General features: G+C 38.2%; 49 protein-coding genes (2 of these 49 cut by a window edge). 10 read left to right on the plus strand and 39 right to left on the minus strand.

The window, feature by feature from the left end:
• A protein-coding gene (locus RM549_RS07110) for a class I SAM-dependent methyltransferase (RefSeq protein ID WP_311683192.1) crosses the window boundary here: on the plus strand, positions 1–552 show its 3' portion. It extends 357 nt beyond the left edge of the window; 552 of the gene's 909 nt are visible here — the last part of the coding sequence; its start codon lies off the left edge, out of view; the stop codon is at positions 550–552.
• A gap of 39 nt (positions 553–591) precedes the next feature.
• Here RM549_RS07110 and RM549_RS07115 read toward each other — a convergent pair whose 3' ends face one another.
• Complete coding sequence (locus RM549_RS07115; RefSeq protein WP_311683194.1) at positions 592–1,035, minus strand: Lrp/AsnC family transcriptional regulator; 444 nt, start codon at positions 1,033–1,035, stop codon at positions 592–594.
• 130 nt (positions 1,036–1,165) lie between these two features.
• Here RM549_RS07115 and RM549_RS07120 point away from each other — a divergent pair, with 130 nt between their 5' ends.
• Positions 1,166–1,561 carry a hypothetical protein gene (locus RM549_RS07120; RefSeq protein WP_311683197.1) on the plus strand — a complete coding sequence of 132 codons (396 nt, stop codon included), beginning with the start codon at positions 1,166–1,168 and terminating at the stop codon, positions 1,559–1,561.
• Positions 1,562–1,617: 56 nt separating this feature from the next.
• Here the strand turns inward: RM549_RS07120 and RM549_RS07125 are convergent, their stop codons facing one another.
• The gene (locus tag RM549_RS07125; protein WP_311683199.1) at positions 1,618–2,238 is read right to left on the minus strand and encodes a MarC family protein; all 621 of its coding nucleotides are present in this window, start codon (positions 2,236–2,238) and stop codon (positions 1,618–1,620) included.
• A gap of 193 nt (positions 2,239–2,431) precedes the next feature.
• Positions 2,432–5,863, minus strand: coding sequence for a methylmalonyl-CoA mutase family protein (locus RM549_RS07130; protein WP_311683201.1), 3,432 nt, complete (start codon positions 5,861–5,863; stop codon positions 2,432–2,434).
• Between the two features lie 142 nt (positions 5,864–6,005).
• On the opposite strand from RM549_RS07130, the gene purU reads away from it, so the two are divergent.
• From purU to RM549_RS07145, 3 genes are all read left to right on the plus strand, one after another.
• Positions 6,006–6,857 carry a formyltetrahydrofolate deformylase gene (gene purU / locus RM549_RS07135; protein WP_311683203.1) on the plus strand — a complete coding sequence of 284 codons (852 nt, stop codon included), beginning with the start codon at positions 6,006–6,008 and terminating at the stop codon, positions 6,855–6,857.
• A gap of 103 nt (positions 6,858–6,960) precedes the next feature.
• Positions 6,961–7,665, plus strand: a complete 705-nt coding sequence (locus tag RM549_RS07140) for a DUF4197 domain-containing protein (RefSeq protein WP_311683205.1) — start codon at positions 6,961–6,963, stop codon at positions 7,663–7,665.
• A gap of 136 nt (positions 7,666–7,801) precedes the next feature.
• Positions 7,802–7,990: a Lacal_2735 family protein gene (locus RM549_RS07145; protein WP_311683207.1), complete on the plus strand. Its 189-nt coding sequence runs from the start codon at positions 7,802–7,804 to the stop codon at positions 7,988–7,990.
• On the opposite strand, the gene RM549_RS07150 is transcribed toward RM549_RS07145, so the two are convergent.
• From RM549_RS07150 to RM549_RS07205, 12 genes are all read right to left on the minus strand, one after another.
• Positions 7,963–8,751, minus strand: coding sequence for an ABC transporter substrate-binding protein (locus RM549_RS07150; protein WP_311683208.1), 789 nt, complete (start codon positions 8,749–8,751; stop codon positions 7,963–7,965). The two genes, RM549_RS07145 and RM549_RS07150, sit on opposite strands and share 28 nt — an antisense overlap.
• A gap of 6 nt (positions 8,752–8,757) precedes the next feature.
• Entirely contained in the window at positions 8,758–9,576 is an 819-nt protein-coding gene (gene pyrF, locus RM549_RS07155) for an orotidine-5'-phosphate decarboxylase (protein WP_311683210.1), read from the minus strand.
• Between the two features lie 143 nt (positions 9,577–9,719).
• Complete coding sequence (prfA, locus tag RM549_RS07160; protein ID WP_311683213.1) at positions 9,720–10,796, minus strand: peptide chain release factor 1; 1,077 nt, start codon at positions 10,794–10,796, stop codon at positions 9,720–9,722.
• 176 nt (positions 10,797–10,972) lie between these two features.
• The gene (locus tag RM549_RS07165; RefSeq protein ID WP_311683215.1) at positions 10,973–12,151 is read right to left on the minus strand and encodes an AIR synthase related protein; all 1,179 of its coding nucleotides are present in this window, start codon (positions 12,149–12,151) and stop codon (positions 10,973–10,975) included.
• A gap of 124 nt (positions 12,152–12,275) precedes the next feature.
• A complete protein-coding gene (locus RM549_RS07170) occupies positions 12,276–13,772 on the minus strand; it encodes a carboxypeptidase regulatory-like domain-containing protein (RefSeq protein WP_311683217.1) in 1,497 nt (498 codons plus the stop codon).
• 10 nt (positions 13,773–13,782) lie between these two features.
• On the minus strand, positions 13,783–15,174 hold the full coding sequence (locus RM549_RS07175) for a CsgG/HfaB family protein (RefSeq protein ID WP_311683219.1): 1,392 nt from the start codon (positions 15,172–15,174) through the stop codon (positions 13,783–13,785).
• A gap of 14 nt (positions 15,175–15,188) precedes the next feature.
• On the minus strand, positions 15,189–15,596 hold the full coding sequence (locus RM549_RS07180) for a curli production assembly/transport component CsgF (RefSeq protein WP_311683221.1): 408 nt from the start codon (positions 15,594–15,596) through the stop codon (positions 15,189–15,191).
• A gap of 14 nt (positions 15,597–15,610) precedes the next feature.
• Positions 15,611–16,369: a curli-like amyloid fiber formation chaperone CsgH gene (gene csgH, locus RM549_RS07185; protein WP_311683223.1), complete on the minus strand. Its 759-nt coding sequence runs from the start codon at positions 16,367–16,369 to the stop codon at positions 15,611–15,613.
• A 5-nt stretch (positions 16,370–16,374) separates the two neighbouring features.
• On the minus strand, positions 16,375–16,851 hold the full coding sequence (locus RM549_RS07190) for a hypothetical protein (RefSeq protein WP_311683225.1): 477 nt from the start codon (positions 16,849–16,851) through the stop codon (positions 16,375–16,377).
• Positions 16,852–16,916: 65 nt separating this feature from the next.
• Positions 16,917–17,801 carry a hypothetical protein gene (locus RM549_RS07195; protein ID WP_311683227.1) on the minus strand — a complete coding sequence of 295 codons (885 nt, stop codon included), beginning with the start codon at positions 17,799–17,801 and terminating at the stop codon, positions 16,917–16,919.
• 569 nt (positions 17,802–18,370) lie between these two features.
• Positions 18,371–20,557 (minus strand): glutamine synthetase III family protein, encoded by a 2,187-nt coding sequence (locus RM549_RS07200; RefSeq protein WP_311683229.1) that lies wholly within the window; start codon positions 20,555–20,557, stop codon positions 18,371–18,373.
• A gap of 122 nt (positions 20,558–20,679) precedes the next feature.
• A complete protein-coding gene (locus tag RM549_RS07205) occupies positions 20,680–21,630 on the minus strand; it encodes a calcium/sodium antiporter (protein WP_311683231.1) in 951 nt (316 codons plus the stop codon).
• A 245-nt stretch (positions 21,631–21,875) separates the two neighbouring features.
• Between RM549_RS07205 and RM549_RS07210 the strand changes: the two genes are divergently transcribed.
• The 3 genes from RM549_RS07210 to RM549_RS07220 all read left to right on the plus strand — a co-directional run bounded on the left by RM549_RS07210 (position 21,876) and on the right by RM549_RS07220 (position 24,510).
• Complete coding sequence (locus RM549_RS07210) at positions 21,876–22,238, plus strand: BlaI/MecI/CopY family transcriptional regulator (protein ID WP_311683234.1); 363 nt, start codon at positions 21,876–21,878, stop codon at positions 22,236–22,238.
• Positions 22,238–24,190 carry a TonB-dependent receptor plug domain-containing protein gene (locus RM549_RS07215; RefSeq protein WP_311683238.1) on the plus strand — a complete coding sequence of 651 codons (1,953 nt, stop codon included), beginning with the start codon at positions 22,238–22,240 and terminating at the stop codon, positions 24,188–24,190. Before RM549_RS07210 ends, RM549_RS07215 begins: the two co-directional genes overlap by 1 nt.
• A gap of 167 nt (positions 24,191–24,357) precedes the next feature.
• Positions 24,358–24,510 carry an SsrA-binding protein gene (locus RM549_RS07220; protein WP_311683240.1) on the plus strand — a complete coding sequence of 51 codons (153 nt, stop codon included), beginning with the start codon at positions 24,358–24,360 and terminating at the stop codon, positions 24,508–24,510.
• Positions 24,511–24,677: 167 nt separating this feature from the next.
• Here RM549_RS07220 and RM549_RS07225 read toward each other — a convergent pair whose 3' ends face one another.
• The 4 genes from RM549_RS07225 to RM549_RS07240 form a co-directional block, all read right to left on the minus strand.
• On the minus strand, positions 24,678–25,193 hold the full coding sequence (locus RM549_RS07225; RefSeq protein WP_432264704.1) for an adenine phosphoribosyltransferase: 516 nt from the start codon (positions 25,191–25,193) through the stop codon (positions 24,678–24,680).
• A 37-nt stretch (positions 25,194–25,230) separates the two neighbouring features.
• Complete coding sequence (locus RM549_RS07230) at positions 25,231–25,881, minus strand: flavodoxin family protein (RefSeq protein ID WP_311683242.1); 651 nt, start codon at positions 25,879–25,881, stop codon at positions 25,231–25,233.
• A gap of 304 nt (positions 25,882–26,185) precedes the next feature.
• Entirely contained in the window at positions 26,186–26,347 is a 162-nt protein-coding gene (locus tag RM549_RS07235; protein ID WP_311683244.1) for a hypothetical protein, read from the minus strand.
• Positions 26,348–26,663: 316 nt separating this feature from the next.
• Positions 26,664–27,158, minus strand: a complete 495-nt coding sequence (locus tag RM549_RS07240) for a YqiA/YcfP family alpha/beta fold hydrolase (RefSeq protein ID WP_311683315.1) — start codon at positions 27,156–27,158, stop codon at positions 26,664–26,666.
• Between the two features lie 329 nt (positions 27,159–27,487).
• Between RM549_RS07240 and RM549_RS07245 the strand changes: the two genes are divergently transcribed.
• Both RM549_RS07245 and RM549_RS07250 read left to right on the plus strand, forming a co-directional pair.
• Entirely contained in the window at positions 27,488–28,831 is a 1,344-nt protein-coding gene (locus RM549_RS07245; protein ID WP_311683246.1) for a serine hydrolase domain-containing protein, read from the plus strand.
• 253 nt (positions 28,832–29,084) lie between these two features.
• Positions 29,085–29,678 (plus strand): HPP family protein, encoded by a 594-nt coding sequence (locus tag RM549_RS07250; protein WP_311683248.1) that lies wholly within the window; start codon positions 29,085–29,087, stop codon positions 29,676–29,678.
• 78 nt (positions 29,679–29,756) lie between these two features.
• On the opposite strand, the gene RM549_RS07255 is transcribed toward RM549_RS07250, so the two are convergent.
• From RM549_RS07255 to RM549_RS07350, 20 genes are all read right to left on the minus strand, one after another.
• The gene (locus RM549_RS07255; RefSeq protein ID WP_311683249.1) at positions 29,757–30,857 is read right to left on the minus strand and encodes an ion channel; all 1,101 of its coding nucleotides are present in this window, start codon (positions 30,855–30,857) and stop codon (positions 29,757–29,759) included.
• A 156-nt stretch (positions 30,858–31,013) separates the two neighbouring features.
• Positions 31,014–32,858 (minus strand): PLP-dependent aminotransferase family protein, encoded by a 1,845-nt coding sequence (locus RM549_RS07260; protein WP_311683251.1) that lies wholly within the window; start codon positions 32,856–32,858, stop codon positions 31,014–31,016.
• Positions 32,859–33,184: 326 nt separating this feature from the next.
• Positions 33,185–34,243, minus strand: a complete 1,059-nt coding sequence (locus tag RM549_RS07265) for a sugar phosphate isomerase/epimerase family protein (RefSeq protein WP_311683253.1) — start codon at positions 34,241–34,243, stop codon at positions 33,185–33,187.
• Positions 34,244–34,262: 19 nt separating this feature from the next.
• Positions 34,263–35,402 carry a Gfo/Idh/MocA family protein gene (locus tag RM549_RS07270; protein WP_311683255.1) on the minus strand — a complete coding sequence of 380 codons (1,140 nt, stop codon included), beginning with the start codon at positions 35,400–35,402 and terminating at the stop codon, positions 34,263–34,265.
• Between the two features lie 84 nt (positions 35,403–35,486).
• Positions 35,487–36,716 carry an MFS transporter gene (locus tag RM549_RS07275; RefSeq protein WP_311683257.1) on the minus strand — a complete coding sequence of 410 codons (1,230 nt, stop codon included), beginning with the start codon at positions 36,714–36,716 and terminating at the stop codon, positions 35,487–35,489.
• A 134-nt stretch (positions 36,717–36,850) separates the two neighbouring features.
• Complete coding sequence (locus RM549_RS07280) at positions 36,851–38,221, minus strand: alkaline phosphatase family protein (protein ID WP_311683259.1); 1,371 nt, start codon at positions 38,219–38,221, stop codon at positions 36,851–36,853.
• The gene (gene eboE / locus RM549_RS07285) at positions 38,218–39,426 is read right to left on the minus strand and encodes a metabolite traffic protein EboE (RefSeq protein ID WP_311683260.1); all 1,209 of its coding nucleotides are present in this window, start codon (positions 39,424–39,426) and stop codon (positions 38,218–38,220) included. Before eboE ends, RM549_RS07280 begins: the two co-directional genes overlap by 4 nt.
• Positions 39,427–39,503: 77 nt before the next feature.
• Positions 39,504–40,637, minus strand: coding sequence for a 3-dehydroquinate synthase (locus RM549_RS07290; RefSeq protein ID WP_311683262.1), 1,134 nt, complete (start codon positions 40,635–40,637; stop codon positions 39,504–39,506).
• A gap of 33 nt (positions 40,638–40,670) precedes the next feature.
• Positions 40,671–41,591 carry a UbiA-like protein EboC gene (eboC, locus tag RM549_RS07295; protein WP_311683264.1) on the minus strand — a complete coding sequence of 307 codons (921 nt, stop codon included), beginning with the start codon at positions 41,589–41,591 and terminating at the stop codon, positions 40,671–40,673.
• A gap of 9 nt (positions 41,592–41,600) precedes the next feature.
• A complete protein-coding gene (locus RM549_RS07300; RefSeq protein ID WP_311683266.1) occupies positions 41,601–42,512 on the minus strand; it encodes a TatD family hydrolase in 912 nt (303 codons plus the stop codon).
• A gap of 97 nt (positions 42,513–42,609) precedes the next feature.
• Entirely contained in the window at positions 42,610–43,512 is a 903-nt protein-coding gene (locus RM549_RS07305; RefSeq protein ID WP_311683268.1) for an EboA domain-containing protein, read from the minus strand.
• Between the two features lie 135 nt (positions 43,513–43,647).
• The gene (locus tag RM549_RS07310) at positions 43,648–44,016 is read right to left on the minus strand and encodes a transmembrane 220 family protein (protein WP_311683270.1); all 369 of its coding nucleotides are present in this window, start codon (positions 44,014–44,016) and stop codon (positions 43,648–43,650) included.
• Between the two features lie 73 nt (positions 44,017–44,089).
• Positions 44,090–47,557 (minus strand): HEAT repeat domain-containing protein, encoded by a 3,468-nt coding sequence (locus tag RM549_RS07315; protein ID WP_311683272.1) that lies wholly within the window; start codon positions 47,555–47,557, stop codon positions 44,090–44,092.
• A gap of 114 nt (positions 47,558–47,671) precedes the next feature.
• Positions 47,672–48,070, minus strand: a complete 399-nt coding sequence (locus tag RM549_RS07320; RefSeq protein WP_311683274.1) for a Dabb family protein — start codon at positions 48,068–48,070, stop codon at positions 47,672–47,674.
• A gap of 77 nt (positions 48,071–48,147) precedes the next feature.
• A complete protein-coding gene (locus tag RM549_RS07325; RefSeq protein WP_311683276.1) occupies positions 48,148–49,293 on the minus strand; it encodes a Gfo/Idh/MocA family oxidoreductase in 1,146 nt (381 codons plus the stop codon).
• A 66-nt stretch (positions 49,294–49,359) separates the two neighbouring features.
• Positions 49,360–50,226 carry a sugar phosphate isomerase/epimerase family protein gene (locus RM549_RS07330; RefSeq protein WP_311683278.1) on the minus strand — a complete coding sequence of 289 codons (867 nt, stop codon included), beginning with the start codon at positions 50,224–50,226 and terminating at the stop codon, positions 49,360–49,362.
• A 73-nt stretch (positions 50,227–50,299) separates the two neighbouring features.
• Positions 50,300–53,857, minus strand: a complete 3,558-nt coding sequence (locus tag RM549_RS07335; protein ID WP_311683280.1) for a PVC-type heme-binding CxxCH protein — start codon at positions 53,855–53,857, stop codon at positions 50,300–50,302.
• 168 nt (positions 53,858–54,025) lie between these two features.
• Positions 54,026–54,553 (minus strand): azurin, encoded by a 528-nt coding sequence (gene azu / locus RM549_RS07340; RefSeq protein ID WP_311683282.1) that lies wholly within the window; start codon positions 54,551–54,553, stop codon positions 54,026–54,028.
• A gap of 915 nt (positions 54,554–55,468) precedes the next feature.
• The gene (locus RM549_RS07345; RefSeq protein ID WP_311683285.1) at positions 55,469–56,896 is read right to left on the minus strand and encodes an aminotransferase class V-fold PLP-dependent enzyme; all 1,428 of its coding nucleotides are present in this window, start codon (positions 56,894–56,896) and stop codon (positions 55,469–55,471) included.
• Positions 56,897–56,927: 31 nt separating this feature from the next.
• A protein-coding gene (locus RM549_RS07350) for an SLC13 family permease (RefSeq protein ID WP_432264705.1) crosses the window boundary here: on the minus strand, positions 56,928–57,671 show its 3' portion. The gene runs 705 nt beyond the window's last position; 744 of the gene's 1,449 nt are visible here — the last part of the coding sequence; its start codon lies beyond the right edge, outside the window; it ends in the stop codon at positions 56,928–56,930.

A 57,671-nucleotide genomic window follows, 5' to 3' on the forward strand; every position in this document is an offset into this window, starting at 1 on the left:
CTTATACATCTTCCGGAGCCACAAAAGGCTATAAAAGAAATGAAACGGGTTTTAAAGGACAATGGCATCCTCTTATGCGTCGAACCTAATAATATTATCCAGAGCCTTACTAAAACTTCCCTTTCTAAACATGATTCTATAGAAGAAACGCTGGACCAGATTAAATACCGCCTGATTATTGAGAAAGGGAAACGCAAAATGGGACAGGGCGATAACTCCCTGGGTGATCTTCTGCCTGGCATGTTCGCTATGGAAGATTTAAAAAATATTGAGGTAAGGCTATCAGATAAAGCAATTGCCATGTATCCCCCTTATGATAATGAAGAGCAGGTAGCAACATTAAAGCAATGGCTGGAGGGAGGCTCGTGGAAATCAAATACTCAAAAAGATATCGATTTTTTTAGTGCCGCAGGGGAACAATACATGCCGTTCTACTTTGAATATCAGGAAAAATATAATTCAAGGGACAGTCATATAATGGGGGCTTTACAGCGTGAACAATACCATGCGGCAGGAGGTTCACTCATGTACCTTGTGAGCGCCAGGAAGTAATCTTCTTAAACAAGAGGGCTGGCATTTTCAACAGCTCCTTCATTTCGGCTTCTTAATAGGAGCATCTTCAATTACATTAGACAATACGATGTGGGTTTTTGTCTCCCCATAGGTGATCATTTTATCTATAAATTTCTCCAGATGTGCCTGATCATGAAGCACTACTTCCATAATAATATTTTCGTTTCCGGTAATCCTGTAGCAGTTAAGAACCTCCTCAAATTCCTTTACCTTTTCCAGGAAAGCTTTAAGTCTTCCCATAAAAGCCCTTAAGGTAATAATTGCCTTTAGTTGATGGCCTGCCTGGTTATAGGCGATTTCAGTTCTATATCCTTTTATTAAACCCTGATCTTCCATTTTCCTGATTCTTTCTGCCACAGCGGGAGAAGTTATTCCGACCTTTCTTCCTATTTCTGCATTAGACTGACGAGCGTTGAGCTGAAGGCATTTTATGATCTCCCAATTGAGCTTATCGATTTTCATTTTTAAAAATTTAGAGACTTAAAAATATAAAAATTAAAGCATATTCAGCTCTTTACTTTAAAATCGATGTACAGAATAAGATTCTTGTAGTTAAATTTGAATAAAAGATTTTAAAAATCCTGCTATAAAAATGTCATTACACAATTCCAGCAAGACCACTGAAACAGCTATTTACAAAAAAGCTGTGGAGATTTTCCGTCTTTCGAAAAGTATCTCCCACTACCTTGTGCACGATTTGGGTAACCTGCAGAGAAATGGAAAGGAAAATCCGCATATATATTTTACAGGAGACCTTGTACAGCAATCGGTTTCACTCGCCCCTGAAATTTTAAAGGCTGAAAGCAAAACTTTTTCTGAAGAAAGACACCAGCATGTGGCTTCTCTTACCCGTTTGGTAAATCTCTTACATAAAAACTGTGACCGGCTGGAGCTTTCCAATAGTAACGGAAGAGAATTTCTTAAACTATTAAGAATTGAATTAAAGAAGTTCCGGAAACTTCAGCGTACGTGGATGTTAAGAATGTGATTTATAAAGCCCCTTCAAAAGGGCAAATATCGCCTTATAGAAAGCTAAAAGGTTATTTACACCTGTTCAAAAAAAGCTAAATGAATGCCCTGAATAAGCATATTCGTTCCAATTATGGCGATTATTAGCCCCATAATCTTTTCGACTACTACTATCTTATTCTGACCTATGAATCTAACCAGGTAATCACTGGAAATAAAAGCAAGATGGTTAAGAAACATGATTAATCCGAACATCAGCACAATTACAAGCATGTCCAGGTAACTTGCTGTGGTGGTATAGTTCATCGCAGTGACTATAGTTCCAGGACCGGCCAAAATAGGAATAGCTAATGGCGAAATAGAAATACCTTCATTAAAATCGATTTCTGTCTGGTTATCTATACTCGATTGCTGTGCTCTAATCATTTCAAAACCCACAAAGAAAACCAGGATACCCCCGGTTATTTTAAAAGCAGGAATCGTCAATCCAAAAAGATCGAAAATATATTTCCCCAGTACAATAAATCCGGTTACTATTACAAAGGCAGTAAAGGTGGCTTTTTTAGAAATAAATTTCTTCCTTGCACCATCGGCCTGCTTGGTGAGACTTAAAAAAATAGGAATATTGCCCACAGGATTATTAATCGCAAAAAATGCGGTAAAGGCTCCAATGGCATATAACCAGATATTTTCCATAGTTGTTTTTCCTTTTCAATAGGATCTAAAGTGATCAAATTTTAAAGCCCGCAAAAGTACTTTGAATGTTTGAATTTCAAAGCAATAACCAACTAAAATTTATAAAAGTTTCGAAATTGAAAACACTATTTAATGAGCCAAATTTTGATTAAATCGGGCTCCCCCATTTTTATAGGGGAGACTTCATTTATAATTACATATTCCTTCTATACTGCCCCCCTACTTCAAATAAGGCAGTGGTAATTTGGCCAAGAGAACAGACTTTAGTGGCTTCCATTAAAATTTCAAAAAGATTTTCATTGTTAACCGCGGCGTCCTTCAATTTATCCAGCACATCATCTGCCTTGTTTCCTTTTGCTTTATGCAAGGTGGTAAGAGTTTTTATTTGATGTTGTTTTTCTTCTTCTGTAGCCCTTATGACTTCCCCTAGAGTCACGGTAGGTGATCCTGTAGAACTAAGGAAAGTATTTACACCGATAATCGGGAAATCTCCGTTGTGCTTCAAAGTTTCATAGTACAGACTTTCCTCCTGAATCTTTCCGCGTTGGTACATGGTTTCCATCGCTCCCAGAACTCCTCCCCTTTCGGTAATCCTGTCGAATTCCAGAAGCACTGCTTCTTCAACAAGATCTGTGAGCTCTTCGATAATAAACGAACCCTGAATTGGATTCTCATTCTTGGTTAAACCAAGCTCTTTATTGATAATAAGCTGAATTGCCATTGCCCTTCTTACTGAAGCTTCTGTAGGCGTTGTAATTGCTTCGTCATAAGCATTTGTGTGCAGGGAGTTGCAGTTGTCGTAAATAGCATAGAGCGCCTGCAACGTCGTCCTGATATCATTAAAGTCAATTTCCTGTGCATGAAGCGAACGCCCGGAAGTTTGGATATGGTATTTTAGCATCTGCGCACGCGGATTAGCTCCGTATTTATACTTTAAAGCTTTCGACCAGATTTTCCTGGCTACACGACCAATAACTGCATATTCGGGATCTACTCCGTTGGAGAAAAAGAAGGAAAGATTAGGACCAAATTTGTTAATGTCCATTCCCCGGCTCAGGTAGTATTCTACATACGTGAATCCGTTAGCAAGGGTAAAAGCTAGTTGCGTAATAGGATTTGCACCCGCTTCAGCAATATGATAACCTGAAATAGAAACCGAATAAAAATTCCAGACTTTTTCTTCAATAAAGTACTGCTGAACATCGCCCATTAATCTTAAAGCGAATTCCGTAGAGAAAATACAGGTATTTTGCGCCTGGTCCTCCTTCAGGATATCTGCCTGCACAGTTCCTCTTACAGAACTCAGCGTTTTCTGACGAATGTCTTCGTAAACTTCAGCATCTAAAATCTGGTTTCCGGTTAAGCCCAGCAGCATCAATCCGAGGCCGTTATTTCCTTCCGGCAAATCACCTTTATAAGATGGGCGATCAATTCCGTTGTCGTCATAAAGCTCCTTCAGTTTCGCTTCAACTTTATCTTCAAGATTATTTTCTTTTATGTATTTTTCGCATTGCTGATCGATTGCTGCATTCATAAAAAAGCCGAGCAGCATTGGTGCAGGGCCATTGATCGTCATACTTACTGAAGTCATCGGATCTGCAAGATCAAAACCTGAATACAGTTTTTTTGCATCATCAAGACAGCAGATTGAAACTCCGGCGTTACCAATTTTTCCATAAATATCAGGGCGGTGATCGGGATCATTTCCGTACAGTGTTACAGAATCGAATGCCGTGGAAAGCCGTTTTGCCGGCAAACCTAAACTCACATAATGAAACCTCCTGTTAGTACGCTCCGGCCCACCTTCTCCGGCAAACATTCGCGTAGGATCTTCCCCCTGTCTCTTAAACGGATACAGCCCGGCGGTATAAGGAAATTCACCCGGAACATTTTCCTGAAGGCACCATTTTAAAATATCGCCCCATGCTTTATATTTTGGAAGTGCAACCTTGGGGATCTGCGTATGGGAAAGCGATTCTGAATGTGTGTCGATTTTAATTTCTTTATCCCGCACTTTGAAGGAATAGACCGGCTGCTTGTATTTATTCACTTTTTCGTCCCAGCCGAGGATAATTTCCCAATTATAAGGATCAAGATCCATCTTTACACGATCAAATTCCTTTTTTAGCAAACCTGTAAATTCTTTATTTTCTTCTGAAGTTGCTTCTTCCAAAGCCTCTTCATCCACACCAAATTTGGTGAGATCAAGCTTTACATTAGTGACAGATTCAATAGTTTTATATATTCCGTAGAGCTTTTGAGCTACTTCTGATTGAGATTTGGCTTTTTCGTCATAACTCCGGTTGTTTTCGGCAATTTCTGACAGGTAACGTGTTCTTTTCGGCGGAATTACAAAGATTTTCTCGCTCATCTCCCGTGAGATCTCAAAAGTAGAATTTAATTCTGAATTCGTTTTCTCATCTATCTTGTCCATGATATGCTTATAAAGCGTATTCATGCCGGGGTCGTTGAACTGGGAAGCAATAGTGCCGAAAACTGGCAATTTCTCAGCATCCTCATGCCATAAAGCATGATTTCTCTGGTATTGCTTTTTCACATCACGCAGAGCATCCTGAGCTCCACGTTTATCGAATTTATTGATAGAAACCAGATCAGCAAAATCCAGCATGTCGATTTTCTCAAGCTGGGTTGCCGCTCCAAATTCTGGGGTCATCACATACAAGGAAACATCTGAATGGTCCAGAATTTCTGTATCTGACTGTCCAATTCCTGAAGTTTCCAGGATAATAAGATCGTACTCAGCAACTTTAAGAACTTCTACAGCTTCAGCAACATGTTTAGACAACGCAAGATTGGATTGCCTGGTGGCGAGGGAACGCATATAAACCCGCGGACTATTAATGGAATTCATTCGAATTCGATCTCCAAGCAATGCGCCGCCGGTTTTTTTCTTGGAAGGATCTACAGAAACGATACCGATATTTTTTTCAGGAAAATCGGCTAGAAAACGTCTTACCAACTCATCAACAAGACTGGATTTTCCAGAACCCCCAGTACCGGTAATACCAAGAACAGGAATATTCTTTCCTGATTTTTCTACTTCAGAAAAACTCTTTTCAAACTCCTCATGATTATTTTCAGCTAAAGATATAAGTCTGGCTATGGTGTTTACATCCTTCTCCTTCAGTGCTGCTCCTACACCATCTTTCTTCTGAAGCGGAGGTGTAGGCTCATCTACACGCTTCACCATATCGTTGATCATTCCCTGCAGTCCCATTTCCCGGCCATCATCTGGAGCGTAAATACGGTTAATTCCGTAGTCCATCAATTCTTTGATTTCTTCCGGAAGAATAACTCCGCCACCACCACCAAAAATCTTGATATGGCCAGCGCCTTTTTCCTTTAGAAGATCGTGCATGTATTTAAAATACTCGTTATGCCCGCCCTGATAGGAAGTCATTGCAATAGCATGCGCGTCTTCCTGAATTGCACAATTCACTACCTCTTCCACACTGCGATCATGACCCAAATGGATCACCTCCACACCGGTGGACTGGATGATCCTGCGCATAATATTAATTGCAGCATCGTGACCGTCAAAAAGTGAAGCGGCGGTCACCATTCGTATCTTATTCTCGGGAGTATATGGTTTCTGTTGTTCCATTATCAATAATATCAATTTTTTGATGCTGCAATTTACGAAAATTGTAATTTTCACGACACCTCTTTATTAATTCAATAATACTAAATTCAGTAGAAGTCAAAACCCCTTAAAATGCCTAATTTTAGCCTGAAAACAGCATTTTATGAGCAAAATTACGCTTCTTATACACTGTCCCGATGCCTCGGGGATTATCGCCAGTGTCACTTCTTTTATTTATGATCATAAAGGTAATATAATCTACATTGACCAATATGTAGATGTTGAAAACAAGATCTTTTTTATGCGACTGGAGAGCGAATTTGCTGAAAAAACGGAAATTGGAGTGATAAAAGAGCAGTTTAGGAATAAAATAGGAGAACGTTACCAGATGACGTGGCAGATGTATACTGCAGGCGCACCCCTAAAAATGGCAATTTTCGTCTCTAAGTATGATCATTGTCTTTACGACATTCTTGGAAGATATAAATCTGGCGAGCTTGATGTCACTATCCCAATGATTATAAGCAATCATGAAGATTTAAAGCCCATAGCAGAAAGTTTTGATATTCCTTTTTACCCTGTTCCGGTACTTAAGGGTAAAAAAGAAGAAGCTGAAGCACGCCATCTGGAATTACTTCAGAAGGAAAAGATCGACTTAATAGTCCTGGCGCGTTATATGCAAATTATTCCACCTAATTTAATCAGAGCTTTTCCAAACAGGATCATAAATATACACCACTCCTTTTTACCAGCTTTTGCCGGAGCAAAGCCGTACCATATGGCCTATAAACGCGGAGTAAAAATTATAGGTGCCACAAGTCATTATGTTACCGAAGAACTGGATGCAGGACCAATTATAGAACAGGATATTTCCCGGATTTCCCACAGCCACTCCATTAAAGACCTGATTTTAAAAGGAAGGGACCTGGAGAAAATAGTTCTGGCCCGCGGAATTAAGCTGCACATTTCCCGGAAAACACTTGTTTATAACAACAAGACCATCATTTTTATCTGATCTTTCAGTAAAACTGGATTAATAAATTGAAGCTAATTACCTGCTGAAGACCTTTCAGCCTGCAAAGCTTTTATTTTATCCTATCTTTGAAAAAAAGAACATCATGAAAAAGTACTATTCTTTGTGCCTACTATTTATTTTTACATCCTGTGCAGAATTGCAGGATATTGCAAGCCAGTTACCGCAAGGAGGATACGGAGTAAGTAATAACGATATAGCGGCAGGTCTAAGGCAGGCTCTGGATATGGGAATAGACAAACAAGTTACCAAGCTTACCCAGGAGGACGGTTTTTTTAAAAATGAACTTGTTAGGATAACCTTACCCCCGGAATTACAAAAAGTAGATAAAACCTTACGGGATGTAGGGCTGAGTTCCCTGGCGGATGAAGGCCTTAGAGTTCTCAACAGGGCCGCAGAAGATGCAGTAAAAGAGGCTACACCTATATTTGTAAATGCGGTACAGGAAATCACTTTTACAGACGCCCGGAATATTTTGTTAGGTGCTGATAATGCTGCCACTCAATATCTAAATAGCAAAACAGAAACTGCATTATATTCAAAATTTAATCCTGTTATAGAAAATTCTCTGGATAAAGTAGGAGCCAACCAGGTATGGAGTAACCTTATCCAGAGATATAATAGTCTCCCACTCACTACCAATGTAAATCCCGACCTTCCGGATTATGTAACACAGGAGGCGTTAAAAGGCGTGTATACGATGATTGCAGTAGAAGAAAAACAAATACGTGAAAAAGCAGCTTCCCGAACCACAGCCTTACTACAAAAAGTTTTTGCTTTACAGGATTAGCTGCAGATGCTTAATTTTTTTTGCGAAAATTAACAAAACTTCAATTATCCCGCTGCTTTTTACCACAAGGTTAACTAGAGATTAATAAAACTTAAGCCACCCGCTACTTACCTTTGTAAAGTGAATAAGGAAAATTATGTTTAGAATTTTTACAAAAAAGAAGCGGGAGGAGCGGCTTTGTGAAAAATATAAGGAACTTATGTATAAAGCATACAAGTCCGCACTCTATGACAAAGAAAAAAGCGATAAACTTAATTCCAGGGCAAAGAAAATCCTGTGGGAATTACGAAGATTAAATTACAGGGAAACAGACGCCTGGTCCTGAAGATTTAAAAAATAATCCATCGCTTGTATAAGTCGGCTGCCATACCAGCTGAAGAATTCTCCGTCTACTAATTCTATTTCTGCATCTATATCTTTAAAAATCTCCTTGTGCTTTTCTTTAAAAGGATAAGGTTCTGAAGATAAAAGAATAAGATCCAATTCCAGATTTTGCAACTCCTCAAGAGTGGTTTCGGGATATCTACCGGAAAAAACATTATCAAAGCGGTTTAACTCCAACAATTCATTAATAAATGTTTCTTTTCCAGCCACCATTAATGGATCTTTCCAGATAAAGTAACCAACTTTTTTTATTCTCTTACCTTTAGTTTTAGCCTCAAGCTTTTTCTTTTTTTCACGTACTTCTGCAATCATGGATTCAACCCGGGCTTCTTTTTGAAAAATCTTTCCATACTGGCGCATTAATTTAAAAGCATCCTCGAGGCAATAAATATCTGAAACATGTACGGGAGCTATCTTTTCCAGCTCTAACATCATTTCTCTAGTGTTTTCTTCTTTATTACAGAGAATAAGATCTGGCTGCAGCGCTTTAACTTTTTCTATATGAACGGATTTTGTTCCTCCTACGATTTTCTTTCTTGTCCGCAAACCTTCAGGATAGACACAAAATTTTGTTATACCGGCAATATTGTCTTCCAGCCCAAGATCGAAAAGCAGTTCCGTCTGACTTGGTACTAAAGAAATGATTCGTTTTGGATTTTCTGAAATTGTAATCTTACGTTGGAGCTGATCTCTAAATTCCATAGCAGATTACAGTTGCCTTAGCTCCTCTGCCATTTGTTGCTGAAGAACTTCTGCCTTGGCACCGGCAACTTTAGCAAAATTAGGAGAATCTGCAGCGTATATTATTTTTCGTGCAGAATTAACCAGAAGACCTACATCTTTATTCATTCCGTATTTACAAACCTCCTCCAGCTTTCCGCCCTGTGCGCCAACTCCCGGCACCAGCAAAAAACTATCAGGCACAATTTTTCTGATCTCCTGCAAATACTCAGCTTTAGTTGCACCAACTACGTACATCAGATTTTCCGAATTTTTCCAGGTTCTGGAAGTTTTTATTACCTCCTTGTACAATTCAAGATCGTTAATTTTTTTAGTCTGAAAATCGAAAGCACCTTCATTTGAAGTTAACGCCAGTAAAATGGTATGCCTGTTCTGAAATTCGAGAAAAGGCTCTACCGAATCTTTACCCATATACGGCGCCACTGTAACCGAATCAAACCCCATATCGAGGAGGAAAGTTTTAGCATACATCCTGGAAGTATTGCCAATATCACCGCGCTTGGCATCGGCTATGGTGTAAATCTCAGGATAATTGTCGTGCAGATAATCTACGGTTTTCTGCAGGGCTTTCCAGCCTTCTATTCCGCAGGCTTCATAAAAAGCTGTGTTTGGTTTATATGCCACAGCAAATTTGTGGGTGGCATCAATAATTGCTTTATTAAAGGCAAATATAGGATCTTCCTCAGAAAGCAGATAAGATGGAATCTTCTCCAGGTCTACATCTAAGCCGATACATAAAAAGGATTTTTTCTTATGGATTTGATTTATCAGCTCTTGAATTGACATAGTTATCAGTTATCAGTTATCAGTTATCAGTTATCAGTTATCAGTTATCAGTTATCAGTTCGATTGCTCGCCAAAGGCTCGCAATTTTTTTCCATATTAAAGCTTTCTTTTTTCTCAACTTTTCACTTTTCACCCTTCACGGATTAAAAAATATCTGAATTCTCTTTAAGCTTCTCAGTATTCTCTACCAGCTGAAGTTCATCAAGTATCTTCTGAATATCACCATTGATTATGTTGGAAAGATCGTATAAAGTTAAATTGATCCTGTGATCTGTAACCCTTCCCTGGGAGTAATTGTAAGTCCGAATTTTTGCACTACGGTCACCACTGGAAACCATCGAATTTCTCTTGGCTGCATCTGCTTCCATCTTCTTCGCCAGCTCCATTTCATAAAGTCGTGAACGCAAAACCCTAAATGCTTTCTCCTTGTTTTTATGCTGGGATTTTTGATCCTGGCACTGTGCCACAAGTCCGGTTGGTTCGTGGGTTAACCTTACAGCAGAATAAGTTGTGTTTACAGACTGACCGCCGGGACCTGAAGAACAGAAATAATCTACGCGGACTTCCTTTGGATCAATCTCCACGTCGAATTCTTCAGCTTCAGGCAATACCATAACTGTTGCTGCAGAAGTATGCACCCTCCCCTGCGTTTCCGTTTGGGGAACACGCTGTACACGGTGGACTCCAGCTTCAAATTTTAAAGTTCCGTAGACATCCTCTCCGGAAACTTCAAAAATCATTTCTTTAAAACCACCACTGGTGCCCTCGCTAAAATCCACAATATTGTGCTTCCAGCCTTTACTTTCTACGTATTTGGTATACATCCTGTAAAGATCACCTGCAAAAATACTGGCTTCGTCACCTCCTGTACCGGCACGGATTTCCATGACCACATTCTTGGCATCTTCAGGATCTTTTGGAACAAGCATCATCCTGATTTTTTCTTCCAGTAGGGGAAGTTGTTCCTTAGCCTCTTCCATCTGAAGCTTCGCCATTTCGGTCATCTCAGGATCACTCCCGTCTGCAATAATTTCTTCAGATTCCTGGATATTTTGCGTTAGTTCCATGTAAACTTCACGCACATCCATTAATGCTCTTAGATCCTTATATTCCTTGTTTAATTCTATATATCGCTTCTGATCGGCAATTACATCCGGCTGAATGATCAAATCATTTACTTCATCAAATCGCTGCTTTACTATGTTAAGCTTCTCAATCATATAACCCCTCTGATTTATGGATGCCCAAATTTACAATAAATTCATTTAATTATTAGGTGGAAATCAACAGGTCATTGGAAACCTGCTCCAAACCTGATAGTTAACCTTGAGATAAAATCGGATTAAACCTGAAAAAGATCAAGAAACCTCGCTATTGCGAAAATCTTATTATGAAGTTAGTAACTGAAGGCTCCAAATTCACTTTGTATCGTCAATTTCTTAGAACCGGAAGCCTCGACTTTCCCGATGATCTTAGCGTCAACATTAAAAGATCTGGAAATATTGATAATCTCTTCTACATTTTCCTCATCTACATACAGCTCCATACGGTGTCCCATGTTAAACACCTGGTACATTTCTTTCCAGTCGGTTTTGCTTTCCTGCTGAATAAGTTTGAAGAGTGGTGGCACCTCAAACATATTATCTTTTATAATATGTAAATTATCTATAAAATGAAGGATCTTTGTTTGTGCTCCTCCACTGCAATGAACCATTCCATAAATTTCTTTATTGCTGAACTTTTGAAGGATTTTCTTAATAATTGGTGCATATGTTCTGGTAGGAGAAAGCACCAGTCTGCCTGCATCAAGAGGAGCGCCTTCAATTTCATCTGTCAGCGATTTTGTTCCTGAATATACCAGATCATCAGGAATGCTGCTATCAAAACTTTCCGGATATTTTTCTGAAAGCACTTTGGAAAAGACGTCGTGCCTGGCAGATGTGAGACCATTACTCCCCATTCCGCCGTTATATTCCTTCTCATAAGTTGCCTGCCCCGAAGAAGACAAACCAACAATTACATTTCCGGGTTTTATATTTGCATTGTCAATTACATCACTGCGTTTCATCCTGGCAGTGACTGTAGAATCCACAATTATCGTTCTTACAAGGTCTCCGACATCGGCCGTTTCTCCACCTGTAGAATGAATTTCCACTTCAAATTTCTTTAATTCAGAAATTAATTCTTCTGTTCCATTAATAATAGCGGAAATCACTTCACCAGGTATAAAGTTTTTATTTCTACCGATGGTTGAAGAGAGCAAAATTTTATCTGTAGCACCAACACATAAAAGATCATCAATATTCATTATTAGCGCATCCTGAGCAATTCCTTTCCAAACCCCCAGATCACCGGTTTCCTTCCAGTACATATAAGCAAGGGAAGATTTTGTTCCGGCACCGTCGGCATGCATTAACAGACAAAATTCCTCCTCTCCAGTAAGATAATCGGGTACAATTTTGCAAAATGCTTTTGGAAATAAACCTTTGTCCACATTTTTGATCGCATTATGAACATCTTCTTTACCTGCGGAAACTCCACGGCTGGCATACCTTTTACTAACTTCCTGGCTCATGAGTAAAACTGAATTTAAGTCTCAAAGATAAGGAGTTTAGCCTTCCCAGTGAAAGATTTATAAAAGCAAAAGCGATAGTCATTAAAGACTACCGCTTCCACTTAAAGAATTGGTTGGTTAATTCTTATTCCCAGTCCGGCATCTTCGCATTTTGGAAGAGCAGGTTCCTGTTTTCATTCTCATTACTATCATCACCTATACTTTGGGTATAGATATCTAAAGGTGAAAGACCATCATTAGAAGTATTTACGAATATGACTTCAGCTTCATTGGGAGAAAACCGTGGATCAAGATCGTTCGTCCCTTCAGGCTTGTTATAACTAATATCCTTAATCTCACCACTGGAAAAATTGTAAATAAACATACGACTATCCAGCTGACGATTATTTTCGTTCTCATATTCAGAAATATCCCTGGTAAAGAGCAACGCACTATTATCAACAGCAATATCTATACTCCCTAAAGCACCATCAACACCAGAAATAACAGATTGTTTAAGCTGACCTTCAGGAGAAATTGTAAAAATAGAGCCATTGTAGCCATTAGGATCATTTGTAAGCAGAGCAATTGTGCTGTCATCCTCACTCACATCCACATCTGTAATAAATTTGCCATTAGGAGTCCGGTAAATTCTTTGTATTCCTCCCCCTGTTGCACTTACCTGATAAAGATCCCCGAAATTAGGAAAAACTAATGAAACACCATCGTTAGCCCACGAGAAACCAACCTTCTCCATATCGTATCCATTTACAGAAATATTAGAGGTAACCTGAAATTGGTTAGATCCATCGGAATTCATAGTGAAAAGCTGCGTACGCCCTCCAACAGTTCTCAAAAAAGCTATTTTATTTGATGAATTATTCCGCCTTGGCCTGAAACTATTAACATCAGAAGCGGTCAGTTGTATCTCACTTCCTTCTCCATTGGAGGAAAAGATAACATTGTTACCATTTATCTGCTTTACATATAAATATCTTCCGCCAGACACCTGTGCCGTCTGGAAAGCAAAAACAGGACTTAAAACAGGATCATTTACACTATCTGAAACTTTTACCTGCCAGAAATATTTATAGCCCTGATTAAGATCAGTAACAGTATATGTGGTATCTGTTATATTGGAAAAAGTTCTAACCTGATCATTTGCACCATTTCTTAATTCAAGTTCATACACGAGTTCGTCCCCATCGCGATCTCCTGAACTCCAGACAAACTCCACCGGAATAGCAACATCTGTAGCATTATCTGCCGGGGATAATAGTCTCGGCACCTCTGGCTGGCGATTATTTGCAGATTCCGGTTCCAGTTCAAAAATAACACTTACTTCAGTATTTGGCCGAACTGTAGCTCCCTCAAATTGAGTTAGCAACCCCTCCTTTCTCGCTTCTACAGAATAGTCTCCCTCTGCAATATCTTCTAAAATAAAAATTCCGTTCTCATCTGTAAAAACTGTGGAGGATGCAGGGTTTGTTGAAATCCTTACATTTTGTATTGGTTCGTTAGTGCCTTCTGTTACCACTGTACCCGCAATAGTTCCGCTTCCCAGCGCGTCTATAGTGTCTTCACTACAAGCACTAAACAGAAGCAGTGAAATTACGGCTAGTATATGTTTTATATTTTTCATAGGTTAAGTTTTAATTATTTTGTGATTGGCTGGAGCTTCCTAAATAAAAATTTACACCAATTCCAAAGTTGAAAAACTGATCATTCCTTTTTCCATTAATCAAATAATCTACTTCATCATCGAATGCCAGGTTATGCTGAGCGAAAATCTTCAGCCCCAGCTTATCGTTTAATAAATATTCAGCACCTATTCCATATTGGAACTTCAAATGAATATTATCCTGATCTTCCGGTGCTTCCTCCACTCCCATTATGACTCCCGAACCTCCATAGAGATACGGAGAAATTTTGTCATTTGGGAGGAGAAGATAACCTCCATTAAGATCAAGTCCTACTAGCTTTCTGGAAAATGCGTTCTCGTTTTTTAATTCAAATCCACTTGCACTTACATTTAGGAAAAGGGATTTCGATATTCCAGTAGTGTAATCAAAAGTTAAATGAGCACCCGCTTCCTGCCCTGAATAATCTCCCCGCATAATAGTAGCACCCATGTCTAAGCCAAAGGAGTTATTATAATTTCTTTGGATAAATTTCCTGTTATAAAGTCCAGTTAAGTCTGAATCTTCTTTTTCAGCTTCGTAATCTGAAATTAACTGGGCCGACACCTCTTCTCCTTCCTGTGCACTCCACAAATCATCTTTTAAGCCTTCAACAATAAGCCCTTCTACAGCCTTTTCTATAGCTTCTTTTACCGCCACCTGTACAGGTTCGTTTCTTGTAAAACCCGTTTCTACCTCAAGTAGTCGTTGAAAACTTACATATTTATAAAGGCTTACATCCAATGCCTGGGAAAGAATGGTCTTGGATATATATATATTTTTAAGGATTTTCCCACTGGAAGTAGAAATTGCTCTCAAGTATATTGTGATTCTATCCTGTCTATATTGAGTACTACTTCCCACCCCAAAATAACGTGCTCCCATACCACCAGTGATAATGTTGGTATCATAAGAAACAATTCCTCCCTCAAGTAAGATTCCCGCATAAAGTAAAGGCGGCACCTGCGGCTGATTTTGATCTCCGCCTGCCTGATATTCCTGTCGTGTAGATCTTATAATATTACGTTCATTTAAAAGATTACCAATATTCTCACGTTCTATAGGAGTGAACCAACGCGAATCTTCGAGAGCTTTAATTAATATGGAGGTAGCACCCTGAGTGACTGCAGTACTAAAGGTACTTCCCACATCTGAAGGTTTATATTGCCCCGTTAAATCTCTAAAGTTGTAAACACCAACTACCACAGGCTCCTGTGGAAGAGGTAAAGTTCTTAGCCTTTCGGTTACTTTGGAGGTTTCGCCAATTCTGGCTTCTGTAACATCCACCGGTTGATTAAAATAAGTACCACAGGATAGAGTAACTGATGTGAGTAGGATTACTCCAGCAATTCTAAAAAAGTTCATAAGGTGTAGGTTATTTAATTTGGGATCACAATTTGGGTTTGCTCACCAGTATTTGTATCGAGTATATTTATAACGAGTCCTTCGTTAGATGGATAAATGTCTACCGCGAGACTACCAAAAGAGTAAGTCCCGGGTGATAAGCCTTCTTCTCCAAACTGACTCGTAAAGGCACTTCTTGAGACCTGCCCTAATAGTTGGGAATTTAGACTTTGAGTAAACCTCTCCATTTCCGATAGCTGCTCTCTTCCTGAAGTGGCATCGGGATCTTTAAATGAATTTTGTGCCTGGGCTGATGCCAGCAGCCATTGTGAATTATAGGGATTACCCCCAAAAGCCGGGTTCTTAGGAGTATAGACTAGTTGTTGAGCGTCCATGGAAGAACTTCCCAGAATAATAAAAAATAGTATAAGTAGAGATTTCATAGGTTAATTTTGGGTTAGTATTGGGTTACGCTTTCATTTCTATTTTTTAAATACTCAAAATAGCGGTTGACTTGTGCTAAAGCCTGATCTGCCTGATCTTTTAAATAGTCTAATTTAGGCCTGGCAAAAAACTGATAGATAACTCTGTCATCTATCTTCACCATAATTCTTGTGGTCCTTCCAAAACTGATCATTTCATCAATTTCAATAATCTTATTTCCTTTAGCCGGACTGAGATTGTATTTCTGATAAAAAAAATCGTAGAAATCTTTACCAGGTTTAGTTTTGGTTTTTTCCGTTACCATTCCCGTTAATTCAATTCCTTCATTGGGTTTTTCATAAGACATTTTTTCTTCTACCTTTTCCTGTTCTGTAGCGTCATAAACTTTTCTATCTGTTCCTATAACTTTATCATCTTCATCATAAATAAGTAGCAGAATAATTGTCCTGTTATCAGGATCAACAGAAACAGAAGCATGAGAAAGATTTTTTGTTTCAAATGGCTCTAAAGTAAAACGTCCCGACTGGGAATTTTTTGAAGAATTGTTATTGCCATCATTAGAAGTAATGACAGATAATTCATATCGAAGGCTGAAATTACCTTCTGTTTTATTAGTTGCTGTACCCACGATTTCAAGAATATCGTTTTTACTATCATTCGTATTTATGACAGCTTCTACTTCTGAATTAAAATTTTGACCAGAAAGTAAACCACAAAATAGAAATACCGGTAAAGCCAACCAGAAATGATATGCATTACTAGAAAAAAACATTATCCTCATTTAAAATTTCTAACAATTACAGTTTGATCTTCACCAGTCATACTAAATTTAAGATTGTTTCCTATGGAATTTGATCCGTACCTTTGGAAGTCATTATTATTTCCAGTTTGTGTCAGGTCCAATCCCATCTTCTCATAAGGAGCATAAGAATCGTCAGAAACTTTATTAGAATTACCTAATTGACTTATAATGGCATGATAAGTTTCTGAATTTATATCAAGTAAAAGATCATTATTCTGACCATTTTGTATGAAGCTTACATTTGAACTTTCAGCACTTATTCGGGTAACCAAATTATTATCACCCCCAATTTGTTCAATAAAAACCTGACTACTTCCAGTAGTTTTAACGGATTCTATTTTCTGAAATTCCAACATTTTCTGCATCATTTCTAAATCCCTTTCTGTTTGGGAAAATGAAAACTGAGAAAAGAAAATAACAACAATTACGATCCAATTACTAAAATTTTTCATATTATAGAAATTTAAAATAAGGGACAGTCAATGCAGACTGCCCCCTATTTTTTTAAAGAGTTGAATTAGTTAGACTGCTGAACAAAAGTTGTTTGGTTATATCCAGATTGATTTACAACACTAAGCATATCATCACCTGATTGTATTACTGCAGCCTCGTGAGAACTACCGAACTGATCAACATATGAATGATTATCATCTCCACTTTGAGTTACCCATGCAGCATTCTCGCCAAATAATCCACCATATTGGATAACACTTGAATAGTTGTCATCTCCAGACTGATCTACAGAAGCATCGTTTGCAGAACCTATTCCAGATTGGTCTACCTCTGAATTGTTATCAATTCCACTCTGAGTTACCCAAGCCTGGTTGTAACCAGCCCCAAGAAAGCCTGCATCTTGAGTTACACTGGACTCGTTGTGGTCTCCTGATTGTACTACTGAAGCATCATTATATGAGTTATCTTGGTCTACATAAGAATCATTGTCTTTACCTGATTGAGTTACCCAAGCCTGGTTTCTCGTTCCGTCCTGATCAATATCAGAATCATTCCAGCGAGCAGACTGCACTACATAAGCCTCATTCTGGTATCCATCTTGAACCACGTAAGACTCGTTATCATATCCACTTTGATCTACATTAGCATGATTGTCTCCTCCTGGGGTGGTAAAAAACCAGAAACCGGAATCTTCACCAGACTGTTTGATGTAAGAGTAATGATCTTCGCCGCTTTGCTTAGTATACGCTGTTTGATCTTCACCTGACTGATTTACATCAGCAGTAGAATTATCGCCCATTTGGTCTACTTGCGAATAATGATCTTCTCCAGCCTGAATTACTGTTGCAGCATGGTTGCTACCAGACTGATCAACATAACTGTCACTGTCTTGAGCAAAAACTACTGCTCCACACATTAGCGCTGCTGCGCTTAAAACTACTTTTTTCATAATTTGAAATATTAAATTGGTTATTAAATTGATTACAATTTCAATAAATTATTGTGGGGTAATTTTAAACGAACAGAATTTAGGGTTTCTGATCTATCATCCTTTAGGGTGTGGATGGTGATAAAGAAGGGTGGGTTTCTAATCACAAGGCTAAACTAAGCAAAAGCTTTCGTGTCAAAAATTGTTTTCGATGTAAAACAAAATTAATTGTTAAAACACTAAGGCTTTCGTAATACCATTAGCAAAATATGAAGATTCCTAATCGTACTTTAGCTCAAATTACATTTTTTTGAACGTAGAATCTTACAAACTCTATATTTTACAAATGTAAGATTCTATTTTTCAGAGGTTTCACAGAATAAAAAATTACACAGGGCGATAAATTTCTTATCAAAATTCGGAAGCGGGAAACGCCATTAAGAGGCAGATTGAGAGGAAAACAGGATTTGAATATCCTTTTTATAAGAAGGATTGTAATATTTATCACTGAAGCTTCTTGTTAAATATAAAAAGCCACGTAGCAGAAATGCGCCGTGGCTTTTTAATTAATTTATGTTTACTGACCTGACCTATCTTGTAAACAACAACTCTCTGTATTTGGTTAATGGCCACAATTCGTCGTCCACCAGTAGTTCCAGTTTATCGCAATGATACCTGATTTCATCAAAGTATGGTCGTACATCATCACAATAAGAAAATGCTTTTTCCTCGGCATCTTCCATTTTGTTAGCTACTTTACGAGCTTCTATCATTTCTCCCACCTTACTGTTAATTACAGCAATATGTGTAGAAATACTCTCAATTATACCCAACTGTTCAGTTGCATGCTTTTTAAAGTCTCCGGAATAGATTTCCTTTAATCCGCGAACGTTCTTGATAAGAATATTTTGGTAACGGATTGCTGTTGGAATAATATGGTTCCTGGCAATATCTCCCAGTATCCTTCCTTCAATCTGAATGCGCATTGCATACTCTTCAAGTTCGATCTCGTGACGGGCTTCGATCTCCACCCTGTTCATTACCTTAAGATCTTCATAAAGCTTGATGGTCTTTTCGGAAACCTGAACTTTAAGCGCTTGGGGAGTCTTCTTATTGTTACTTAAACCACGCTTAGCTGCTTCTTTTTCCCATGCTTCTCCGTAACCATCTCCTTCAAAACGGATCTTCTTAGATTGCTTGATGTATTCTCTAAGAACGTTGAAGATGGCGTCATCCTTCTTCATTTTGTCCTTCTTAATCAACTTATCCACTTCGGTTTTAAAGTCTATTAACTGCTTGGCCATAATACTGTTTAGCACAGTCATTGGATTCGCACAGTTAGCCAAAGATCCTACAGCTCTAAATTCAAATTTATTCCCTGTAAAAGCAAAAGGCGAAGTTCTGTTCCTGTCTGTATTATCAAGCAAAATTTCAGGAATTTTACCTACAACATTTAATTTAAGTTCAGTTTTTTCCTGAGGGGATAATTTCCCGTCAGTTACTTTTTCCAGTTCATCCAGTACCGCCGTAAGCTGTGAACCAATAAATGCAGAAATTATTGCAGGAGGGGCTTCGTTAGCACCTAATCTATGGTCATTAGACGCACTTGCAATTGCCGCTCTTAGCAATTCTTCGTTATCGTGTACCGCCTTAATAGTATTTATGAAGAAAGTAAGGAACTGAAGGTTCTTCATTGGAGTACTTCCCGGCGCCAAAAGGTTGGTTCCTGTATCTGTACTTAAAGACCAGTTATTATGTTTACCACTTCCGTTAATTCCGGCAAAAGGCTTTTCATGCATTACAACTTTAAAGTTGTGACGCTCCCCAACTTTGCCCATTACGTCCATAATAAGGGAGTTATGATCTACGGCGAGGTTTGCTTCTTCAAATATAGGGGCAAGTTCGAACTGGTTTGGAGCTACTTCGTTGTGACGTGTTTTAACCGGTATTCCAAGCTTCATACATTCGATTTCCAGATCCATCATGAAAGCTAAAATCCTGGAAGGAATGGAACCAAAATAATGATCATCAAGCTGCTGACCTTTAGCCGGAGCATGTCCAAGCAAGGTTCGTCCTGCTAACTGAAGGTCTGGCCTTGTAGAAGCCAAAGCAGAATCTATAAGGAAATACTCCTGTTCCCACCCAAGGGTAGCATTTACTTTAGTTACATTCTTATCGAAATATTTTGCTACTGAAGTCGCTGCGTTATCCACAGCCTGTAATGCTCTTAATAAAGGAGTTTTATAATCTAAAGCTTCACCTGTATAGGAAACAAATACCGTTGGAATACAAAGTGTAGTACCCCAGATAAAAGCGGGGGAAGTTGGATCCCATGCCGTATATCCTCGGGCCTCAAAAGTATTTCGAATACCTCCGTTTGGAAAACTTGAAGCATCAGGCTCTTGCTGCACTAAAGCACCACCACCAAATTTTTCTATTGAAGATCCATCGCCGGTAGTTTCGAAGAAAGCATCATGTTTCTCGGCAGTAGTTCCTGTTAAAGGCTGAAACCAGTGGGTGTAGTGCGTAGCACCCTTACTTATTGCCCACTCCTTCATTCCTGAAGCAATATGATCTGCTACAGAACGATCGATCTTCGACCCGTCCTTGATTGCATCAGTCACACTCTTACTAGCTTCTTTAGTAAGATATTGCTTCATAATATTCAAATTGAAGACATTGCTTCCAAAAAGGGCAGACCTTCTACCAGGTTCTTCAATTTTAACCGCAGTACGATTAAATGTTTGTTTTAAAGCTTCAAATCTTAAGGTTGACATATTATTTTGGTTTGAAAATTTCTAAATTCAATCGCCAAATTTATTGATTTTTATTCAAACCCCCCTAAAATTTTATCTTCAATTAATAAAAATTAAGTATTCCTCAGTAAGACCCCTAATTTTTAACCTAAAAATGCAAGACTCACAAAAATACAATAGCTTACAAACAATATAACACCTTTATATCTCCCAAGCTGAAATTGTTTAGGTAAAAACGCAAGCGGTATCAGGATAAAAGCCACTCCTATCATCCAAAAAATATCATTTGAAATTATTGCCTCAGATTTAAGATTAATAGGTTCAATCAAGGCTGTTATTCCTAAAACCGAAGCTATGTTGAAGATGTTTGACCCTATTAAATTCCCAAGGGATAGTGCTTTTTCTTTTCGTAAGGCAGCTATTACCGAAGCTGCTAGTTCTGGTATACTTGTTCCAACAGAAATCATTGTGACAGATATTACCCGTTCGCTTATACCAAGTGTGGTCGCGAGGTCCACGGCACCTTCTACTAAAAGTTCTGAACCTCCCCAAAGTGAAACGCCGCCAATAATTAACCAGAGAATCATCTTAAAATTGGAAACGACTTTTAAAGATTCATCCACTTCTTCAATTTCTATAGCTGCTGCTTTTTTACGGGATCGGGTTATAAGTGCTATAAGATAAATAACGAGTGCGATAAGGAGGCAAAGCCCTTCCAGCCTGGAAATATTCTCCCCGCTGCTTAAAAAAAAGTAGAGTGCAATGGAAAAAATCATCATAACAGGCCAATTAAACCTATAGAAATCACGGTCTATAGCAAGAGGAGTAATTATCGCTGTTATTCCCAGGACCAGGCCAATATTTGCAATATTTGAACCTATAACATTTCCGAGGGAAATATCTGAAAAGCCATCCAGAGCAGCTTGCAGGCTCACCAGTAATTCGGGCGCTGAAGTTGCAAAAGAAACCACCGTTAAACCAATAACCATTTTGGAAAGGTTCAGCTTAAAAGATAATGCGACAGAAGATCGCACCAGGAACTCCCCTCCTACCACTAAGAGAACCAGACCTATCAGGATAAAAACTATACTCATGGATTTTTTTTCTTGCGAAGATAAGAGAATCTTTTAAGGTTTGTAAATAACTGTTTAAGTACAGTAAGAAACAAAAATAATTATTCCCTATCTTATAAATACAGCACCAAGTGAGACAGGGAATCATGACTAAAAAATGCTTCAAAACTTTTCTAAAAAAGAATAACTACTTTTGTAGTTATTAAACTATTTTTTTCGTTACATTTGAAAAATCAGATGAAATTAAGGATCAATAATTACAAGTAATGGAAAAACTAACCAATAAGGAAGAAGAGATTATGCAGATTTTATGGAAGCTTGAAAAAGCTTTTGTAAAGGAAATTATTCCTGAAATTAAGGATCAAAGGCCTCACTACAATACAATTTCTACCATAGTCAGAAACCTGGAGGAAAAAGGATATGTTGCGCATAATGCCTATGGCAATACCCACCAATACTACCCTGTACTTTCCAAAGAAGCTTATCTCAATCAATTTATGAACCTTGCCACAAAGAAATTTTTCGACAACTCCTATAAAAGCGTGGTTTCATTTTTTGCCAAAGAAGAAAAGATCAGCGCAGAAGAATTGCGGGAGATACTGGAGATCATTGAAAAAAAGGAGAAATAATGGAAGATATCCTCATATACATTTTAAAAAGCTCAGGATTACTGGCAATTTTCTTTCTTTCCTATCAAATACTTTTAAGAAAAGAAACCTCCTTCAGACTTAATAGAAAATTTCTAATTGCCGGAATATTTACTTCTTTTATACTTCCGGCCATATACTTTACGCGAAAAGTGGTGATTGAGGCACCTGTAAATAATGCTGCATTTTCTCCGGAAATGTTTCAGAATACACCAGTTGTACAGCAAGCTGAGATAAACTGGTGGAACTTAGCCGGAATAATCTATTTGGCTGGTGCTGGCATAATGCTTTTTCAGTTTATGTTCAGGTTATCTTCAATTCTGAAGTTGATAAAAACCCATCATTTTGAAAAAGCTGAAGGCTTTAAATTTATCAAAATCAATCGTGATATCGGGCCATTTTCGTTTTTCAGATACATTATTTATAATTCTTCATTATATTCTGAGAAGGATTTGAAGCTCATTTTACAGCATGAAAAAGTACATGCCACGCAATTACATTCAATAGACGTTATCCTGTCTCACCTTACGACCGCAATTCTCTGGTTTAATCCTTTTAGCTGGTGGTATAAAATAATCACAGAACAAAACCTGGAATTTCTTGCAGACCAGGAAACGGTTGCTTTTGCAGGATCCAGAAAAGCTTACCAGCATGCTCTGGTGAAAGTTTCGGTTCCGGAATTTCAACCAGCTTTAACCAATCATTTTTATCAATCATTCATCAAAAAACGAATCGTTATGCTCAACAAAAAACAAAACAACAAACCGAAATTGTGGAAAATCAGCCTTGTACTTCCACTACTAATTGCTTTTATGTTTTTCTTCAATGTAAAAACAGAGGCACAGATTGTACAAAAAGAAGAGAAACGCACAAAAATTTTGGATAGATCTGAAATTAAGGAAAATGGAGAAGAACCGCTTTATGTCCTCAATGGTGTACCCTCAAAAAAGGCAATTATCGATACTATAAATCCTAAAAGTATTGAAAAGATAGACGTTTTAAAAGGCGCGAAGGCTACTGCTCTTTATGGTTCCTCAGGAAGAGACGGGGTCATTTTAATTAGCACAAAAGCAAAATCGGGATCAGCCATCAATCCCCTGGAAAATAATTCTGGAAACGCAGAAGAAGCAAGTAAAGTTTCCGGTACTGTAAATCACAGTACAAAACTAATAATCGTTAACGGCGAGATAAAAGAAGAGGATTTCGACCTGGATTCTATAGATCCCGAAACTATTGAACGTGTGGAAGTTGTAAAAGGAGAAAATGCAATTTCCGGATACGGAGAAAAAGCTGAAAACGGGGTTATAAATGTGGTCCTTAAAGATTCTGAGAAAAATTTTTCTTCCGAAGCAACAAATATAAGCGTGCGTAAGCAGCAAAATAACAACATTTATGGAACAGGTGAGAAAACCGGGGATATAAATGCTTCTGAAAATGGAGAACAGGAAAAACCTTTAGTTACCATTAACGGAAAAGTGATGCCGGAGAGTTACGACTACAACGACCTGAAACCTTCTGAAGTTGGCTCCATAAATGTTTTAAAAGGAGCAACGGCAACCGAAAAATATGGTAATAAAGGAAAAGACGGGGTAATAGAAATTTTTCTAAAAGGTTATGCGGGTGAAACTCCGCATCCGGGAGAAAGTAATCTCTGGTATATTAGCGCAAAATATAATAAAGAAGCTCTTAACAAAACAAAAACTGCGCTCAAGCAAAAGAAAGATATCAACGTTAATTTCTCCGGAATTAAAAGAAATAGCGACGGACTTATTACCAGCATTACTATTACTGCAGAAACCGCAAATGGCAAGAAAGCAAGCGCCAGCTTCAACCAGTCAGAGGGAATTCCTGTCGTGGTAGTTGGGCTTCAAGAGAATGGATCGATCATTATCTCTTCCAATAAAAAGGACTGGAAGAATAATCCTTCTGAATAAAGCAAGAGACAATCTTCGGAATAACATTATGGTTTTTAAAACTAATCCTGAAATCTACTTCATCCATAAGCAGGTTTCAGGATCTTTTTTTGAAGTGGATTGTAATCATTGTGGGCTTAACGCAAACTGCCTTTTATTTAATATCTTTGGGAAAAGTATCCTATACCATGAAGAAAGCTTTTTTCAAAGTACTCGCAAAAGCGAACAAGAAGATCTTCCCCAGCTACTCCCGGCAACAGCTGGACCTTCAGAAAGCCAGCAATGTTCAAAAGGCAATTATCGGTTGGAAACTTTGGGTTACAAAAAATTCTCTGGATTAATTCTTTGGTAAGTTCCGCATTTCTTTCTTGGCTCCTCATGATTAAAATTCATGAAATCTCCTTTACTTTTTCTTTAGATGAATAGCAGCCTGTAGAAACATTTCCATCATCACATTGGCAAATCAGTAAATTTTCACACTTCGTCAAGCTCAGTGTGGCTCTGTAACCTAATATTGAATAAGCGACTCTACGGGAAAACCAGAAATTTTATTTCTTCCGTTTAAGAAACCCAGTTCTATTAGAAAATTGCACTGCACTACCTTACCTCCCAGCCTTTCAACAAGATTACATGCCGCACGAGCCGTTCCTCCGGTAGCCAAAACGTCATCGTGAACGAGCACATTTTGACCTTTTGAAATGGCATCTTGATGGATTTCCAATATGTCAATCCCATATTCCAGATCGTAATTTTCCTCTAAAGTTTCTGCAGGTAGTTTGCCCTTTTTTCTTACCGGAACAAAACCCGCATTTAGTTTTTGAGCAAGCAAAGCCGCAAAAAAGAATCCGCGGGATTCAATTCCAACCACGACATCAATATGCTGATTGTCGAGCTTTTGAATAAACAAATCTACCGCAAATTCCATGGCTTTTGGATCCTGAAGTAACGGAGTAATATCTTTATACGAAATCCCTTCCTTTGGGAAATTCTGAACTTCTCTTATATATTCTCTTAAATTAATCATGGCTGCAAGATAAAAAACTGAAGCCTTATTTGCATTTTTACTTGCTCATTTTCTCAGCTCTTTCCGCAAGTTTATTTACCTGAGTGGGATACGGCTTCTCCTTTAGAGTTTTTGCCAGGTGCACCATATTATGAGCCATTAAAAGAAGCATATTATTTGTGAATTCGTGTTTATCACCTTCGGCTTCTATATAGGAAGGCCCCGGACCAGCTTCGCCTACATAGTAGGAGAATGCATTTACAGGAATACTAAATCCATGTTCAGAAAGATCAAAAAGCATACTGGAAATTGCCTTTTTTGCACCATCTTCATTTCCGTCTATCATCACCCCGGCCACTTTATTGTAGGTAGGATATTGGCCATTTTCATCATTACCCTCAGACATAATACCGTCAAAACGTTCTGCAACCATTTTGGCAACAGAACCACGATCCCCACGCCAGATTGGTGTTGCCAGGATAAGCATATCTGCTTTTTTCACTTTTTCAAGAATTGAGGGCCAGGCATCATCTTCTCCTTCATCAGAGGTCACTCCAAAATGTACATTATGGTCTACAACCCTTAAAATTTCTGAGGTTACACCAAGTTCTGTAAAAATCTTTTCAGCATTTTTAATAAATGCCTCAGTATTTGAAGTTTCAGGTGATTTTTTAAGGGTGCAATTAAGAAATAAAGCTTTAAGTGCCATAATTATAAGTTTTAAAATTATTATTGAGTTGAATTTATTGGATTTTGAGTATAAAAGCCGTTAATGAGAGGTTAAAGGAACCGCTAAAGTCATTTATCCAGCATATTTTCTCAGATTTTTAAGAGATGTGGAAGTTTAAGAATTTAGACTGAAGCCATTTTATTTCTGAAGAATTTTCTGAATGAAAGGAATATATCGGGCATAAAAAAGAGGCTGTCCAAAAATGGCAAATATCCACCTACTGAAAAATTCAGCATACAGATGACATTTTTTGACAGCCCCTGATGTTTACTTCAGAAGAAAATTAATCTTCCTTCTGTTGTTTTTTCTTGTCTTCTTCAAATTTATCGTGTCGTTTCGCATCTTCTTTTCTCTGTTCGTCGCGGTTGGCATTTTTCCATTCCGGATTCTTATTAGTATCCTTTTCGTCCTGAAATTCCCTTCTATCTGAATCTTTATTACTCATAATTATGATTTTTAATCTGTTATTATTCGTTTCTCCTAAATATAATCATTTGGAAAAGGCTCAAATAACTGATTAAAGGTATTTTAACAGGCTTTTATAAACTATCATAAAAAATGGAAAAGAAGCTTGAATTGATAAGCACCTAAAAATAAATCGCTAACCTACTTGTAATAATTTATATAAAAATACGACCTATCCTCATTACTTAAGAATGCCAGCCTTGAGCTTCAGCTTGACCCTACTCATGCTGAGGCTAAACAACAGCTGGCATTCGATTTTCTTCAGTTTTTAAAATCCTGGACCTCCTGAAGTAATTTTAGTAACACAATTTTTTAAAAAAGGATTTTACCTCCTCTTCAAATAACTCTACAGGAATACGGTGACCCAGCCTGGGCACGAGCCGAAGGTAAAAATCTGTTACAGGATTAAATTCGCCTACCAGAAAATTTAAGGTATCCTGCGGACTAACAACCTCATCCCGCTGACCAATAATTATTTGTTTCAGGTTATTGTAGGATTCCTTCTCCTTTGGAATATTTTGAGGAACAGATCTTCTTATAAGTGCCGGGTTAAATAACAACGCAGGTCGAAAAATGGCATTTGCAACATGGTATCCTGCAAAACCGCCCATACTGCTCCCAATCACCACATTAATTTCTACTTCAGAATACATTTGAAGGATGCTATCTATGGCATTGGGATTTTGGTAATAATCCAGATCGGGAGCCAGTACCGTTCCAAATTTTTCCAGGATTTCCCTTTTTTCTGAACTTAATTTGCTGTCAAGCCCGTGCAGGTAAAGTATATTTATATAATTTAAATGTTTTTCTTCAGAAGTTAAAGGATATTCATTTTAACTTCAACTTTTTTTCATCCTACTGCAAAGAAAAATTATAGTGGCGTCAAAATGAGTCGTCCCGAGTATAATTTTTTGAATTCTAGCAAATTCACTTCCGAAGAAATTTAAAGAAAAGTGATCTTCTGAAGCCGGCAGTAAAAAATGGCAATTATTGGCCTGGAATAAAAAAAACGCTACCTGAAGGTCTATGTTTCCCGATTTAGGATATTTTAAAGAAGATATTTAATTTGCTGCGGCTGAATAATGATTATTTTTACAAAATATCTAGCCTACTTATTTTCATGAATAGTAAATTAAAATACGGACTCCTCTTAGGTTTCCCTTCCTTAGCATATTTTGTCTACCGGAATTACCCAAAATTAAATATTCTCACTGGTTTTGCCGCTAAAAATGTTTGTTCCTGCACATTTGAAGCTGGACGGGACCTGCGATCTATAGAAGCCGGGGACAATAATTTCCTTCCGGTATTTTATGCAAAAAATGAAATTGATTTTGAATCAAAATCTGTTTCCTCAACGATATTCGGTTTAAAAAAGCGTACTGCAGTGTATCGGGAAGGCATTGGCAGTGTTCTGTTACCAGAAAATGAGACTGAAACTCTTCCGGAACTTCCTGTTCCCGCGAGAGAAATTTTACCGGCAGATGTTCCTTATCCTTTCGGAAAAAGACAACCCGAAAATGCCAATTTTCGTACAATTAATCAGGAAGCTTTACAACGTGCTGTCGGGAACGCTTTTGATCCTGAAGAGAAAGACCTTCAGAAAACCAGGGCGGTATTAGTTCTTCACAAAAATAAACTCCTTGCAGAAAAATATGCGTCGGGATTTTCTTCGACTACTAAATTCCTGGGCTGGTCCATGACCAAAAGCATTACAAGTGCAATTTTGGGCATATTGGAAAAAAAAGATGAAATTTCAATTTCCCAGGATCATCTTTTTAAGGAATGGGAAGGTGATGAGCGTTCCAGAATAACGCTGAACAATTTGCTGCAAATGAACAGCGGATTGGAATGGGAGGAAGATTATACCAGAATTTCTGACGTCACCAAAATGTTGTTTATGGAAGGTGATATGTCCAGGATACAAATAGATAAACCCCTGAAGGGTAAACCCAACCATAGCTGGAATTATTCCTCGGGAACAACAAATTTATTGTCCCGGTTTATTCGTAATCAGTTTGAAACTCACCAGGAATATATGAACTTCTGGTATACAGAACTTATTGATAAAATCGGGATGCATTCTATGATCATAGAGCCAGATTTAGATGGAAATTACATTGGTTCATCCTATGGTTGGGCTACTGCCAGGGATTGGGCAAAATTTGGATTGCTTTACCTCAACAATGGAAAATGGAATGGTGAACAAATCTTAAATGAATCCTGGGTCAAATATTCTGCACAACCAACAAACGGATCTAATGGAGAATATGGCGCTCATTTCTGGTTAAATGCTGAAAGCAAATTTCCCGATGTGCCAAAGGATATGTTTTCCTGTAATGGTTTCCAGGGACAGTATATCTTTATTATACCTTCCAAAGACCTTGTGGTTGTAAGGTTTGGTTTAACGGAAACCCCGGATTTTGATGCCAACAGTTTTCTGAAAGGAATTATAGATGCTCTTTAGTTACAGTTAACTTCAGCTTTATACTCGATAAAAACTTAAATTATTAAAAATTTGGAATAGTATAAAAATAAAAACAGGATATGCCCCCAACATATCCTGTTTTTTATTTTCAGAAGAAGGTTTACCCCTAAAACTTCTTCTTCTAACATGTAGGAAAAGTAGAAAATAAAAACTGATCCCCATATACCTAAAAAGTGGTATTTTTGACACTTTTTTAATAAGAATGGAAATAATGAAAAGTGGAAGACATTAAATGATATTTAGAGTGGGCGCAAAAACTCCTATAAAAAAGATCAAGAATAACAGGACTTACAGAAAAACAAAATATATTTTTTACAGACAGACGATCTTCGATCCTATAGATCATGTCTGGTCTTTTGTTGGTAGTTTCACAGGCATTGGGATAATAGGTTTTATAAATAGCCTGAATTTTTCAACTTCAGATAATTTATTTCTAATAGGTTCTTTTGGTGCCACTGCAGTACTGTTATATGGCGCCACAAACAGCCCACTAGCGCAACCTCGAAACCTAATCGGCGGACACCTGCTAAGTTCTATAATAGGAATATTAGCAATTAAGCTAATCCCTTTTCCGGATTTATTATGGTTAACCTGTGCGCTTGCAGTTTCACTTTCTATCGTGGTTATGCAAATCACTAAAACTATGCATCCGCCGGGCGGAGCCACGGCTCTAATCGCAGTAATTGGAGGGGAAAAAATACAGAACCTGGGGCTGATGTATGTTATAAATCCTGTTTTAAGCGGAGTTTTTATTTTGCTCGTTACCGCACTTATTTTTAATAATCTGTCCAAAAACCGAAGTTATCCCTATAAAAAATCCTCTTAATTAGGTGGTATTGAGTTCTTACTTAAGGTAGGCTATGGATTAAGATCTGAAGGTCAAATGACTTTTGAAAATAAAGGCTTAATACCCTGTCTGGTCCGGAATAAACCTATCAAGTTCCTGTTGCCAAAGCGGAGTTTGAATAATGCGAAGCAACGCCTGGTTCACCGGCTCCCGCAATTCGCTACCTGCAGGAAAAGCAAAAGCATAATATTTGGGATCGATCTTTACCGGCTGAACCTGTAACGAAATATCTGAATCATTATTTATTTCATACCTCATTGCCGGTACATTATGCAACACAGCTTCAATTTCATTCGAATTTGCAGCTTCCAAAGCTTTATTCAAGTCTGAAAAAGCCTGAAAAGAAACTCTTTCTGTTGAGAGATATTCCGCACCTGAAGAATTTTCCACAGCGGCAATTTTCATATCCCGAAGATCATTGGGCACTGTCACTTTATCTTTACCCGCACCTCCCATGACAGTGGAAACTATTGATGCAGTAAGTACTGCCGTCACGCCCATAGCCACCAGCATCCACACTAAGGCAATAGCACGACCAAGAAAAGTTCTTGGCGCTTTATCCCCATATCCAATGGTCGTCATGGTTACCCCTGCCCACCAAAATCCGGAACCGATTCCTTTAGCTATGGACCGCTCTCCTCCAAATTGCTCTTCGTTTGTATTTCGCTCTACAAAATAAATAATGGCTCCTACAATCAGCAACAGGATAGATAGTGATCCTGTAATATACCAAAATCGTTCACTAAAGAAAGCTTTACCAATATCAGACAGATTGGTCCTTTGTGGCGAAGCCAGCCCCAGATCTGCGGTGTGATAAATGTGACTAAAATCCAATTGGGCTTCAGCTTCTGCAGTTAATTCTCCTGTAAGAAAAATATTTATTCCTGCCTGCAGTTCGGCAACAGGAGATTCTTGAGCAACTTCAATAAACCGGTAATTTAATTCCATGTCCTCGGCTATACCACGCCATAATCTTATACTTATGCCATCCCAGGTTCCATCCTGTCCCTTAATCACGTAAGGTGGTTGGGGATATACGCCTACCAGCAGTTCCCGATCCAGGGTTTGCTCCAGACTGTCCTGCTGGGCGCATACGGCAAAGGGAAAGCTAAGCAGTATTAAAATATAAAAAATATTGAAAAGCTTTTTTCTACACATTTAAAAAAGTTTGGATTTTTCTTTACCAGAAAAACCCGATTACTATTAAAGGTAATAAAAGTTTTGGCTTTGCGTACAAGGTTTGGAAGAATGGAAGATTAAAAATCTTCTACTGCGTATAGTAAGATAAATAATGTGACACCACTTCTACCAAAGTCACATCTTTTCAACAAAATCTGAAAATACTTTTTTATGCAGTTCAAGATCGAGATCAGGAGACACTGAAACCCGGGCAATATAATCTTTGTCGCTTTCTTTAGTAGTTCCCTGTGTTGATGTTGCAGGTATGGTCCAGTAACAGCCTTTTAACTGACCATAGCTTACACAATATTTACTCTCGTTAGGGATCTGATTGATCATCATATCAATCAGTTTATGATTTAATGCTCGTTTATAGGCTTCTCTTTCTTCATTAGTATGGCCTTTGGTTGGTAGATCTAAGGAGAAAACCGATGGAGTAAATCCTTCTTTTGCCAATTCTTCTGAAACAAAATTTATATTGGCCGCTGGTAATGTCTTCCGGATAAAGTTTACAAACTCCCGTGTATTTTTATATGCATCTTTAATCCTTTGATTCATTGATGGCAACTGCTCTGCTAAAATTTCAACCTGAAGATCTGTAGCCTCATTATCACAGAGTACGAGATGCTTTTCAATTTTACTCAATAAAGCTTCAGCCTTTTCATTGGTTACACAGTAACCCGCAGTACATTTCCCACCACTTGGAAATTTTGATCCACTAACGTAAGAAACAGTCCTAACCGAAGAGAGAATCCCATCATTAGCTAAAAATTGAACATTAGGACAAAAAGTTTGATCTAATATAAAAACCGGATCGATAGCAACCTCACCCGATGCTGTTTTACGGGATGCATTTAAAACTTTTTGTAGTTTTTGCAGATCAGGGACTTCAACTCTTGGATTTGTAGGAATTTCTGCGATAATATATGGAACAGCATCTTCATAAGCTATTTTCTCCAGCACTGTATGAGTGCTTTTCACCATATCATTATCCCCATCTACAGGTAAATCAACTACCTCAACATTTTCAATGCAGGCAGCTACACGTCTTGCCTGGTCGTTTGTTCCACCATAGCAATTTGGAGGAACGATAAACTTAATAGCCTTTCCCTTATGATATTGGAGGGCATTGTCTATTAACCCCATGATAATAGCATATTGCATAGACAGTCCCGAAGAAGCAAGTAATGCTTCTGTACTTGTTCCGGTAATTTCTTTAATAGAATTTACTACATTTTGCTTGTTAGTTCCATCATTACTTTTGTTCTGATCAAAAGAAGTTGTTTCTGTTAGCTGTTGTAAAGCAGAAAAACAATTGGCCGGCGTCATCGCAATAGTTTCCCTTCTGCGCACATGCTGTATCTCGGGAATATAATTTCTGTTTTTTTCGCCATTAATCAATAATATACTGCCAAACCGAGGATGAGTAGTGATAAAAAAATCAATATTGGAATTAAGATCAGCATTACCAATTGCATCCTTCTGTGAAAAAAAAATGGTACTGCCGTTATACTCTGAAATCTCCTTTAAACTTTCAACTTTCTTTAATTCCAGCTTATATCCGTAAACACGCTTTAGTACTTCAGGATCAAAAAAATCTGGTAAATCATTAGTGTATATAATTCGAGTTTTCTTATTATCAAATAAATTTTTTCTCAGAACGGCCAAAACAGGCATCGTTCTGGAGGAAAAACTTATTACATCTTCCGATTTAAGATTATTTATGTTAGCAATTGCCCATTCCAGTATTGAAGAGAGCGGATGACCTAAACGGATATAATCGAAGGCTGTGGATAATGCACCTAGCGCTGCCGTTTTAGAATTATTCTCTTTAAATAAAATTTCAAACTGCTCTAAAAATTGTGTCTTAGCCAGTTTTTCATTATAAATATCCAGCCGATGTGTGGTTAGTTTCAACCAATCAATCGGCATATTTTCTAAGACATTTTTAATAAAATTTAGCACTTTATCCTCTTTCATAATTTTCATCTTTCGATAGATTGTGAATATAGGTTGCAGATAGCTATTTTAAAAATGTTGTAAGACATTTGTCTTAATTTTAGGAAATGGAGTTGATATCTAATAACAGGACGCGCACTATGGGAAGTAAAAAACCATAAAAAATCCGCATACACTTTTTTAGTGTTGCGGATTAATTTTTACCAATAATTTACGAGAGGAAGAATTTTTAAACTCTTCCTCTCGAAATAACAATTAAACAGCTAAATAATTCTCTATCTATTTCAGAAAACTAAACCACCACTAATGAGAAAAAATAAAAAAAGTTTTTAGCGTATATTTTAACTTTAATCGTGAAGACCCAAAATTTTCCTTAGCTCTTCATCATCAGTTTGAGCACCGGCAAAGTCATCAAATTTCTTTTCTGTTGCCTGAATGATGAGATCTTGTATAAAAGGAGCTCCCTCTTTTGCTCCCTGCTCTGGGGATTTTATACAACATTCCCATTCCATAACAGCCCATACATCACAACCATACTGGGTAAGTTTCGAAAATATGGTTTTAAAATCCACCTGACCATCTCCCGGGTGACGATATCTGCCTGCCCGGTTTATCCAGTCTTCGTAACCTCCAAAGGTTCCTTTTTTGCCAGTAGGATTAAATTCAGCATCCTTAACGTGGAACATTTTTATATAGTCATGGTAATGATCAATATATTCAATATAATCAAGCTGTTGTAAAACAAAATGGCTGGGATCATATAGCAGGTTCACCCGCTTGTGATTCCCGGTTGCTTCCAGAAAACGTTCAAAAGTAACACCATCGTGCAGATCCTCTCCAGGATGTACTTCGTAACAAACATCTACCCCCTGCTCATCAAAAGTGTTTAAGATAGGCATCCATTGTTTTGCAAGTTCTTTAAAACCCATTTCCACCAGACCTGCGGGACGTTGTGGCCATGGATGCGAGGTATGCCATAGAAGTGAACCGCTGAAGGTACCATGAACATCCAGTCCTAAATTTCTACTGGCTTTTGCTGCACTTTTTAGCTGCTCTACTGCCCATTTTGTTCTTTTCTTTGGATTATTTCTATATTCTTCCGGAGCAAAACTATCGAACATACTATCATAAGCCGGATGTACAGCTACCAACTGCCCCTGAAGATGAGAAGCAAGTTCTGTAATCTCCAGCCCATATGACTCAACCTTTCCTTTTAATTCATCACAGTATGTTTTACTTTCACCAGCTTTTTTGACATCTATTAGTGCAGTTTCCCATGTAGGAATTTGTATACCCTTATATCCTAAATCTGCAGCCCATTCACAGAGACCATCCAGGGAATTAAAAGGAGGTTTACTATCCATAAATTGAGCTAGAAAAACTGCTGGTCCTTTTATAGTTTTCATTCTGATATATTTTTAATTCTTAATTATCGAGTTTTACCCAAACGTTGCCATTCTTATGTGATTCTATAGTTTTCTCAATAAAATTCACTCCTCTTACACCTTCTCTCAAATCTGGATATTCTCCCGTATGGAAGTTTTCATTTCTTACGGCTCTGGCTACACCTTTATAAATATTTCCCATAGAATCAAATATTCCCTCTGGATGTCCTGGAGGAAGTTTAGTGCCATCCAGGGAAATTTTACTGTTATAGGGATGTCCGGGCTTTAAAAGCTCCACCGGCTGACCTTCTTTCATAAAATATAAATAGTTTGGATTTTCCTGCTCCCATTTAAATCCTCCTTTTTCACCGTATATCTTAACGGTGAGGTTATTTTCTTCTCCTGTGGCAACCTGGCTGGACCGGATAATGCCTTTAGCATAATCAGAAAATCTCACCAGTACGGTGCCGTCTATATCCATTTTATTATCTTCATAGAGATAATTAAGATCAGAAAGAATCTCACTTACCCTCATATCTGTAAGGTATTCGATCATGTTAAATGCGTGAGTCCCTATATCTCCTATGCAGCTGCTTATTCCAGCTTTTTCCGGATCCAGTCTCCACACAGATGAACGTTTTTCCTTGTCATGAATAATTTCATTTATCCAACCCTGGTAATATTGAACATCAACTTTATGAATTTCACCAATCTCACCCGCAGCAATCATTTCCTTCATTTGCCGCACCATAGGGTAGCCAGTATAAGTATAAGTTACCGCAAAAACTTTTTGCGATTTCTTCCTTAAATTCTCAAGAGTTTTAGCTTCCTCATAAGTGGTTGTTAGCGGTTTTTCACAAATTACATGGAAATCATTTTCCAGCAACTGCTTGGCCATAGGAAAGTGCAGAAAGTTAGGTGTTAGTACAGAAATCACCTGCATTCTTTCATTTTCCGGAAGAGATTTTTCCTTCTCTATGAGTGAATCCAGATCTTCATAAATCCTGTTGGTTGATAATCCTATTCCTTCAGCAAAGGCAATACTTTCTTTTAATTCAGGATTAAAAACTCCCCCCACAAGTTCAAACTGGTCAAACATTGAAGAAGCTATCCGGTGAAGAACACCAATGAGTGAGTCTCCTCCTCCTCCAAGGATGCCTAATTTAATTTTTGAATTCATTCTAATAAATAATTTATTGGTTACAATTAAAATTCACTACTAAAAACATTAAAGTTCTTAAAAATTTTAGTTCATTACCAGAACCTAATCCTCGCTTATTCCTTTGCCTTTTTTGGGGTCCCTTTGCCAAAAATAAAGAATGGTAAATAAGACAATTAATATGACAGGAAACATTACCATTTTTTCTAATGTATCCTGTCCCGCAGCCAGCTCTAATGCAGTTCCAGAAAGCCCCTCAGCTGCATTCTCTTCCATTGAATTATCAATCCAACTTCCAATAATTGGCTGAAAAATAGCAGTAGAGAACATTCCTACTCCTCCAATAACAGACATTCCCAAGGCACTACTCAGAGGAACCCTTTGCGCTACAGCACCTACCATAACCGGCCAGAAATAGCATATACCTATTGCAAATATTACCGCTGCAATATAGGCCATTGGACCGGTAACAGTACTAAACATATAAATCCCAATGGTTGCCAGAACTGCAGAAATCAGGAGCACCCCTGTTTGCCCTAATTTTCCCACAACGGGGCCTGCAAAATATCTTCCCACAGCCATAAGACCGGTGGTAAGCGCCAGGATTATCATAGGCTCTGCTCCGCTGCTATTCAAAATAATTGTAACCCACTGATTGGGGCCGAATTCTGTAATCGCTGTAAGTGCCATACATACAAACAGGAATATGTAAAGCGGGCTTAGCATTGCTTTAAAGTTCTCCTTAAGAGATGAAGCTCCTTCCACCTGGGGCTCCGGAAAAGTTTTCCCAAAGAACAGGAAGGCATAAATAACAGTTGGAGCCATAATAAGCCACATTTGAGTTTCCCATGAAAAATCGAGATCTGTCATGAATTTGGATATAAGGGATCCAAGAAAAATCCCTCCAGGAAACCACATATGAAACCTGTTGAGCATTTTATTCATTCTAACACCAGAATACATATCGGCAATCATAGGGTTACAAGCCGCTTCTGTACATCCATTACCAAAACCTATGAAGAGCGTAGAGATAAGCAGGCCGGTATATCCCCCCGCGTAAATTGTTAGAATTATTCCTAAAGTATGAGCTACAAAAGCTACTGTCATTATATTTCTTGGACCAAAAGTATGATAGACCAACCCGCCTATAATCATTGAAATAGGCATTCCCAGGAACCACATAGAATTAATGAATCCAAGTTGTTCTGCAGAAAGGCCGAATTCTTCTCCCAATTGTGGAAGGATTCCCGCTCTAATAGAGAAGGAAAAGGCGGTGGTTATAAGAGCAAAACAACTTCCATAAAATAAGGCATTTTTATTAAGGGATGCAGTCATGGGTTTTAATTTTATTAGTTAGATTATTAATAATTACAGATTAATGTGAAAAAAATATTAAAATAGCTACAGCAATATAAATAAATAATTAATCAGGAACATACATTACGATATCAATATTAAAATGATAATCATTATTTAAGATGTTTAATGATTAAATCGTACACATCTACGGAATCAATAGCTGTTTTTTCTAAAAGTTTCGGCTGTTGAGTAATAAAAACCGGCCAGTCCTCCTTCTCTTTACTAATTCTACCATGAGAACCTTTAACTAAGGTTGCATCCAGTGGGATCACATCCATAAGATATCTGAACCCCAGTTTTTTCTTCAGGAGGGTCAATCCAATTTTTCCCTTCAGAAACTTAATTTTTGGATCAGCAAAGGTTTCAACGGGATCGTAACCCGGTTTTCGGTGAATATCCACTGTCCGTGCATAATCGGGAGCTTTTTTATCGTCCAGCCAGAAGTAATAAGTAAACCAGGATTTCTTGTCCGCCATAACCACTAAATCCCCTGCCCTTTCATGGTTGAGGTGATGATCTTTTTTCCCCTCCTCATCCAGCACTAGTTCAATACCCGGAATCCCTTCGAGAAGCTGCTTTACCGCAGGAATCTCCTGAGGATCATTAATATATATATGTGCTAGCTGATGGTCTGCGACCGCAAAAGCTCTACTGGCCCAGGTATCAAGGGTTTCAAGTCCTAATTCATCTTTTACTGAGACATATCCATTCTTCCGTAATACCCTGTTTATATGAACCGGATTATTAACATCTGTAATTCCGTATTCCGAAACGATCATTACTTCTGCTCCCTTACTTTCGTAATATGTGATAAGATCTTCGCAAATCTTGTCTATCTCCTGCAAATCCTTCCCCATTTTAGAAAAATCTATTCCTACCCTTTGCAGGTTGTAATCCAGGTGTGGCAGGTAGACAAGGGTGAGTGTAGGATCGTGCCATTTATCCACAAGCATAGAAGCATCAGCTATCCACCGGGTAGATTCTATATTTGCGTTTGGTCCCCAAAAAGAAAATAACGGAAATTGTCCCAACTCATTCTGCAACTTCTGGCGGAGATCCATAGGTTGGCTGTGGATATCCGGAAGTTTAAGGCCCGTGGCAGGATACAATGGACGCGGAGTGACGGCAAAATCTACTGTAGAGTTCATATTAAACCACCAGAACATATTCGCACAGGTGAAACTGGAATCCTCTTTTTTTAACTCCTCCCATATTTTGGGAGCCTGTACTAATTTATTGGACTGTCGCCAGAACTTAATTTCATATTCATCACGAAAGCACCAGCCATTACCAACAACTCCGTGCTCGGCCGGCCATTTACCCGTAAAATAAGTTGCCTGAGAAGAACAGGTTACAGCAGGAAGCAGAGGTCTAATATTTACTTTTTTTCCTCCTTCAGACCATTTCTTCAGGAAAGGAGTATGTTCCCCAATAAGACGGGAAGATAGAGCTACTACATTTAGGACTACCGTTTTCTTCATTTTAAGTTTTTCTGTACCCATTGCAATTCCCGCACAATAGAATCTACTATTTCCAACTGGATATCATCCGGAAGTACTTCCCAGGTATACGTTTCGACTTCCAGGTGATGAGTGATTTTTTTCTTCTTTATATATTCAAAAACTTCAAGAATATCCTCCTGAGTAGATTCAAGCTGACCGTAATTAGAGAGGAAGACAGGTACATGAAAATGGGTACGCCATTCACCTGCACCAGGACTATTTAAATTATCCAAGGCTTTTGGTAAATCGGGATAATGAGTAAATTTTCCTTCGGAACTTTTTTCCACTACCTGGTGGAGATAAGTAGATTCTACAAATGGAGTCAGCGCATTCTTAACCCATTTCCTTTGTTCCATGCTTTCCGGCAGGTTAGCCTTAAGAGCGGCACTTATCTGGATCTTTCCAATCCTGATTCCTTCCGCCTCCAGCAGTGAAAAAACCTTTTCCGGTTTTTCATAAACAATAGCAAAGTGACATACATCATAACAAAGGCGAATATGGTTTTTCAGGCAGGTCTCTGCCTCTGTATCAGAAATATGTAACTGTTCCTTCAGGTATACCGTTCCCTGTGGAATTAGCCATTTATTATACCAATCAATTACTTCACGCGTATTCTCGAGCAGCCCATCTGGCTCCGGTTCGATATCCAGGTGCAGGACCTGACCTTTATCCTGCTGAATCTTATAGAGTTTTTCTGCAATTTTAGCTATATGAAGTGTCGCCTTTTGCAGCACTTCATTTTTATTTGTTTGTACAGGTTCCCAATACTTGTAAGAAAGAGGAGAGGTTGAAATACCTCCGTCCATTCCTTCCGGAAGAAGTCCGGACAATATATCGAAAAGCCGAAGGGTATAATCAACCCGTGCATTGGTAGTCCAATCAGGATGATGTACCTGATCTTTTACTGACTGATGATGGAATCCTCCAAAAGGAAATCCGTTAAAAGTAAAGATATAACAATCATTATCAGCTAACCAGCTTTTAAAATCCGAAAGATTATCACCTTCCAAAATTGATTTACTGGCTTCATCAGATAACCGAAGTCCGATTCCGAAAGCAGTATCAGGAGAAACTTCAGCTTTAATTTGCGGGATATATTTCTTTAAATTACTAAAAGTTTCGTCCCAGCTTTCCCCAGGATGAATGTTGGTACAATAGGTAAGATGATATCCGTTTGTATGCATTGAATTATATTTATTCAGTATAATTTCTGTTGGAGCACCATGTTTTTAAAGATGATGAAAATTCCACTTCGTTGTAATTACTCTTTCTGAAACTCTTCAAGCTTCTCTGCTGCCTTAAATATTAATTGGGTGTCCATTTCATGAACTTCAACTCCCTGACCAATATCGCTTAACAGCATTATGGTTAATTCCCCTCCTAAATGTTCCCGAAACTCTTCCAGTCCGTTTACAAGATTGTCTCCTGAAAGCTCCGGAATATGTATCGGAAATTTTAATTTTTTAAACAGAGAAATGATACGATTTAGATCTTCAACAGAAATTAAACCTTTCAGATAAGAATAGGTAGCATCCAGACAAATACCAATGCCTACAGCTTCTCCATGTCTTAACTCATAATTTGTAAGCTGCTCAAGTTTATGTGCCGCCCAGTGACCAAAATCCAAAGGACGTGATGAACCCATTTCAAAAGGATCGCCCCCTGCAATATGATCCAGATGCATTTTGGCACATCGGTAAATTAATTCTTCCATAGGAGGCATTTTCCTTGCTGTGAGATCTACGGCATTTGCTTCCAGCCACTCAAAAAAAGAAGCATCCTTTATAAGGGCAACTTTAACAGCTTCAGATATACCCGAACGCCAGTCTCTGTCGTCCAGCGTATTCAGAAAGGTACTATCATTAATGACTGCAAAAGGAGGAGCAAATGTTCCCAGGAAATTCTTCTTTTTATAAGCATTCACACTGTTTTTCACTCCTATGCCTGAATCATTTTGAGCAAGAACAGTGGTTGGTATACGAATATGCCGAATACCTCTATGAGCAATAGCCGTAGCAAAACCCGCCATATCAAGGATCGCACCTCCACCAATAGCTACAATAAAAGAATGCCGGTCTATTCCATACGTATTACTAGCATCCAGGATTTGCTCTACGTAACGCTTGTTATTTTTCACGCCTTCCCCTCCCGGAACTATCATAGGATCTGCACAAAGAATAAAATGCTGTGAGTGAGCTTCAGCATATTTTTTAATATCACCACATAGAGAAGGATGTACTGTTGCTACTCCCTCATCTATAACAAAAAACACCTTTGCTACACGTGAATCCTTTACAGTATGTGCAAAAAGCGCATTATTTAAACTGAAAATTTCTTCTGTGAAATGAACAGTATATTTAAATGGAACAGAAAACTTCTGTTTTATAGATTTCATCTAATCATTTTTAAAAGTTGCTCCTGAAGTTAATCAGGTTACAGAGAATTTCTTTGCTATTAGCAGGGAAACCGGTAATAGCAATAGAACGACCAGGCCGTAAATCCAGCCTGCAAAAACTGTTGCCAGGGAAGCATTAAGTACAATTAAAGAAAGAACACCTGCCTTTACTGCTTTTCCAATCAACTTGGGTTCCTGCTTCCTTAATGCTTTAATCAATGGACGGAAGATAAGAAATGAGAACAGTACTACAAAAGGCATTACCTGCCACCAAACAACTTCTGAAAGGAAAGCAAGGACGATAATTGCCAAAATAATGATACCATACATAACAGCTCCTCCTACAATGGCTTTTTTATTTCCACCATGTACTTCCCCCCTGCTTATCATAGTTATAGCTGCAATATAAATAACAGGAAGTAGGGCAATGAACCATAGATCCTGAATTGCAGCAGGGATAGCACTCATTCCCAGCAACAAATTTCCCCCTCTGCATAAGCCCATATTCACAGGGCCAAAAATAAGCTGATGTTTCCCCCAGGCATTATATAGAACAGCAAGTATAGCCACCGCCAGGGCAATTATCGCACTAAGGACAGATACCTGCCAGGCAGCAACAAACCCAATTATAAACAATATTACTGCCAGGATGCTGCCACTTAGAACTGAAGCTCTTCCACTGGGAATAGGTCTTTCCGGTCGTTCCTTTCTATCAAGCTCTGCATCAAAAACATCATTGAATACAATCCCTCCTCCATATAATCCTATCGTAGCTACAATAAGCCATAGTATAGAATTTGATAGAGAGGGAGTATACCCTATTTCCGACGAAAAGAGTTGTAGAGCAGCTCCGGAGACAGCAAAACCAGCTAAAATATCTGCAATTGCAGTGACAATGTTTGCAGGCCGCATCAACTGTATGTGAGCAAGAATAATATTCATCCTGATGTCCAACGTACTTTTCTAATTTTCAATTATATCTGAAGATGAGTCACCTTCTACTTTTGGAGACTGTCCTCCTCTTAATACAGTATTCCCCGATAGCTTTTTTCGCTGATCTATTGGCTCGGCGTTTAACCAGTCGCTTTCTTTCATTTGTCCGCTCTGTCCATAAGCAGTAAGTGCATTTTGATAACAAGCGAGGTGGATAAGTTCATCTTCGATCCCCTTTTCTTTCATCAATTTTGCAGTTTTCGGAACAGCCAGCGGATCACTAATACCCCAATCGGCCGCGCTGTCAACAATTATTCTCTCTGCACCGTATTGCCGAATGATTTCAACCATTCTCTCGCTACCCATTTTTGTATGCGGATAAATAGTAAAAGCAGCCCAATATCCTCTATCCAGTACTTCCCGTACCGTCTCTTCATTATTATGGTCTACCACAACCATAGAAGGATCAAGACCATGCTCTTCGCTCACGTCCATACTTTTTATTGTTCCCCTTTTTTTGTCACGGTGAGGAGTGTGGATCATTACAGGTAAATCCACTTCTTTGGCAAGATCCAGTTGCAGGCGGTAATATTTATCTTCTGCTTTTGTCTGATCATCATAACCAATCTCTCCCACAGCAACAACTCCCTCTTTGCCTACATATAAAGGCAGTAATTCCATTACTTCTTCTGCCAAAGCTTCGTTATTAGCTTCTTTAGAGTTTAAGCCAATGGTACAATAATGTTTAATCCCGAACTGGCTCGCCCTGAATCGTTCCCATCCTACGAGGCTGTTAAAATAATCCTGAAAGCTCCCAACTTTTGTGCGGGGTTGACCTAACCAGAAAGCCGGTTCAATTATGGCTCGTATACCCGCCCGTTGCATGGCTTCGTAATCATCTGTTGTACGTGAACTCACATGAATATGAGGATCTATAAACATAATATATTTTTTATAGTTATTAGATAAAACTAATTTTAGCTGATTTATTGAATTAAAACAGTCAATCTAATTTAGAAATACGAGTCATGGGCCGTTCTTACTTTTGAAGTTCCTCTTCAAATCTCTTCCCTATTACCGTCCAATTTAATTTACCGCTTTCTATATCGTTCTTTATTTTGGGGTACTGATCAAGCAACTGCTTTGCCGCCGGAAACTCGCTATTTTCACAAGCCAATAAACCGGCATCTTTTTCAAGAGCATTATTACCATTAATAACTTTCTTAATATCTGCAAAATAGGATTCATTCAGAAACGGACCAACAAAACGCCACAATTCCGGTAAAACCTTCCTGTTTGCTGCCCAACGTTCATGGGCAAAATCTATAAGCATCCCTGCCAATTCAGGATTTGCACGATCTTCTGCTCTATAAATTTTATACAATGGTCGCTGCATAAATACAGCTTTTAAAATCATTTGATTCCATGCCTGCTGATCCAGATAATCAGCTGGATAGGGGTTGTTCAGAGCAATGGCATCAAAAACATCGGTAATATTGGTTCTTATGCCCTCTGCAGCCCGTGCCGACATTTCCTCTGGATAAGGAAGAAGTGGCAATGCACAATATAATGTCACCTGCTCATCCATATCAGCAGTTTCGTGAAGCCTCTGAATAGTTGCTTCATACTCTTCTTTGTCCTTATGCGGGAGCATTAACAACAAAGAGATTCTAACGCACTGCAGCAAGTTGAAATATTGTGGTTGGAATCCATTCCGGATTCTGTCTGCCTCAGTTAATTGTTCTTCAGAAAGAATAAGAGGATCTTTTCTGACAAAACGGGATGCTGAACTGAAGGCAATATAAAAGGAAGACACCTGGAAATTATTCCGAAGCTTTTCTTCCTTTTGATCTAGCCATTCCAGTTCTTTCTCGCTGGCCTGTCCTTCAATTATCTTTTTGAGGAGATGGCTTGTCTGCGATAAATCTACCTGAAAAGTCATATGAACCTCTTGATCTGTTTATTTTATATTTATAAAGATATTAATTAGTGTCTGGATAAGGCTAATTAATATATTAATTTCTCTTCACGAAAGGTCTGTGCTACAAGTTCAAATTTATATAAAACGCCACCCGTTCTAGTTAGCAACAAAATAATTTATCGCTAAAGCTGCACTGATAATTAGCAGACCAAAAAACTCTCTAGTCTTTTCAATATAAGGTTTAGTTGCCCGCATACTCTGCACAATACTTTCCTGTTTATGTTTTGTAACCCAGTCCAGGACTCCATCTTTGGAGAAAAATAATACAACTGCATATACCAGATAAAAACCAATGGCCACAAGATACACCAACGGAAAATATATTTCGAATACTGCCAATCCACAAGCTATGGAGGCTATCATGTAGATAGTAACCCAAAGCCATGCATCTTTATCATTTATATTTACATATGCAAAACCCGCAAAAGCGAGACAAAAAAGAATATTTAAAATAAGTAATAACATATAAACCGGGTAACTAGAAGTTATTGCATGTAATCAATACTAAAATCCAGAACTTAACCATAATAGTAAAAAACTATTCGCCATGCGTAAAAAGTTCTTCTTGTGACTTTTCTACATTCATTTCATCTTCCTTTAAAGTCGCTAAATAACTCACCAAATCTCTTATCTCTCTCTTAGTGAGGAAATTCCTCATATCAGGCATACTCGACGGAGAATTTTTTCTATTAACAATATCTTGTTTCGTGACTACAGTATCAGGTTTATTCCCCATTTTTATGGCAAGACTCATATCATTTTCTGCCTCCAGTACACCGGTGATATTTTTCCCATTTTTAAGATCTACTGATACTATTCCATATCCTGGAGCAAGCTCTTTACTGGGATTTATTAACGCCTCCAATATCTGCTGCCGGGATAGCCTTCCTGCCACACCATTTATGCGTGGCCCTGCGTTTCCACCAAAATCATCAAAGGAATGGCATTTCATACATTGAGCTGTTTGATGTTGAAAGAAAAGTCTTTCTCCCTCCTGCTCATCTCCTCCAAACAAACTGCCTTCAAAAGATGAAAGCATTGATTCAGATTCCATATCTATTCTTATGCTCTCATAACGGCTTTCTAATATTTCAGAATGAGTACGTTCGATTGCATCAGCTAATTCCAGATGAATTTCAGGTGCAAGCTCCCCCTGCTCCATCTGATCCAGTAGATCTCCAAAGATATCCCCGGAGTACTCTACAGGTAAACTTCCAAGGGTAAGAACTGCAGCCTGCTTTTCTTCCGAACTCCTTTTTTTTATAATCTCAGCAAGTAAACTGGCTGTTAACTCTTCAGATACTTCCTGTGTAGCCAATAACTCCAGCCCTTTTATTCTTACTGATTTTTCGCTATCGGAAATAGCCTGCTGGATAGCTTTGTCTAAATTTTCCTCCTGCATCATAGCCAAAGCAGTTAAGGCAGCAACTCGCACGTCCGGCTCTCCATCTTTTTGTAATAAATCAAAGAGATGAGAGGAGCCTTTTTTGATATTCAGCTTTGCAATTGCCTGAACTGCACTTATGCGTAAAGATTTATCACTATGGCCAAGTAACTTAATTAATGGTTCCGCAGCTTCTTTTTTGATCAACGAAGGATTGCGTTCTGTCACACCTCTATACCGGCCATCCACCCTATCCAGAACAGATGGTTTAGCCCAGGTACTTAAGGCCTGGACAGCTTCTGCTTTCATAGCCACCGGAGCATTTGTTTTCTGGGAGTAATTAATAAGATTGTACATGGCTTCTTCAGTTCCAACCCGTAAATTGGCATTAATGGCACGTCTTATTAACGGCTCATTGGAAAATTTCGTTCTCTGAAGTACATTTCCCAGTGCCGGCAACGCTTCTTCAATAGAATAATCATCATTAATAGCCCTGGCCACTTCTGTCACAATAAACTCATCCTCATCATCAAGAAAATTTGCAATCCCGGGATGACTAAGTCTTCGCAATGCAAGTACAGCTCCCATCCTTACAGCAGGTGATATGTGATACGACAAAGCGACAACAGGATCGGCTTTTCCTATTCGGGCTAGCGCCAGACTTGCGGCGTGACGTATATAAGCATCTTCATCATTATTCGTTTGAAGTAATTCAATTATAGGCTGGATGGCGGGTTCGTAAGAAATTCTTCCCAATGCTTCCGCAGCAAAAAAACGGGCTCTACTATAGGTATCCTTTAAGAGCGGTAATAATTGATCCCCTGCTTCTTCATAACGTATATCTCCAAGCCATTTTGCTGCCTGCGCCCTAATCTCAGGATCTTCATCCTTCAACAACGGCAATAACAGTCTGGCATATTTTTTATCCTCCCGGGCCAGCTGGCTTATACCCCATATGCCATGAACCCTGGCTAGTTGATTTCCTTTCTGAGTGATACTCTCTTTAAATTCCTCAATCCCGCTCGAACCTCGTTTAGCCAATTCAAACTGCGCTTTTTGTCTTACCCTCATGTCTGGATTCTTTAAAAAGTCGCCCAATTCGGTTTCCTTAACAGAACTAAAATCTGCCGCCAGCAATTCTTTTGTTAGCTGACGTTTTGGACTTGACGCATCCTTTTCGTTATCAAGTTTCCAGATTCTACCATGATTTTTAGTATCCCAACCTTCCAGCCAGTCAGCTACATAAAGAGCACCATCAGGACCAAAATCCATCCCTGTTGGCAGTATACCCTTTACAACCATTTCACTTTCCCCGAGCTCGAAAGAAGCTCCTTTAGGATTCAGCTTAAAAGCATGTATACCAGATTGGGCTGGATTACCAACAAATTCTGCTACAAAAAAGGTATTTTTCCACTTTTCGCCCAGGGCTGTTCCAGGGTTATATGTCATGCCGGATGGGCCACTTATGTAATTAGCTATGGCAGGAGTAATATATGCTGCCTGCCCTTCAAACCGTGGTTTAAAAAGTTCTTCATCCATCCATACTTTGTAAGTATTATTATCTGGATCCCTGTATTTCCCGAACTGCCAGTTTATCCTCCATCCCGTGTCAGATCCATTCACGATATATACCAGCCGTTCTTTTTCTCCGGGATGATCTCCATCATTATCTACACTTATTAAATTTCCATATTCATCAAAAACAAATTCATGTGTATTTCTCACTCCCATTGCAAATACTTCAAAATCACTTCCGTCTGGATTTGCTCTAACAATTACTCCCCGGTTAGGATATTTCCACTTTTTACCGTCAGGTCCTTTTCCATTAAATCCAATATCCCCTATTCCCCAATAAATTTTACCGTCTGGCCCCATTTCGAGACCAGACATTCCATGTCCTCCAAAACCTATATGTACGCCATAACCATGAGAGATCGAAGTTTTCTCATCTGCTACCCCATCTCCATTTGAATCTTTTATTCTCCAAAGATCTGGTGCTACTCCCACGAACAAATCATCACCATTTATTAATACAGCACCTGCAACGTCAGTAACCTCATCATTAAAATCTTCTACAACCAGTTGAGACAAATCAGCCACGCCATCTCCTGATACATCTTCGAGACGATAAACGTTCTCTTTCTCCACAGTCATATCTTTCCAATCGTGGGAACCATCGCCATTAAGATCTGGTAACCACTCATTTTTACTACTATTTTCAGGAGATAAAGTTGTGTGTAGAAACTCCCGCTTGTCTTCTATTGTTTGCATAGAAATGGATGCAGTTTCCCAATCCTGATGGGTTCTTATATCAAATTCAGAATTTTTTTGCCTATTAGTCCTTGTATAAAACAAGTGCCCCTTATCACTAATATCTATACCGATAGGATCGGCCACAAGAGAATCGACTCCCCATATCTTCAGGGTAAGACCATCAGCAATTTCAGGATTAATTATATCTTCAATATTTTTGGCTAACTTTGCTGCCTCGTCAGGATCCATTTCCTCTATTCTTATATCAACGGGATCTCCCCCACAGCTTAATAAAATAAGAGCGAAAAAAATATTTAAGCAAACCACCTTGTGGTTACTATGAATACAGAAACTGCTGGATTTATTCATTAATTTTTTTCACATATGAATATGAAAAAGACTCATATTCTAAAATTAGATATTATTTATTTTCAATCAATATTTTTCCTCAGATAAGAAAATATTGCAGAACATTAGTAGATGTTACTTCTGTACCGGGGAATAATCCACTACGAATACGTCTTCCACAATCTCCATCTCTCCAATCATTTCCCCGAATTTTTGATGCTCGGGATGTGGCAGATAGGAATCTCTTGCTTTAGCATCTTCAAAGGTGAACAAATAGACATGAGTAAATCCCTGGTTTTTATCTTCCGGACTGTTATTAATCCCATGCTCAAAGGATACAATACCTGGAATCTTGTTCTCCAATTCCTCCAAAGTATCTGTTACCTTACTTATCTGATCATCAGTAGCAGTAGGTTTAAACTTAAAAACAACTATATGTCTCATTTGTTTTTCTGTTGAGTTTTCACAACTTAAAATAGTGGATAGAAGGCAGACTATGAGTATAGCCTGCCCTATCCTTTTTATATTTTTCATATCTTCAGGGTTGCTGCCTTGAAAGAAATTTATTTATTGACCAGAAGCTTGAATTCCAGCCGGGGTGCCAGCCCCTTTTATTTTTCTGTTTCAGATATGGATAACGTAAATTCTGGCATACGCATTACTTTACCACCTTCTTTAGCTGATTCATGAGCCACAATCCCAACACAGGTAATATTTGCAGATTGCCGTGCATTAGGATAAGGATCTTTAGAATTAACTAAAGCATCAACAAACTCATGAACCAAATGAGGATGAGATCCTCCATGACCAGCTCCCTGTGTAAAGGATAAATGCTGCTGTTCATCAGAGTCATACACCCCTCTGGTGGTGAAGCGCTGAATAGGTTCTGGTAAAAGATGAGCATAATCAGGACATTGCACTTCCTCAGGAATTTCTGGTTCAGGACGTTTTGCTGTGTGTACCACAAGAGGATTGCCCTCAATTAACGGCCACTCAACTGATTTCTTCACTCCGTATACTTCAAAACTTTCGCGGTACTGCCTGGCCACATCAAAAAGAGAACGATATACCTGTGCACTAAGATCTGAATTTCGAAATTTGATATGAGTCGTCTCCACAGCATATGGAGAATTATAGTGTGAGTGAAGTTCTTCACTTATAGTTCCTGATCCAAAGCAGGAGACATACTCGGCCTCAGCTCTTGTTAATCCAAGAACGGGACCAACACAATGAGTAGCATAATGCATAGGAGGCAATCCGGGCCAGTAATTTGGCCAGCCTTCCATATCCTGCTGATGGCTTGCCTTTAAAAATTGTACTTTACCTAATTCTCCTTTTTCATACAATTCTTTCATATAAAGAAATTCACGAGCATAAACCACAGTCTCCATCATCATATAAGTGAGGCCTGTCTTTTCGGTTAGCCGGACAATTTCTTCGCATTCATCAAGTGTAGTTGCCATAGGAACCGTACAAGCAACGTGTTTTCCTGCTTTAAGCGCCTTAATGGATTGAGAACCATGATCTGGAATAGGAGTATTTATGTGTACAGCATCTATTTCAGGATCCTTTAATAATTCGTCATAATCGGTATATCTTTTGTCTATTCCAAAAGCGTCTCCAATTTCGTCTACCTTACTTCGTGTTCGCTGGCAAATAGCGTACATTTCAGCATTGGGGTGTTTCTTGTAGATAGGTATGAATTCTGCACCAAAGCCTAATCCGACAATAGCGATCTTTATTTTTTTCTGACTCATAAGTTGTAAATTAAGATTTCAATATTATTTAATAAATAGGAGAAGGTCTCGTTTCTGTAGCAGCGGCTAATTATCTTCAGTACTTTCTGACCATTTTTTTAGAAACTTATAACCTTCACGGGCAAAACTGTCCTGACTTGGAGCAAGAGGCTTCCAAATACATACAGCACCAGCCAATTCTTTCACTTCAGGCGTAAAACTCTCTATAGAAACTACTCCATGGTATCCAATGGCAGATAAACCGCGTTTGTAATCATCCCATCGTGTCTGTCCCGTACCCGGCGTGCCACGATAATTTTCAGAAACCTGCACATGTATTAATTTATCACCTGCCTGTCGTATTGCTTTTTCGATATCCGGTTCCTCAATGTTCATATGGAATCCATCTAATAGCACCTTTGCGGCCGGATGATTAATATCTTTTATTAAACGCATAACATCGCTTGCTGTGTTCACTAAATCTGATTCAAATCGATTGAGAGGCTCCAAAGCGATTTCCAAGCCCTGACTTTCTGCCATTTCACATACCTTGCGAAGATTAATGACAGCCCGATCCCATTCTTTCTTTTTTTGATCTACAGATACGAGCCTTGCTTTACCTACAGAAGAATACATAGGCCCCCCAAAGAATCCTGTATCCAGACCTGTACAAATTTTTAAGCAGGAGTTTACGTAATCAAAACTTTTTTGGTGATAAGAAGGATCATCATGAGTAAAATCACGTTCCGGTCCAAACGCCCCGCAAACCACCGCCTCGAGTTCATGCTCATCTAACTCTTTTTTTACTGCCTTCACATCTATTAATGCGGGATCTTCTACCGGGATCTCAACTACGTCATACCCCATTTCTTTAATCTTCGGAAAAAGCGCCGTTGACTCAGTTGTAAAAGGTGAATCCCACAACCAGGTACTTACTCCTAATTTGATGTTCATTTTATTTTTTTCAAGATTCATTCATTAGTTATTTAAAAAACAGATTTTGAAAGAATATTCTTTTAGGATGAAATTATTCAACAACCATAATACCATTCATAAGTCTCCAGTGTCCGGGAACTGTACATATATAAGGATACTCTCCCGGCTTATCCGGAACTGTAAATGTTAGAGTTACCTTACCTTCTGGATTTACTAATTTGGTCGCTGCAATCACCTCAGGCATTTTTGGAACATATTCCTGCTCTGCTCCATTGGGATCTCTGGCCAATACATCTGCAGCTGCTCCTACTTTTTCAAAGCTTCCAGGTATTGCAATTACAAGGTTATGCTGCATGAAATCAGGGTTTTCAAAAACAATAGAAACTTTCTGTCCAGCTTTTACTTTAAAAGATTCCTTTGAAAATTTCATTTCATGCTCCACAACTTTCATATTAATAGTTACCGCTTCTGAATCAAGATTGGTCTTAGGTGCAGGAGTGCTTTTTTTAACAGGTGTTTTATCAACAGGAGCTTCAACAGCAGCTTCAACGGTACTCTCAGAAGCTTTCTTTAACTCCAACACACCATCCCTGTCCAAGTCGCCTCTAAACCAAAACCTGTCAGGATACTCGCCAATCTTGTTTTCGTTATCCGATCTACCAACACGAACGTCTCCTGAAATTAAAGCTTTTGAGAACAGAGAAGGAGCTTTTGCTTCAGCTACTGTTTCTCCATCAACATCTACACTCATTGACCCTCCCTTAGAAAGTCTGGCGATCAGATTAAACTTCTCTTTAGGTACAACAGTTTTTGAAATTGCTTCGTATGTCTTTCCATCCTGTTTTACCAGCCAATGTAATTTACCATCGAGAATATAAAGACTGTAGCCGTTATTATTATCCCCCTGTTCTACTATTACGCCGCTCATGTCTTCATCATCGGAACGTTCCACAGAAGTTCTGATTATAATCTCTTTCTCCGTCACGTCAGGCGGAAATGCAATTGGCGAACGCCTGTCAAGCTTATAACTCTCCTGGCTCATACTTTTCATAAGCCTTTCCGACAAGCTTAAAAGAGAGTCTGCCTTTTGCAGATTAGCTCTCTCCGGGGCAGCAGCCCGAAAGTCTTGCTCATGGGCAAGAGCTGCAGCAAATAGAGCCTGTGGAAGATACTCATCCCTTGTATTTTTCTCATTCAAACTTGCTCCATATATCACCTCTCCCACTCTGCGGGAACTAGGCATTTTAGAAATAGCCAGGGCGGCAGCCAACCTGGTTTTCATGTCAGCATCATTAATGACATCTGCACCTATAATTGCTTTTAGAGAACGCTCATTAGCCGGCAGTACTTTAATAGCATTTTGTCTTACTCCGGCCGCAGGGTGAGACAATGCTTTTTCAACCACAAATAATGCCTGGCGATTAGAGCCATCCAAAGCTCCAAGGCCGTGGAGGGTCCATAAGGCATGAACTGCCGGGCTGTTTAAACCAATCTCATCAACATTTTTATCATTGATAAGAGCATAAAGATCTGGAATAACAGATTCGATCTTAGATTCCACAATTATTCTCTGAGCAGTAAGACGCCAGAACATATTATCATTTTTTAAAGCAGCTACAAGTCCCTCAGCATCATTTTTACTTAGTTGCATAGGAGCAACAGGTTTGGCATCCTTGTATACAACACGATATATACGGCCATGCCCACGATCTCGCAAAGGGTTTATATAAGCATTACCTTCTCCGTTTTCGAAACCACGAGGTGTAGGATTATGCTGAATGATAAAATTATACCAATCGGCTACCCATACTGCTCCATCCGGTCCAACTTCAGCGTGTACAGGTGAAAACCATTCATCTGCACTAGCCAGTAAATTAAATCCATTCTCTTCAGTATAACCGGCACCTTTTTCTTCAAGGATAACCTGATGTAGCACACGGCCAGTAGGTTCACCTACAAATGCAACACTATTCCAATACGATTTAGGATAGTTCCTTGCAGTATATAAATTATGTCCCGCAGCAGCAGTGTAACCACCATGATAATCTACCTGTCTTAAATAGGGTGTAACATGAGGCATATCGTAATGCGAGTCTACCCTATATACCGGACTACCCGCTCCTCCTGCTATTACTCTTTTCATAGACTCATTAGGCATTGCAAGATATGCACTATGTAAACCATTAGCAGTGGAAATAAAGACATCAAATTCTTCAGAAAAGCCCAATCCCCAGGTATTATTACTGGTCCTGGCTAAAAATTCAAGGTTTTCTCCGTCTGGATCAAATTTGTAAACCCCCTGACCAAAAGACATCTTCTTGCCGGAAACAGTCCCATCAAATCCGGAATAACCCAGGACGCCCCATACTTTATTATCCAAACCATACTTAAGATTAGATGGACCGGCATGTGTGTCTCTTTTTCCCCATCCGGTAATTATTTTCTCTCTAACATCGGCCTTATCATCTCCATCGGTATCTTTAAGGAATAGAAAATGAGGTGCCATAGAAACAATTAAACCTCCATTGGCAAAAGCCAAACTGGTGGGTATATTAAGTCCATCCGCAAAAACTGTCACTTTATCTGCCTTTCCATCACCATCCGTATCTTCCAGGATTTTAATTCTGTCATTACCTTCTCCTGAATCGGTCCTTACTTCATTAGGATAATCTACGGTTTCAATAACAAATAAACGTCCTTTCTCATCCCATGCCATAGCAATCGGATTAATGATATCAGGTTCAGCCGCAAAAAGCTGAAGCTCGAAATCAACAGGAACCTTTGTAAGTCGTTGTGACTCTGCGGGAGAAAGAGCCCGTTGAAATTTTGGTGCGGGATCTCTCCTTTCATAATTAGGAATATCAGCATCCTCAAACTCAGGAGTAGGTATATCTAATTTTGCTAATTCTTCCCTTGCTTTGTCATTTACAGCCCAAAGCACTCCATTTGCAAGTAGCTTATGAAATTCAGGTTGTGCCCAAGTATTTTCATCATGTCCATAGGCAGTATAAAAAACCTTTCCTTCACCCTGTTTTCTTGCCCACGTCCACGGCTCACGATGATCTCCCTCCACACGTTCCATTAAAACCGTCATATCCGGGTTTATTTTGTCATGAACGTAGGTTTCATCTTTTGTCTCAAATTCAGATATACCCTGCATTACAGGATGTTCTGGATTTACAATTGGTGCGGTAAATGCTCCATACTCATGTGACTTGAATTGCGCTCCCACTGCCTCCACATACCAGTCAGAATTCCTGAACATAAAAGAGGCACTGTGAATAGGAATTAACCCCTTACCTCCCTCAACGAAAGTTTTTATGGCCGCTTCCTGTTCAGTAGTAATGTTGTCATGATTTGCATAAATCATAAGACCATCATACTTTGAAAGATTTTCAATGGAGAGATCCTCAGGATCTTCAGTATAGGATAAATTGATACCCTCCTGAAACAAGGGCATGGCCACCATCCCCGCAAACTTTTCAGAATTGTGAAGCTCCCTGTCATGACCTAAAAAAAGGATTTCCACACGTCCCGGTTCTAATTTACCGTGATTATCTTTCTTTTGGGAATCTTTAATTCCTCCTGCGCAAGCAGCTAAAAGAAACAGAAGGGCTCCAAAGCAAATCTGCTTTAAAAAATTTTTCATACTCGTTAAATAAAGGAAAATTAGGGTTGTTAAATCGAACTAAAACGTTTTCGCACAACGATTGCATTCTTCACATATATATAGTTATAACCTAATCAAATATTTTTAGATTACCCCAAGGCTAGGATGTAATCTAAAAAATATTTAATAAAAATGAAATAAAATGAGTTATTCAACAATGAATTTGCCCTTCATTATTGCATAATGACCAGGAAAGCTACAAATAAAATCGTATGTCCCCGCTTCAGGAGCATTAAATTCAATAGTCGCAGATTCTCCTCCTCCAAGAATTTCTGTATATGCTATTACTTGCTCCCCATCTTCGGGAATATAATTGTTATCAGCTGCCTGCATTGCTTTTTGTCCAAAAGCATTTATATCTGTTCCCTCTTTCAGTAAAACAAAATTATGTCCCATAACTTTTTCATCCATTTCCCCTGTATGAGTTAAGGTAAGTTTCACAGTACTTCCTGCTTTAACTTTAATCTCATTTTTATCGAATTGCATTTGATCACCAGCCGAAAGAGAAACTTCAATCACTTTTTCCTCATCCGAAGCTTGCGACTTTACTGTCGTAGTACTCTCTGTGGAATTAGTATCACTAATGGTATATTGCTCCTTTTCTTCTTTTTTCTCTCCACAGGCTATAATTGCCAGTACTGCCAATAACAAGAGAGCCTTATTATAATTTTTCATTTCTAAAATTTAAATTAATTCAATTATTTCAAATAGGTAAACGTCCTGAACCTTTTTCACCAATATATTTCATAAAGTTCAAAATCGAATTTTAATACTAATACTATTCTATTTTTAAGTGTACGTAATACATTTCCAAATTAATTAAACTTTTCTCATAAAAGCAAATAATTGATTAGATATATAACAAACTGAGTCTACCTATTCCCATTTTATATTTTAAAGCACCAAATTTTTAAATACCGATAAAAACTAATTAAGCATTTAAATGCAGTACTCCTGAAAGTTTAGATAAATGAAAATTTCTCTCTTTTCATACCAATGTATTCTCCTTTCCTTCTTCCAGAGAAAAGCGATTAGTTGTAAAAATACCAGGCACGAGTGAAAAAACAGCACCCTCCATTTCGCTTCTTCCTCAGAAATGGCGGAATCACTCCACTCCGGATTCCACAGATTAAAAATTACCAAAGATCTGAAAAACCATGTAAATCTTGAGGTTCCGCGGTTCCAAGTGTTTCTTAAGAGTAGATTTCCCAGAATTAACTTCTTTTTCCTTATAAAGCTAAGTGCTGAGAATGAAAGTCCGCACAACCTACTGTCGTGCTCTTTTATAATTTCCTCCCAAAGCTTTGATTGAGCTAAGCTTTCCGGAAAACAAAAAATCCGCAAACACTTAGTGTTGCGGATTAATTCTGTGACCTTGCCAGGATTCAAACCTAACTTGCGCATCTTAGAACTAGAAAGGTTTCCGTTGAATCATATCTTCAAGGCAACCATTTAGGTATCTTTAATTTTGAACTAATTTGTGATATTTTGACTTCTATTCTTTAAAAATACATAATATTTCATCTTAAAGTATAATTTATAAGGTTAAAAATTAAGACACTTTTAAAAAAGGAGAACTAAAATGGATTATTAATGATTAATAGAAAAAAATTCATTTTTTTTCCTGTTATATTGGTAGTTTTTCGCCCACCATTTATAATTTTCAGCTAAGGCTTTTATACTATTACATATAAAATGTATTTCAGAATTTGAGGTTGTTGGATGAACCGATATCCGAATCCATCCAGGCTTTTCAAAACTATTTTCATTTTTTAAATTCTCACTTAATTCTTGAGATTTTGTTTGATCTATACCTAATAAATAATGTCCATAAGTACCAGCACAAGAACATCCTCCTCTTGATTGTATTCCAAAAAAATCATTTAACAATTTTACTCCCAAATTATAGTGCAGACCAGAAATTGTAAATGAAATAATAGGTAGTCTTTCTTTTTGATTTGCGGCTAAAATTTTAAGATTTGGAATACTCTCAAGCATCTTGAATAATATATTCACCTGATCTTTTTCACGTTCCATAATCTCTTTGACCCCCATTTCTTCTTTTAATTTCAAAGCATAAGCTATTTTTATGTTTTGGAGAATACCTGGTGTACCACCATCTTCTTTTTCCTCAATTTCGTAAATATACTCACGACCCCCCCATGGGTTCGTCCAACTAACAGTACCTCCACCTGAATTATCAGGTATTATATTTTCATATAGATCTTTATTAAAGAGTAGAACCCCGTTTGTTCCAGGCCCTCCTAAAAATTTATGAGGAGAGAAGAAAATAGCATCTAAACCGGCCTGTGGATCGTTTGGATGCATATCTATATTCACGTAAGGAGCAGAACAGGCAAAATCAACAAAGCAATATCCATTTTCTTGATGTAACAACTTTGCTATTTCATAATACGGAGTCTGGATTCCAGTGACATTTGAGCAAGCAGTTATAGCTGCAAACTTTCTTTTTCTTAACTTATATTTTGACAAATAGTATTTGAAATTTTCAACTGAAACCATTCCATTCTCATCGGGAGGTACTACGATCACATCACCTATTGTTTCTAACCAACTGGTGTGATTAGAATGATGCTCCATATGGGTAACAAATATTATAGGTTTAAGCTCTTCAGGAATATTTATATATTGCTTTAAACCTTCAGGAACCTTAAGTCCTAATATTCGCTGAAACTTGTTCACAACATCGGTCATACCATTACCAGAAGTAATCAAAATATCCTTATCACTAGAATTCACATGCTTTTTTATTATTGCTCGTGATTCTGAATATGAATTTGAAATGAGATTAGCTGTATAAGTAGATTCACTATGAGTATTAGCAAAAAATGGTGCTATTTCTGCAAGTAATTTTTCTTCTATAGGCTTATATAATTTACCACTGGCAGTCCAATCAGCATATATAATTTTTCTTTTTCCTTGTGGACTCTCAAAACACTGGCCTAAACCAATTATTCCATTTCTGATTTTTTGAAAATGAGTTTCTATTTGATTCATAATGTCCACTATTATTTGATTGAACTTCTTGTTATTTAATAAATTGAAAGTTGGTAAAGTCCCAAATTACCGGTAGAAAAAGGTATATTAAAATACTTAAAACAATTATTGAAAAAATATTCAACCAAATTCCTGTTTTCATCATATCAGAAATTTTAAGATGACCTGAACCAAAAACTATGGCATTAGGAGGGGTAGCTACAGGCAACATAAAAGCACAAGATGCTGCAGTAGTAGTAGCCACTAATAATAAAATTGGGTTAATTCCCAGGCCGATAGCTATTGGAGCAATTATAGGTAAAAGCATTGCCGTAGAAGCTGTATTCGAGGTTACTTCGGTTAAAAAATTTACGAGGGTAATTAAAATTATAATAAGAAAAAACAAAGACAATTCCTGGAATAAAGTGATTTGCAAACCAAACCATTCTGCTAAACCAGTTTCCTGAAAACCGCTTGCAAGGGCCATCCCTCCTCCAAACAATAACATTATTCCCCAAGGTATAGTCAGGGCATCATTCCAATTTATTATCCTTTTACCATTTCTTGCAGGTAAAGTAAACAGCAAAATACCTGAAGCCATAGCTATTATAGTATCATCAAGGGCGGGAATTATGTCTTGCCATAAGAAAGAACGTGTTATCCAAAAAAATGCAGTCAGAATAAATACTGAAAGAATGATTTTTTCCTCTTTTTTAATTGGACCAAGTTCCTCCAATAAATTAGCAATTTCTTCCTTCCCCCCGGGAAAATCTTTCCTTTGAAATTTGAACGAAAC

This window comes from Autumnicola patrickiae (assembly GCF_031846525.1).
Taxonomy (GTDB): domain Bacteria; phylum Bacteroidota; class Bacteroidia; order Flavobacteriales; family Flavobacteriaceae; genus Autumnicola; species Autumnicola patrickiae.

Excerpts from the sequence above, each read along its gene's own strand:
- RM549_RS07125 (WP_311683199.1), bottom strand. The coding sequence starts at position 2,238 with ATGGAAAATATCTGGTTATATGCCATTGGAGCCTTTACCGCATTTTTT.
- RM549_RS07310 (WP_311683270.1), bottom strand. The coding sequence starts at position 44,016 with ATGTTATTACTTATTTTAAATATTCTTTTTTGTCTCGCTTTTGCGGGT.
- RM549_RS07265 (WP_311683253.1), bottom strand. The coding sequence starts at position 34,243 with ATGAAAACTATAAAAGGACCAGCAGTTTTTCTAGCTCAATTTATGGAT.
- RM549_RS07235 (WP_311683244.1), bottom strand. The coding sequence starts at position 26,347 with ATGAGTAATAAAGATTCAGATAGAAGGGAATTTCAGGACGAAAAGGAT.
- csgH (WP_311683223.1), bottom strand. The coding sequence starts at position 16,369 with ATGTTTTTTTCTAGTAATGCATATCATTTCTGGTTGGCTTTACCGGTA.
- RM549_RS07165 (WP_311683215.1), bottom strand. The coding sequence starts at position 12,151 with ATGAGCCAGGAAGTTAGTAAAAGGTATGCCAGCCGTGGAGTTTCCGCA.
- RM549_RS07300 (WP_311683266.1), bottom strand. The coding sequence starts at position 42,512 with ATGTTTATAGATCCTCATATTCATGTGAGTTCACGTACAACAGATGAT.
- RM549_RS07255 (WP_311683249.1), bottom strand. The coding sequence starts at position 30,857 with ATGTGTAGAAAAAAGCTTTTCAATATTTTTTATATTTTAATACTGCTT.
- purU (WP_311683203.1), top strand. The coding sequence starts at position 6,006 with ATGAGCAAAATTACGCTTCTTATACACTGTCCCGATGCCTCGGGGATT.
- RM549_RS07195 (WP_311683227.1), bottom strand. The coding sequence starts at position 17,801 with ATGAAAAAAGTAGTTTTAAGCGCAGCAGCGCTAATGTGTGGAGCAGTA.
- azu (WP_311683282.1), bottom strand. The coding sequence starts at position 54,553 with ATGAAAAATTATAATAAGGCTCTCTTGTTATTGGCAGTACTGGCAATT.
- RM549_RS07280 (WP_311683259.1), bottom strand. The coding sequence starts at position 38,221 with ATGAAGAAAACGGTAGTCCTAAATGTAGTAGCTCTATCTTCCCGTCTT.
- RM549_RS07245 (WP_311683246.1), top strand. The coding sequence starts at position 27,488 with ATGAATAGTAAATTAAAATACGGACTCCTCTTAGGTTTCCCTTCCTTA.
- RM549_RS07180 (WP_311683221.1), bottom strand. The coding sequence starts at position 15,596 with ATGAAATCTCTACTTATACTATTTTTTATTATTCTGGGAAGTTCTTCC.
- RM549_RS07260 (WP_311683251.1), bottom strand. The coding sequence starts at position 32,858 with ATGAAAGAGGATAAAGTGCTAAATTTTATTAAAAATGTCTTAGAAAAT.
- RM549_RS07115 (WP_311683194.1), bottom strand. The coding sequence starts at position 1,035 with ATGAAAATCGATAAGCTCAATTGGGAGATCATAAAATGCCTTCAGCTC.
- RM549_RS07230 (WP_311683242.1), bottom strand. The coding sequence starts at position 25,881 with ATGGCACTTAAAGCTTTATTTCTTAATTGCACCCTTAAAAAATCACCT.
- RM549_RS07210 (WP_311683234.1), top strand. The coding sequence starts at position 21,876 with ATGGAAAAACTAACCAATAAGGAAGAAGAGATTATGCAGATTTTATGG.
- RM549_RS07205 (WP_311683231.1), bottom strand. The coding sequence starts at position 21,630 with ATGAGTATAGTTTTTATCCTGATAGGTCTGGTTCTCTTAGTGGTAGGA.
- RM549_RS07335 (WP_311683280.1), bottom strand. The coding sequence starts at position 53,857 with ATGAAAAATTTTTTAAAGCAGATTTGCTTTGGAGCCCTTCTGTTTCTT.
- RM549_RS07150 (WP_311683208.1), bottom strand. The coding sequence starts at position 8,751 with ATGGAATTTAGAGATCAGCTCCAACGTAAGATTACAATTTCAGAAAAT.
- RM549_RS07200 (WP_311683229.1), bottom strand. The coding sequence starts at position 20,557 with ATGTCAACCTTAAGATTTGAAGCTTTAAAACAAACATTTAATCGTACT.
- RM549_RS07275 (WP_311683257.1), bottom strand. The coding sequence starts at position 36,716 with ATGACTGCATCCCTTAATAAAAATGCCTTATTTTATGGAAGTTGTTTT.
- RM549_RS07120 (WP_311683197.1), top strand. The coding sequence starts at position 1,166 with ATGTCATTACACAATTCCAGCAAGACCACTGAAACAGCTATTTACAAA.
- RM549_RS07320 (WP_311683274.1), bottom strand. The coding sequence starts at position 48,070 with ATGAAAAATATAAAAAGGATAGGGCAGGCTATACTCATAGTCTGCCTT.
- RM549_RS07325 (WP_311683276.1), bottom strand. The coding sequence starts at position 49,293 with ATGAGTCAGAAAAAAATAAAGATCGCTATTGTCGGATTAGGCTTTGGT.
- RM549_RS07250 (WP_311683248.1), top strand. The coding sequence starts at position 29,085 with ATGATATTTAGAGTGGGCGCAAAAACTCCTATAAAAAAGATCAAGAAT.
- RM549_RS07145 (WP_311683207.1), top strand. The coding sequence starts at position 7,802 with ATGTTTAGAATTTTTACAAAAAAGAAGCGGGAGGAGCGGCTTTGTGAA.
- RM549_RS07190 (WP_311683225.1), bottom strand. The coding sequence starts at position 16,851 with ATGAAAAATTTTAGTAATTGGATCGTAATTGTTGTTATTTTCTTTTCT.
- RM549_RS07305 (WP_311683268.1), bottom strand. The coding sequence starts at position 43,512 with ATGACTTTTCAGGTAGATTTATCGCAGACAAGCCATCTCCTCAAAAAG.
- RM549_RS07215 (WP_311683238.1), top strand. The coding sequence starts at position 22,238 with ATGGAAGATATCCTCATATACATTTTAAAAAGCTCAGGATTACTGGCA.
- RM549_RS07175 (WP_311683219.1), bottom strand. The coding sequence starts at position 15,174 with ATGAACTTTTTTAGAATTGCTGGAGTAATCCTACTCACATCAGTTACT.
- prfA (WP_311683213.1), bottom strand. The coding sequence starts at position 10,796 with ATGATTGAGAAGCTTAACATAGTAAAGCAGCGATTTGATGAAGTAAAT.
- RM549_RS07290 (WP_311683262.1), bottom strand. The coding sequence starts at position 40,637 with ATGAAATCTATAAAACAGAAGTTTTCTGTTCCATTTAAATATACTGTT.
- RM549_RS07140 (WP_311683205.1), top strand. The coding sequence starts at position 6,961 with ATGAAAAAGTACTATTCTTTGTGCCTACTATTTATTTTTACATCCTGT.
- RM549_RS07225 (WP_432264704.1), bottom strand. The coding sequence starts at position 25,193 with ATGATTAATTTAAGAGAATATATAAGAGAAGTTCAGAATTTCCCAAAG.
- RM549_RS07130 (WP_311683201.1), bottom strand. The coding sequence starts at position 5,863 with ATGGAACAACAGAAACCATATACTCCCGAGAATAAGATACGAATGGTG.
- RM549_RS07220 (WP_311683240.1), top strand. The coding sequence starts at position 24,358 with ATGAAGAAAGCTTTTTTCAAAGTACTCGCAAAAGCGAACAAGAAGATC.
- eboE (WP_311683260.1), bottom strand. The coding sequence starts at position 39,426 with ATGCATACAAACGGATATCATCTTACCTATTGTACCAACATTCATCCT.
- RM549_RS07315 (WP_311683272.1), bottom strand. The coding sequence starts at position 47,557 with ATGAATAAATCCAGCAGTTTCTGTATTCATAGTAACCACAAGGTGGTT.
- RM549_RS07170 (WP_311683217.1), bottom strand. The coding sequence starts at position 13,772 with ATGAAAAATATAAAACATATACTAGCCGTAATTTCACTGCTTCTGTTT.
- pyrF (WP_311683210.1), bottom strand. The coding sequence starts at position 9,576 with ATGTCAATTCAAGAGCTGATAAATCAAATCCATAAGAAAAAATCCTTT.
- RM549_RS07330 (WP_311683278.1), bottom strand. The coding sequence starts at position 50,226 with ATGAACATCAAATTAGGAGTAAGTACCTGGTTGTGGGATTCACCTTTT.
- RM549_RS07270 (WP_311683255.1), bottom strand. The coding sequence starts at position 35,402 with ATGAATTCAAAAATTAAATTAGGCATCCTTGGAGGAGGAGGAGACTCA.
- RM549_RS07345 (WP_311683285.1), bottom strand. The coding sequence starts at position 56,896 with ATGAATCAAATAGAAACTCATTTTCAAAAAATCAGAAATGGAATAATT.